This is a genomic window from Paenibacillus sp. BSR1-1, assembly GCF_030403775.1.
GTDB lineage: Bacteria > Bacillota > Bacilli > Bacillales > Cytobacillaceae > Neobacillus.
Genome location: NZ_JAQMWQ010000023.1, coordinates 57,672 through 98,543 on the forward strand (window position 1 = coordinate 57,672; position 40,872 = coordinate 98,543).

A 40,872-nucleotide genomic window follows, 5' to 3' on the forward strand; every position below is an offset into this window, starting at 1 on the left:
TTGGTGAAAATGACAGAATCCATTTAATAGAGCCGTTAGACGTTATTGATTTCCATAACTTTGCCTCAAGAGCGTATCTAATACTAACCGACTCTGGTGGTGTACAAGAAGAAGCTCCATCATTAGGAGTGCCTGTCTTAGTAATTAGGGATACAACCGAGCGTCCTGAAGGAGTATCAGCTGGTACGTTAAAATTAGCAGGTACAGAAGAAGAAGATATTTTTAATTTAGCAAATGAGCTTTTATCTAACAAAAGTGCTCATGACCAAATGGCTAAGGCTTCTAATCCATATGGGGATGGGAATGCTTCAAAAAGAATCGTTAACGCAATTCTTTACTGGAAGGGGATTTTTGTAGAGAGGCCAAGTGACTTTGAAGTGTAAGTAAATTCATTTCAATTTCTCAAGGGGACATTATAAGCGGTTTGAATTGTTATTGAAAATTAATTCAATAGTAGTGGATATCGTCCAAAATTTAATGGTCTTAAAAAATGAAAGGTGATGTTATATTTAAATGAAGGGAATTATTCTTGCAGGTGGAAGTGGGACGCGACTATATCCATTAACAATGGTGACAAGTAAACAACTTTTACCAATCTATGATAAACCAATGATTTTTTATCCACTTTCAACATTGATGCTCGCCGGAATTCGTGATATTTTAATCATTTCTACTCCTGAGGATACACCACGTTTTCAGGCATTGTTAGGAGATGGTTCTCAGTTTGGTATAAATCTTCAATATAGAGTTCAACCAAGCCCGGATGGTTTAGCCCAGGCTTTTTTAATTGGGGAAGAGTTTATAGGTAATGATTCAGTTGCAATGATTTTAGGTGACAATATCTACTATGGTAGTGGTATGCGAAAAATGCTTCAACGAGCAGCGCAAAAGGAAACAGGAGCAACAGTTTTTGGATATCATGTACAAGATCCCGAGCGTTTTGGAGTAGTTGAGTTCGATAAGAATGGCAAAGTATTAAGTATTGAAGAAAAACCAGAAATTCCAAAATCCAATTATGCTGTTACTGGTTTATATTTCTATGACAATAAGATTGTAGATATTGCAAAAAATGTCAAGCCTTCATCACGTGGAGAATTAGAAATTACCTCAGTTAATGAAGCATATTTACAACTGGGCGAACTCGAGGTAGAACTTCTTGGTCGAGGTTTTACGTGGTTAGACACAGGGACACATCAAAGTTTGGTGGAAGCAACCAATTTTGTTAAGACTATTGAGGAACATCAAGGTATTAAAATCGCAGCTCCTGAAGAAATTGCTTATATTAATGGCTGGATTGGGATAGGAGAATTACTAGAATCTGGTGAAAAATTCTCTAAAACAGGTTATGGTCAATACCTATTGAAAGTAGCAAATGGAAGCATAAAGTACTAAATAGAGGTGTTATTAGTGAATGTAATTGAATCTTCCTTACAGGGAGTAAAGATCATTGAACCCAAGGTATTTGGTGATCATCGTGGCTGGTTCATGGAAACCTATAGTGTAGCAACATTTAAAGAAGCGGGTATCGGAATTAATTTTGTTCAAGATAATCAGTCTTTTTCTGCATCAAAAGGCACATTAAGAGGTTTACATTACCAACTTAATCCAAAAGCTCAAATTAAACTGGTTCGTTGTACAAAAGGTGCTATATTTGATGTAGCGGTAGATATTCGAAAGGGAAGTCCAACTTTCGGTAAATGGTTTGGTATTGAACTAAGTGCGGAAAATAAAAGGCAATTATTAATTCCAAAGGGATTTGCACATGGTTTCATGACATTAACAGACGATGTAGAAGTTCAATATAAAGTGGACGAATTGTATGCTCCAGAATGTGATCGGGGCATTATCTGGAATGATCCTTCTATTGGAATTGAGTGGCCAATAGAAATTACACCTGTTTTGTCAGCGAAAGATGAGAAAGCACAACTATTAGCAGATGCTGAAAATAACTTTATTTATGGAGAGTAATCAATGAAAATTCTAGTAACTGGCTATACTGGACAGCTTGGGTATGATGTTGTACGTGAAGGTTTAGACCGTGGTTTAGATATGGTTGGTGTTGGTTCAAAAGATTTGAACATAACGGATGAAAGCTCAGTTTACCAGTATGTACAGGAGGTAAATCCCGATGCGATTATTCATTGTGCGGCATATACAGCCGTTGACAAGGCGGAAGACGATAGAGAGAGTTGCTGGAAGGTAAATGTTGAGGGCACAAAGTACTTAACGAATGCAGCAAAAAAGATAAATGCAAAATTTATGTATATCAGTACTGACTATGTATTTGATGGTATGGGAGAAACTCCTTTTATTGAAACAGATAATCCCAACCCGATTGGATATTACGGTCGTACTAAGTATGAAGCTGAAAAAGTTGTGGAGTCTCTTTTATCAGAAGCGTTTATTGTTAGAATATCCTGGGTTTTTGGTATAAATGGTAATAATTTTGTGAAAACGATGTTAAGGTTATCGGAAACTTGTAATGAATTAGATGTAGTAGGTGATCAAATAGGATCTCCTACTAATACCTATGATTTATCACGTCTACTATTAGACATGATTCAAACCGATAAATTTGGTGTTTATCATGCAACAAATGAGGGATATTGTAGTTGGGCCGAATTTGCAAAAGAAATCTTTCTTCTTGCAGACAGACCGGTTAAAGTGAATTCGATAACAACAGAAGAATATCCAACTAGAGCAATTCGTCCAAAAAACTCCCGATTGTCTAAGCAAAAATTAATTGATAATGGTTTTAAACCCTTACCCTACTGGCAGGAATCATTAAAACAATATTTAAATGCATTAAAACATGAGGTGAAATAATGGCTAGAAAAAAGATATTGGTAACGGGCGGAGCAGGATTCATAGGTGGGAACTTTGTACAATATATGGTTAATAAATATCCTCATTATGATATTTTTAATCTTGATCTATTAACATATGCTGGTGATTTAACAAAGCACCGTGAAATCGAAAAGAAAGATAACTACTTTTTCGTAAAGGTTGATATTGCAGATCGTGAATCGATTATGTCACTCTTTGAAAAGGAAAAGTTTGATTATGTGGCTCACTTTGCAGCTGAGAGCCATGTGGACCGCTCAATAACTGAGCCAGGAATATTTGTGCAAACCAATGTTTTAGGAACGCAAGTATTATTAGATGCTGCAAAGCAGATTAATGTAACTAAGTTTGTTCATGTTTCAACAGATGAAGTATATGGCGAATTAGATATTGACCCAACTACATTCTTTACAGAAGAAACTCCTTTACAACCAAATAGCCCATATAGTGCAAGTAAGGCTTCATCTGATTTACTGGTACGTGCTTATCATGAAACGTTTGGCCTTCCTATGAACATTACACGTTGTTCAAATAATTATGGACCGTTTCATTTTCCAGAGAAGTTAATTCCATTAACAATTTCTCGTGTTCTTAATGATGAAAAAGTACCAGTATATGGAGATGGTAAGAATATCCGTGACTGGTTACATGTAATAGATCACTGTGCAGCTATTGACCTTGTTTTACATAAAGGTATTAATGGCGAAGTCTATAATGTTGGCGGTCATAATGAACGGAAAAATATAGAAGTTGTTAAAACGATTATTTCCACCTTAGGAAAATCAGAAGACCTGATAGAATTTGTTACGGATCGACTGGGGCATGATAAACGTTATGCTATAGATCCTACTAAATTGGAGAAGTTAGGTTGGAAGCCAAATTATACATTTGAAACTGGGATTGCCCAAACCATTGATTGGTACCTAAATAATAAATTGTGGTGGGAGCAAATTATTAATGGGGAATATCAGAATTACTTTAAGAAGCAGTATTCTCTAAATAAATAATATTTTAAAAGTATTTGCCCATATATCAACCATAGAGGTCTAGAACTCCCCTTTGCCAGCTTTGTTGGCAAAGGTGGATTTTTTATATGAAATAACGAGGAGGAATTTTTATAAATGAAAAAGAAAAGATGGTGGACAGTTGCAGCACTCGTCTGGATGACCTTGATATTTTGCTTTACCCAGCTTCCTTACTTTACAGGCGAAAATACCTCAAAAGCAATAAATAAGGTGGTGGTAACAGAGCATAATACTATCAATACTCCTAATGCTGACAATAAAGATATCAATGTTTTAAACATTTTAGTTAGAAAATCAACACATGTTACCGTTTTTGGTATTCTTGCGATATTATTATTTAAATCTTTTGAAGTTCACCGTTATTCGTATTTTCTATCCTTGATACTAACATTCCTTTATGCAATTACAGATGAATATCATCAATCTTTTATGCCAGGCAGGGTATCTTCTTTTAGAGATGTTTTATTTGATTCATTTGGCGCAATATTAGCCTTATCACTAATATTTTTAATTAAAGTTAAAAGAACCAAAGGGCTTTTATAAATTGAAGTAGCTAATTTAATATACGTATGCAAAATAGAGCAAAGTACTTTTTAGTTCAAAAGTTCTTTACTCTTTTTCATTTAATTTATTGCAAAAATAGATGAGTAACTAATTTAATCCAACCGAAAAACGCAATCCATAACGGAACACTTAGAGACGTACCCCATAATAATCCAACTAATAGATTCCCTTGCTCGTCCATAAAATCCACTCCTATCAATGGTTGTAGACAGACAATTGGTGTTTTTTAATTGTATTTTCATCACTATAATTGCAAACGCTTTCAATATCAATGGTGCAAATTACCGATATTTTTTTTAATGATAATGTTTGTTAAATGACTCCCTCCAAAAGTTTGAACTTTTTAGAATAAAATGGGAATATTGTATTTTAAATATTTAGATAATTATACTATAATTCCTTGTTTAAAAGAAAGGTATTATATCAATTTTACTAGAAATCTAATTATGGAAGGAACAAGAATCGTTCAAAAGTAGGGAAAAGTTTGGTAAAATATAAATTACTACAAATATATTGATATTGCGATTTAATTCGACATGATCATTTATAAATAATGGGTTTTTAAGGTCATTAATAGTAATAATGTACGGTGTTTTCCTAAATTGATAGTAATAGTAATTAAGGGGGGATTGAGGTGACATACAAGAAAAGAATAACAGCTCTGGTTTTACTGGATTCGGTTATTGTTTTGGCTGCAATCTACTTAAGTTATTTGACCTTTATTCCTGATTTTCAAATTTTTAAGATGTCGATGTTATTGGTGACTTCCCTAACTCTCTTGCTTTGCCATCATTTATTTGCGTTTCTTTATAAGCTCTATAATAAGTCCTGGCAATATGCAAGTGTCGGTGAATTGGTGACTATCATCAAAGTGGTTACCTTCTCTGTTGTAGGCGCTGCCTTACTTCAGAATCTCGTTTACCACAATAAATTTGTAAGAGTTTTGATGATTACGTGGATGCTTCATGTCCTTCTAATTGCTGGGTCGAGGTTTTCGGTAAGAATTTTTCGAGATGGATACATGATTAGCCGAAATAATCTCAATCGAACGCTGATTATTGGTGCGGGTGCGTCAGGAACCATGGTGGTGCGCCAATTGCTCCATAACACTGATGTGGACTTAAAACCGGTCGCATTTATCGATGATGATCCTGCAAAATACAAGCTGGATATCATGGGCATACCGGTAGTTGGGGATTCAAGACGCATTTCTGCAACAGTTGAAAAATACAAAATTGACAATATCGTCATCGCAATTCCTTCTATGCGAAAAAAAGAGTTGAATCATATTTTTGAAGAGTGTTTGAAAACAAATGCGAAGACGCAGATTTTACCAAAACTTGAGGATCTAATGACTGGTAAAATCACGGTAAATCATTTCCGTGAGGTCCAAGTAGAGGATCTTTTGGGAAGAGAACCAGTAGAGTTAGATATTGATATGATTTCAGAGTATATTACCGACAAAACTGTGCTGGTTACAGGTGCTGGCGGCTCGATTGGTTCGGAAATCTGCCGTCAGGTTGCCCTATTTTCTCCACGGAAAATTGTCCTCGTTGGTCACGGTGAAAATAGCATTTATGAGATTGATATGGAGCTTCGATACAAATACTCTTTTGAAATTGTTCCAGTCATCGGTGATATTCAGGACCGTATGCGCATGTTTGAGGTAATGGAGAAGTATAAACCAGATGTAGTCTACCATGCCGCAGCCCATAAGCATGTTCCGATGATGGAGTTTAATCCTAAGGAAGCGGTTAAGAACAATATTTTTGGGACAAGGAATGTGGCGGAAGCGGCTGCAACTTTCGGGGTTCATACGTTTGTTCTCATTTCGTCCGATAAGGCCGTCAACCCGCCGAATATTATGGGAGCAACAAAGCGATTCGCAGAGATGATCATTCAGCAGCTAGAACAGGTCAGCAGCACTAAATTTGTGGCAGTCAGGTTTGGAAATGTTCTTGGCAGCAATGGCAGTGTCATTCCGTTATTCAAAAAGCAAATTCAATCGGGTGGTCCCGTTACAGTGACTCACCCAGAAATGACCAGATATTTCATGACGATTTCGGAAGCTTCCCGTCTCGTTATCCAATCAGGGGCCCTTACAAGGGGCGGGGAAATCTTTGTGTTGGATATGGGGGAACCAGTTAAAATTTTAGATTTAGCCTATAACCTAATTAGGTTGTCTGGATATTCATTAGATGAAATAGGAATTGAATATTCGGGGATTCGTCCTGGTGAAAAGATGTTTGAAGAGCTTCTCAATGAAAGCGAGATTCACGTTGAACAGGTTTTTCCAAAGATTCATATTGGCAAAGCATGTTTAATTAATGCAGAAGTGTTAAGTGGATTATTAGAATCGCTGCTTGAGATGTCTGAAGTGGAATTGCGTGATACGGTAATCCGGATAGCGAACAATCAATTTGAGGCAGCATTATCAGTGGCAAACTAGTTTTAGAATAGAGGTGATAGAGCAGTGATCTATAGAGGATTTTTTAAGCGTGTGCTGGATATTGTTTTTTCGATTATTGGATTATTGTTTTTATCCCCTATTTTTCTATTATTAATGATTTGTATTAAGCTTGATTCGAGCGGTCCTGTGTTTTTTAAACAACAACGTATCGGTAAGGGGCGAGCAGCCTTTTCTATTTATAAATTTAGAACGATGCGGGTTGATGCTCCACATGATATCCCGACACACCTGTTCATGAATCCTAACGACTATATTACTAGGGTTGGCCGGTTTTTACGGAAATCTAGTCTTGATGAATTACCGCAAATTATTAACATCCTTAAAGGTGAAATGAGCTTTATCGGCCCACGTCCTGCCCTCTGGAATCAATATGATTTACTGGAAGCGCGTGATCAAAATGGAGCGAATGATGTGACGCCCGGTCTAACAGGATGGGCGCAAATCAATGGACGTGATGAATTGCCGTTTGATTTGAAGGCATGGCTTGATGGGGAGTATGTTGCGAAGATGGGGTTTGCGTTGGATGCCAAGATATTTTTCTTAACTGTTGCGAATGTCCTTACAGGGAAAGATATCAAGGAAGGGACAAAGGAATCGAAACTTTATTAATAGAATGGCAGCTTTGGAGGAATTGGCATGCTTTTTGTTACAGGAATTACTGGTCATACAGGAAAATGGTTTTTAAAAAGATTAATAGAGGAAAAGTATCCAGGGAAAATTAGGTGCGTTGTCAGGGAACATAGTGATACCTCTCTTCTTGACCAGTCTGGATTTGATATTGAAAAAGTGTATGGAAGCCTTGAAGACCAGCCATTTTTAGAGTCTGTGATGACGGGGGTGGAAACCGTGGTCCATATTGCTTCTATTGTATTTTCAGAAAAGGTTGTCGATGCTGCCATCAAAAATCAGGTGAAATGGGTGGTGCTGGTACATACCACAGGTAGATATTCTAAATATAAAAGTGCTTCGGAAGAGTATATCCGCATCGAGGATGGGATTTTGAAGAAGCTTGACCTAATAGGGATTACGGTATTACGGCCAACGATTATTTATGGGTCATCTGGAGACCGGAATATGTACAAGCTTGTAGACTATTTATTCCGACATCGATTTTTTCCGATGTTCGGCAAGGGCGATAATCTGATGCAGCCTGTCCATGCGCGTGATTTAGGAAATGCCTATTACGATGTGTTGATGTCGAGGGAGAAGACGTTTAATCGGGAATATAACCTGTCCGGTGGAGCGACTATAAAGTATATTGATTTAGTTAGATCTGTGTCTTCGGCTTTGAATCGGAAGAATTCGATTGTAAAAATTCCATTATCACTATCGATTTTGGCGGCCCGTATCTATAATGCTATGACCAAAAATGCGATTATTTCGGTAGAACAGGTCCTGCGGATGCAGGAGGATAAGGACTTTTCGTATGAACAGGCTTCTAGGGATTTTGGCTATTCTCCAATGCCATTTGAAGAGGGAATTAAAGGAGAAGTGGAAGAGTACTTAAGGCTTAGGGGAAATTTGTGATGAAAATCCTTTTTGTCTACAAATATTTTCATCCGGAGCATTTTCGAATCAATGATATTTGTTTTAAGGGTAACTAAGCCATGTTCCACTGAGATTGAAATCAAAAATGGGACAAGTGAATCAAGTATTTTTTAATAGAATGACAGCTTTTGGAGGATTAGAATGCTTGATATTACCATTTCCATCGTCACATACAATAGTGCATTAGATATTGATAATGCATTGGTTAGTATTATTAGTAAGATAGATAAGAGAATAAAATATAAAATCTTTATAGTGGATAATAACTCGAAGGATAATACGTTGTTGATTGTTTCAAAGTACAAAAATAATGTAGAAGTTATTAAGATGAATAAAAATGTTGGCTTTGGTGCAGGGCATAATATTGTGTTGGACCGATTAAATTCAAAATTCCATATTATCGTAAATCCAGACATTATTATAAATAATTCTGTAATCAATGACATGTATGATTATATGGACGAACATTTTAATATTGGACTACTTACACCAAAAGTAAAGTATCCTAATGGAGACATGCAATACCTTTGTAAACGGGATCCTAATTTCTTTGATTTGTTTATTAGGCTGCTTATCCCATTTGCCTTTAAAAAGCGGCAGTCCAGATACATGATGCTCGACAAAAATTATGATGAACCGTTTAAAGTTCCATATGCCACGGGTTGTTTTATGTTCTTCCGTACAGACGTTTTTAAGGAGATTAAAGGCTTTGATGAAAGGTTCTTTCTTCACTTTGAAGATGCCGATATTACTAGGAGAGTAAATGAAAAATCAGAGGTGATTTTCTATCCCTACAATTATGTCATTCATGATTGGAAACGTGAGTCTAAGAAGAAGCTCAGATTAATTCTAATAATGGTTAAATCGGCATTTATGTACTTTAAAAAATGGGGCTTAAGATTTTACTAAATGAGCACTTATTAAGGGGCTGAAAATCATTGAGCAGATTGGTTAGCATAGTAATGGCCACTTATAAACCTAATAAAAATTTTTTAGAAGCCCAGCTTATTAGTATTAATAATCAAGATTATCCGAACATTGAAGTTCTCATCAGAGATGATAGCGCGGATTCGGTTTCATACCAATTAGTTTGTAGTCTTGCTAGAAACTTATTAACGGATAAGAGCTTTTCGATTGAACAAAATGAAAATAATCTAGGTAGTAATAAAACCTTTGAAATTCTTACACAATCTGTAAATGGAGATTACATTGCCTATTGTGATCAAGATGATGTTTGGGAAGAGAATAAGATTAGTATATTAGTAAACAAACTGGAAAGTGAAAACTCTGTATTGTGCTATTCTGATTTATCCATTATTGATTCTCGTGGAAATCATATTGCCAACAGTTTTAAGGATATTAATAAAAGATTAAAGCATGTCTACGGTGACAATCTATTTTCATTTTTCCTTAGAAGAAATAGTGTTACAGGATGCACCATGCTGATAAAAGCAGAGATAGCAAAGAAAAGCATTCCTTTCTGTCATGAATTTTACGTTCATGATCACTGGTTAGCTTTGTGTGCATCAAGCCAAGGGAAGATATCATATGTAAATGAGCCCCTGGTTAAATATAGAATTCATGAGAATAATCAAATTGGGGCTAGTATTTTGAAGGATATACATACTAAGTCTGACTATGTAAATAAAAAGCTTGTCGTGGAGACAAGAAAATACAATTATCTCTTAACCTATTATGAATTTGTTTTTTTTAAAAGGAAGCAAATAGAAGAGTTACGGGATTGGTCACAAAATCGAATGAGATTATTTAATGAAATAAGTATTAGTAACGTCTTTTTATTCTTGAAAGGTTTTAGGATTGATTATCAGTTAACTATTTTTGAGGCAATAATAAAATTTTTACCAGAGAAAGTAATTTCACTGATTTTTAATAGAATTAAGTCAACAAGAGGCGATTAAGATGATATCAATAATTTGTTGTTATAATAATAAATCAGTTTTTGAACAAATGTTAAAAAAGAGTATCGATAATCAAGACATTGAATGCGAATTAATAGGGATAGAAAATGTTAATAACAAATTTACCTCAGCTGCAAGTGCATTGAATTATGGTGCTAGCTTAGCTCAAGGAGATTATTATATTTTTGCTCATCAAGATATAGAGTTCTATGATGAAAACTTCCTAAAATCGATAGTTGAGTATGTGGATTGTAACCAAAATTCTATTATTGGCTTGGCAGGAAGAGATAAAATGGGGATATACTCTAATATTACTCATGGTTCACAACATTTATATGCTGGTAATTTTAAGGTTTTTGGGCCAGTTGAAGTAGAAACTCTAGATGAGTGTTTTATAGCCATGAGTAAGAATGTCTATAATAATCTTAAATTTGATGAAAAAACTTGTAATAATTGGCACCTCTATTCAGTTGATTTATGTCTTACTGCAAAGAAAAGAGGCATAAGGGCAATTGTTGTTCCATTGGAGGCATATCATGCATCAACGGGCTATGTTAGTAAAGATTACTGGAAATCAATGAAGAAGGTTATGGAAAAGCATAAAAAAGACCATTCAAAAATATATTCGACTTGCTCTGTTGTAAGTACCAATACATTTAAATATTGGTATTTTAGACTACTAGGGAAGGTAAAAATAGTCGCAAAAAAAATCCTTCATATTTAGTTCCATAATTATTGTTAATTTAGGTTATGGAGATTTAATTAATGGGGGAAATTCTATTTTTAATAATATCTTAGGTGATTTCATAGATGAATTTAATACCAAAGGTTCTACAATTATTTAATAAGAAAGAGAAAAAAAGTTTTTACTTCTTATTTATTCTCATGCTTATTTCAACTTTATTTGAAACAATCGGCATAGGTCTCATTGTTCCGTTTGTTGCAATTGTAACTAATCCTAAACTGATTCATGACCACTTTCTCTTATCCAAGATCTATCAATTTTTTCATTTTCAGTCGAATACTGGTTTCCTTATTTTTACCACGATGGTATTACTATCTGTTTTTTTTATGAAGAATTTGTATTTAATATACTCTCAATATATACAGTACCGGTTTATATTTCAGCAACAAATAAAGTTATCAAAAAGATTGCTTCATCATTATTTAACTAGTCAGTATGAGTTTCATCTTCAGAGAAATTCATCTGAACTTCTTCGAAATGTAAATTTCGAGGTACCTAGAATATTTAATCAAGTTTTAATCCCCATATTAATGATAATCAGTGAACTGCTTGTTATTACAGGTATAACAATTCTATTAATAATAAATTCTCCAATTCAAACATTAATCTCTGTTGTCATACTTGGAGGCTGTACTGGAATATTTTTAAGGTTATTTCGGAATAAATTAAATAAGATTGGAAAGAAACAACAAAAGTCAAATGGAGAGATGATTAAATGGATTAACCAAGGATTAGGTTCTGTAAAGGAAGTAAAAGTTAGCGGTAGGGAAAAGTTTTTTATAGATTCTTTTGTTGAACAAAGTGAAGAGTTCTCAAAATCAATGAGGTTTTTCAATATCTTAAACCAAATTCCAAGAATGTTTATTGAGACTATTGTTGTGGCAACTATCCTTATTACAATGTTAATGATTATTTTAAAGGGGGAGGATTCAACAACTTTACTTTCAACCATGGCATTATTTGCAATGGGGGCATTTCGATTAATGCCTTCTATAAATAGGATGGTCGGAGCAATTACCGCTATTCGATTTAATATGCCTGCCTTAGATGTAATTCACAATGAATTGGTTGGAAGCAATCCATTGGAGTCTATTTCCTCGTATCAGCACGACAAAGAAGAAAATATTCAAGAAAAATTCTTTAAAAATGAAATAAAAATGAAAAACATTTTTTATAGATATCCGAATCAAGAAAATTATTCAATAAAAGATCTATCATTGAAAGTTCCAATTGGAAAATCAATTGCAATTATAGGATCATCGGGTGCGGGAAAAACAACAATTGTTGATATTATACTTGGGATACTTGAACCGGAGAAGGGGGAAGTTCTAATTGATGGTGTAGAGCTCAAGAACATTTTGCCTATTTGGAAAAGAAAAATTGGTTATATTCCCCAATCGATTTATTTATCTGATGATTCCATTAGGAAAAACGTAGCTTTTGGAATAAAAGAGAATGAAATTAATGATGAGTCAGTTTGGCGAGCATTAAAAGATGCTCAATTAATGAATTTTGTATTAGAGCTTCCTAATGGTTTAGAAACGAATATTGGTGAAAGAGGGGTTAGACTTTCAGGTGGACAGCGACAACGTATTGGCATCGCGCGTGCGTTGTATCATAATCCCGAAGTTTTATTCCTTGATGAGGCTACTTCTTCTTTAGACAACCATACCGAAAATGAAATTATGAAGGCAATCGATGGACTTAAGGGTGAAAAAACAATTATTATCATTGCTCACCGATTAAGTACTATTGAAAAATGTGACTTTGTTTATGAACTAGTTAATGGAAAAATGCAAGTAAAGGAAAACTCCACATGCTAATTATGTTCACTTTTAATATAAACCATAAAGGGGAGAGTTCTAATGAATTTTTCTATTTCAATAGCATTGTGTACCTATAATGGGGAAAGGTTCCTTGAGGAGCAATTAGAGAGCATTTTAAAACAATCCCGTTTACCAGAAGAACTAGTAGTTTGTGATGATTGTTCGTCAGACGGTACAATTGAGATACTAGAAAGGTTTAAAAAGGTTAGTCCCTTTCGTGTATATATATATAATAATGTGAAAAATTTACGAAGTACAAAAAATTTTCAAAATTGTATTTCCTTGTGTAACGGAGATATTATATTTTTGTGCGATCAAGATGACTATTGGAATATGGATAAATTAGAAAAGATAGAACGGGAGTTTATTAACAATAAAGATACTAAACTCGTATTTACTAATGCTTTAATTGTTGATGAAAATTTAACACCATTAGGTTACTCTGCTTGGGAAACCTTCCAGGTAGGAGAAGAAGAATTGGCAAAGATCAAAAATAACCCCTTCGAATTATTATTCTACGGAAACAAAATTACTGGAGCAACAATGGCATTTCGAAAAGATTGTTTACATATCCATGAATATCCTAATAATTGGATTCACGATGGATGGATTTCTATTTTAATTGCCTATCAATATCCTAATGGAATTAAATATCTTAGAGAAGAATTAATTCTATACAGGCAACATGGTGGAAATCAAATTGGTGGATTAAGAGTTGAAAAAAATCCATATGATAGAACATTTAAAAATAATAAAATACTTATTGATGAGCAATTCAATTATTTTAAAACGTTAAAAGATGAAGTTAGTAAACTACCGATAACGAATAGAAAATATGTGCAATTATTGGATAACAGACTTAGGCATTTGAAGAATCGAAATAGTTTAAGCATTAATTTTCTTAAAAAGTTACCTATTATTTTTAAAGAGTTAGTTACCCTCAGATATTTTCGGTACTCAAATGGATTTCGTTCAGCAATAAAAGATATGTTTATCACACGATAATTCCTTCTTTAATATTGGTGAACGATTAATTACTGGGGTATATGGAAGGGGTAAGTCTAAAAGTATCCTATTCTTGACGACTTCATCTATACCATTAATCTGAATTTTAATTTTTTACTAGAATTTATGATCAGTTTTTTATAAATGTTAGTCAATTTAGTACGATCACTTAAATTGAAGAGTTTAATAAACTTAACTTAGGAGAACTAAGTTTCTCGGGCTAGTAATTTTGTTGAGTAAAGTCTTATTGTTATTTAAAATATTTGCTCAAATTAATTTTTATTGCTGGTATTTTTTCAAGAGTAATTATGGGATTCTCGCCAACTATATTTGCCTCTTCTTTGAGAATAGCAATCTTTTTACGTGGTTCATTGATTATTTGTAATCTTTTCTTGATAAAGTAATTGAAGAAATTTAAATGAGCATAAGTTGAATGGTTTTTTAATGAAGATTAAATCAAGCGGGAGGAATTCTTCCGTACTTACAAACAAAACAAATTAAAAGAATTAGACCAGAACCACAAAGGAACTGGTCTAATTCTTTTACAATTTTAGAAACAATCAATCGACATTTCTAAGAAAGACTCTTAGATACAAGAGCCACAAATAGACCAATTTTAGAACAAATATGCATCACTTCAAAAATATTGTCTCCATTATATTCTACATAATCAGTCATTTCGCTAACTATTACAAAATAATATTTTATTAATACCTTAATTTTAACTAAAGAATTAGAATTAAGGCAAATTGAGGAGAGAACCATGGGAACGTTTAAAATTGAAAAGATATCCTTCCATATTTACAGGAAGAACTTCATGCGTGGATATCACGGAATCGAATGGTACATGGTACTACCTAAAGTCCACAGGTGTAATGGCAACTAACTGGTTATAAGAAAATAACAAATGGTACTATCTAGATGGAACTGGAGTAATGCAAACTGGTTGGGTGAAGATCAGTGGAAAGTGGTTTTACTTTAATTCTAATGGGGTTTGGGTGAAATAATAATGATAGATAAACAACCTCAATGACGACATTGGGGTTGTTTTATTAGCCGATACACATTACATACCTCTAATATCCCTAATTTGTAAACAAAACATCGTTCAGAATGAAAGACTGCCATTTCTACTTCTATAGAACCTGCATACGACACCCGTTAGTTGTGTAAAAGCACTTTTTCAGGATAAAATCGAACTCGGAGATTTGAATTCCTAACCCATCCACTCAAGAATTCTGCGCTCGCCAAACCGGTTTACGTTCCCATTTCAATTACTCATTAAATAACAAACACTCTACTTTGTGTTGTAGAGTGTTTATTATTTTTAGGATTATGATGCGATTGAAGTATCTTTATCTAATTTACTTCTCTTATTTACTAAAAACCTTCTGCCTATTTTTATAAACGGTAATTCAATGTATTTATAACCTAACCAAGATATAAGAATTGAACAGATAAACGCAAAAGCCAGTATTACAATTGTAGGAAAATACGTGGAAAAGATATTTAAGAATGAAATTAATATAATCACATGAAATAAATATAAACTATACGATATTTTACCAAGAAAAAATATTGGCTTTTTTAATAAAAACTTAGATGCTTTTTTGGAAGATAGTGCAAAAATAATAAAAACGCATGCTCCTAAAGTAATCGACCATTCATCAATAAATGTGTTGTGTAATCCCCGATGATTGAATAAAAGCCATGAAAAAGTGTAACAAATTAAGCCACATATTAGCAAAAGACTCTTTAGCATTGTTGATGATGATTGATACAATTTTTGTATATCGTTTTTATGTTTTGCTAACAAACTACCTAAAACGAACATCGAGCAGTAATGTAAAGTAATTACATAACTTGTAGATGTTATGTCTACCCAAAAATGTTTTCTCAAAAGTAGTGCAACAAAAGAAGAGGCTACACTCAAAAATACACAAAATATCCAATGTTTTTTTTTCACTAGTAGGATTAAAAATGGGAAAATTATTGAGATTCGCATTTCATGAACTAAAGACCACAAAACCGGGTCAATATCATTGGCATCAAAGTTCCCAAAAATAATTACGTGCTGCAGAAATAAAAGTAAATTAGACTTTGTACTCCAAGCGTTTTGTACCCAATGGCTTAATCCTTGTAAATTTCCGCTATTAAAATATAGTTTAGCGAAAAAAGCTAAAATTACTGCAAAAATAAACGGAGGATATAATCTAAAAAATCTCTTTAACAGAAAAGATCTGTATGAAACTTCGGAGTTGTTTTTAAGGAAAGCTAAAGAAAGAACAAATCCGCTTAAGACAAAGAATAATATTACACTTTCATGCCCACCGAAAAAAATGTGTAGGGGAGAGTATTTAAAAATATTAGGAAAAAATTTATAGCCGTGATTATAAGTATCGATTTCTATCACCTTGAATACTAATAGAAAGTGACTAAATAATACGGCCAAAGCAGCTAATCCCCTTAATGAGTCTAATTCCTCATAACGATTACTCATATGTGTTATCCCTCTTTTTTCATTAATCACAACCCTTTGAATATACTTTTTATTACAAAAGGAGTCAATAGTAGTAATTTATTACCATAAAAAATAATAGTTTTAAACAATTATAAAACCGGCTTATAATTTATGATGGTTAGAATTGATTCACCATCTTGAGGCTGTTGCATTAGCAATATAGTTTTGCCCTAAATCAATTGTATCTCCGAAATTACTAGTTAAAATTAAAATATTATTATCAGTACTATTTGAACCCAATCTAATTGCAATTGTGTGGGTACCGCTTGTTGCTCCTCCTAGCGCAAAGTGCTTTGGATTTTAATATTTTTACATTCCATTTTTCTCCCACAGGTGGTGTTATAGTAACCATTGTAAAAGAGCCTGCGGCCACGTTTAAATTTTGAGAATAATCATTTGAACTTAATCTTACTTTTCTGCCAGTTATTGGTGGACTTTGTTGAGCTTTGTTAGTTTTGTAGAGTGTTGAGTTGATAGACTGAAAAAAGGAACATCTTCTGAAGCTATTATTCGTCAATTTTCATAAGGAAAAAAGATGAGAGCTGTTGTTATACCAAGGTTGAGCCTTTAACTAATCAAACGATTATTTAACTGACAAAAAATTCATTCCCTATTAAAGAAAAACCTTAAACAGCAGGGGTTTGGGCATATTTAATCAAATGATTAATAAATTTTGTTTGAAGGGGATTTTGTAGAATATAGTTGGTACTATAGGAGCATGGGGACGGTACTATCTATGAAGGACATAACTGTATTTAAACCATGTGAACCGTCCCTGTGGCATCTCGTGGATTATGTGACATTAATTTATGATTTCTTAGGTTTATTTGCCTTTTTAATTATTTCTTCAAGGATGCCTTGTTCTTTAATTATCTCGAATAGTTCTGCAGGAGACATATCAAGGTTTAAAGCTATATTTGTGAAGGTTTCTAGACTAGGTAAATTTTTCCCTGTTTCTATGTTACTCATGGCATTTCTTCCGATATTGCATCGAAAACCTTATTCCTCTTGGGACAATTTTTTATAACGTCTTAATTTCACTATTAATTTGCCGAATTTTACAGTGTCATAATTCAAGGGGATTCTCCTTTTTATCCCATTAGATAATGGGAAAGAAGAATAGACCACGTAGTATACTAGACAAAAGTTTACTTAGGGAAACATTTTTGTTGTACTCCCATATCAGAGTGTCTTTGAAGTAAACGTACTTTATTTTTCAGAAGGCAAAAGCTGTAATAATATGTAGAAGTTAGCCGCTAATAATTCAGGCCATCAGCCTCAATTAGGTTTGCCTAATATGCTAAAGAGCCATTACTAAGAAGTAATGGCTCTGTTTTGAATCAAAAGACTGGAGATAGGACCATTCTAGACAATAGGTGATATATATTTTTTATATTAGGCCTGGGTAATTGTAACATTTCGCTTCATTTATCATGCCGAAATCTTTTTTAGAAAAATGAGGGAATAGGTCCAGACTAATTTCCCTTAAAAAACTGTATTCTGCGTTATGTGTAATGATAAGCTCCTTAGACGTGGCAAGATTGCCGTCAGTATATTTTCCTATTTGATTAATCATATCAGCCATCGATTTCCCTTTTAGATAATATTCATCGGTAAAGCCCAGTTTATCTGTGAAATATAAAATAAAGTAACTCATAACGTCGACCCCCAGCCGCTCCATAATTAGTAAACTTAATCTTCTAATCTATTTAGTAAAACCACAATATCCATTAATTGGAATAAATTCTTGGTCTTTTTCGATTTCTATCATAAATTCTGAAGCTCTCATCCCAAGCCCGGAAGCAAGGGCTAAGATGGAGATAAAACCAGGCAGTTTTAGATTTCTTTCAATGAGGCTAATATAGGAGCGATCCAAACCGCTACGTTCGGCGAGTTCTTCCTGCGATAGATTCCGTTCCTTTCGTAGCCTTCTTAATGTCATCCCGAAATCAATGTTCCAATGATAATCCAACAGGGTGCTCCTCCTTTGATAAGAAGTTATCGAATAACCAGTTATCCTTATTATTTTTTTCTTCTTCTAAAACTCCAAAGTTGTATTTTCCTGACTTTTCCTTGAGAAGCTGGTGTCTTTTTGGCGGTTCCAGATAATAATGAATCGGACTTGGATGAGTCCCTCTTTCAATCGCAAGTCGTTTTAAATGTTTGGCTTTCTGAAGTTTTTCATTAAAAGGAGCTAGTTTTGTATCAACAATGATGAAATGGCCATTGCTCAATTCTACCTCCGTCTTAGTTCCGGTGGCTTTGGTGTTGATAATATGTTCAGGATTAAACCAGATACAGTCTATTTTATTTGGTGATTTACTTGGAAAAAGGCAAATGCCTTGATAGGGATTCACCTTGATGGGACATTTCATGGTTTTATTTAGAACGGATTTTGCCCCTATTATTGCTCCACGTAGATCAAAGCCTATGTATTGTAATGTATCATCCAATAGATGTAGAGGAGTTTTGTCCACCAGAAAAGTCGTTTTTCCTGCCATGATTCTTGAACACGGTTTCCCGTATTGGTCGTATTCACCCATCATTAATATCACTTTCTTCTCAATAAAGTAACGTTTAATATTAATCGTACTCCACTCCTTAAACCGCAATAGATTAAAAGCATTTACCTTCTACTATCTCTGTAATGGACAATGAAGAAAAAAACGATAGAGCTGTTTCGATTGTTATAGAATTCCATCTCTCCTTTGCCGAGGACCATTGATCCGTATTTTCATGAGTTAAGCCAATTCCAGTTTGGGTCAATGCCGTCTATAAAAGAAAGGGGACTTCTCGTTACTGGAACCATTGCAGCGATCTTCTCCGAATAGAGCTTCATAAATTTGTTGTCTAGGATTCCATAAAAGTAGGCGATAGGATTTTTAACGCCATTGGTCAATTTCATTTTTCTAAGCAGTTGTCTAAAGGATTGGAGCGAGATATCTAGGACGGCATCTGTATCATTCTGACACTCAAAGCGGAAAGCAGCAATTTGCACCATATGCCAATATTCTTCAATCGTTTTGGCTTCGGAGAAAAAGCATTTTACCAACTGGACAAAAGGCTGCGGGATTCGGTTGCTGACAAAATTGTGATCCAATTGTTGTTCAGACGTTTCGTTACGTTTATTTATCTTTTGTTCTTTTTCTGTTCTTAAAAGATTACTAGTTTTATTATGGTGGTTCATTTTTTCCTCTTTGGGTGGTTCACTGGAGGGAAAACGATTAAATTGATATAGGTTGCTGGACTGCGAGCCGTTTTTCCTTTCTGTTTCAAAGACTGTGATGATTCCCAATACCTTTGCTTTTAGAATCATCCGTTTAAAGGTAGACCTTGAGATGCCATTCTCCTGGTATTGCTCGTGAATGGATTTTAAAATGGTCCCGATCTTGGCATTGCATACCCCTGGGATTTTGGCTGCAAAGCGCACGAGCCTTTTTAATCCGATTATTTCTCCTTTTGTAAACGCATGCTTATGCTCCAATAACCACATCTCAATATGATAATTGAATTCCTGAAGGGAACTGAATTGTGAGTAATGCTGAAATCCTCCGGTATAGCCAGATTTAATGCCTGCCATTTAGGACACCCTTTCATCGTTTTTCTGCACTCTACGATATCGGGTTTGGCTGAGTAAATCGAATTCGCATTTTTCATTTTTGAGGCCTATTTTCGTACGAAACATCAAAAAAAGCCCTCAAAAAATCATTTTTGAAGGCTTTTTTTGCAATTTGGTGCGTTTTCTCTATTATTTTTACACGGTTTAAACCCCTATGGGGGAAAGCTAGAGAAAAGGCTGGCATAAGGATGGGGCATCATGGTACTACTTTGATCAGTCTGGTGCTATGAAGACTGGCTGCAGCTTGGTACAATTTGGTATTACTTTAAGAGCGGCGGGGCAATGGAAACCGGTTGGTTGAAGTCAGGTACTACTTGGTATTACTTTAATACAAGCGGCGCTATGCAGACTGGCAAGGTAAAGATTTCTGGCAAATGGTATACCTTAGATAAAAATGGGGTATTGAAGTAGCCCCTTCCGGTTTACTTAAAGCTTTAGATAATTTTTAAATAGGGGTCCTTAAAATAAGGGATTCCTATTTTTTTGACTTATTCAAGTGTCAGTCATCCCCAAAACTTGTCGAATACATTCAGATGTGGGACACCATAATATCCTCGATTTTTGGAAAAAATGAGGAAAATTTACAGGAAAAGAAGTATTATTAAGATATGAAACTATGAGAGAGGATTTTTTTATGAGAAAACTATTAATCTACCTGATTGCAATCGCCGTCTTTTTGGGAGTTGTTCCAAGTTATAAAGAGGCAGAAACGATTGCGACAGAGCCACAGCTTCAAGTAAAGTTAAGAAATTTTTTAGGTAATCCTTCAAGTATTTCATTAAAGATAGTAGGAAGCTACTATTTAAATGAGGATCCTGCGAACCTATTAACCAATGATCGAAGTTATACAGTGAGGGTTGAGGATGGAACACTCGGACTATATGATGGAACTACGAAATTAGCTTCAGGGAGCAATCTATCGATCACTCCGGTTAAAAGTAATGACCATGCCTTCATTAATAACCGTGAATACGCCGGTAGTTTTCTTTTTACCGTTGAAGAGGAGCAATTTGTTAGACCGATTAATACTATTAATCTCGAAGATTATGTGAAAAGTGTTGTTCCTTATGAAATGTGGGCGTCTTGGGGGAAGGAAGCCCTGAAGGCACAGGCGGTTGCAGCGCGAACTTATGCCTATTATCGTTTGAATCAGGTAATCAATGATACTACCACTTTTCAGGTATATGGGGGCGTGACGGGCCAAGATTCTAGGACATCTGAGGCAGTCGACGAGACTGAAGGCCAAATCTTAACCTACAATGGGAAGGTCATTGACGCAGTTTTCTCAGCCTCAAACGGAGGGAAAACTGAAAATCAATTTAATGTCAAGGACCCCATTTCACTTCCGTATTTTAAAGTTCAAACCGACGAGTACGATACAACCCTTACCTGGAATGCCATCTTACATAAACAGCAAATCGATGTCACTTCATTGGACCTCAAAGATCCAGAAAGCTGGTGGGAATCCACAAATGAAATAGATGCCGTGTACACGAGCAACATAAAAAAATGGATGTTGAATTATCTACCAGGATTGAGTGGTAAGCAAATTAAAATTGTTGGCATCCCTAAGGTTTCCTTCTACGAGCAAACCGAAAGCGGACGATTTTCAAAAAGTAATCTATCCCTTGAGTTTTTTGTAAAAGACGTAATCAATTCAACTGGGGAGCTTGAACTTCAAACTGTGAATATCAACAACCAGCTTGCGGACAATATGCGCTCGATTATCAGTTCCAAAGATCTAACTAGCAATCTGTTTTCCATCGACGAAACCGAGGATGCATTTGTATTTTCTGGATCAGGGAACGGACATGGTGTGGGATTAAGTCAACATGGCGCTAATCACCGTGCTGCTGCAGGAATTCTTTACAAAGACATATTATCCTTTTATTATCCAGGTACTATCTTAACCAAACAATATGCCATCCCACCTGAACCTGTTAAAGTAAACGGGGTAACAGATAAAGATACGATTGTCACAGGGACAGCGGAAGCTGGATCGACAGTAGAAGTAAAAGTGAATGGCTCGATGATTGGATCAGGAACTGCAGGCACGGCTGGTAAGTTTGCCATAACGATTCCAATCCAAAAAGCAGGTACAGAATTAGTTTTCACGGCAACAGATAAGGGTGGAAATGTAAGTGAAGGAACCACTGTTGCAGTAAAAGATGTGACGGCACCATCAAAACCAGTTGTAAATGTGGTAACAGATAAAGATAACTCCGTAACAGGTGAAACTGAAGCTGGAGCCAAGGTTGAAGTAAAAGTAGAAGGAGCATTAATTGGAAATGGAGAAAGCGGACCAGACGGAAAGTTTACTGTGACCATTCCGGTTCAAAAAGATGGAACGGAATTAGCTTTAACGGCCACCGACAAGGTTGGAAACGTAAGTGAAACGACCATTGTAGTAGTAAAAGATGGAACGGCTCCTGTTAAACCAGTGGTTAATGAAGTAACGGATAAAGATACTTCTGTAACCGGTCAGACAGAAGCAGGATCAAAAGTGGAAGTGAAAGTTAACGGTACAGTGATTGGAACAGGATTTGCCGGAGAAGATGGCAAATTTACTGTAACCATTCCAGTACAAAAAGCTGGCACTGAATTAGTTTTATCGGCGGTAGACAAAGCTGGAAATATAAGTGAAGTAACCACTGTAGCTGTTAAAGATGTAACTGCACCATCACAACCAGTAGTAAACGTAGTAACCAATAAAGACACTACAGTAACAGGTAATGCGGAAGCTGGTTCAAAGGTAGAAGTTAATGTCAACGGTACCGTTATCGGTACAGGAACCGTTCAAGCGGATGGCAAGTTTTCTGTTTCCATCCTAGTACAGAAGAAAGGGACTGAAATGATCGTAACGGTAACCGACCTTGCTGGTAATAGGAGTGAAGGAACTAGAATTATTGTTACAGCCAAGTCCGGCTGGGTAAAGGAAAACGGCATCTGGCATTACTACGACCTGAAAACTGGTGAAGAAATCAAAGGCTGGTTTAACGAAGGGACAAAATGGTATTACTTTGATCAAACTGGTGCCATGAAAACCGGCTGGTTGCAGCTTGGTACAACCTGGTATTACTTCGATCAGGCTGGTGCCATGAAAACAGGCTGGCAGCAGCTTGGTGCAACTTGGTATTACTTTAAGAGCAGCAGGGCAATGCAAACCGGTTGGTTGCAGCTTGGTACAACCTGGTATTACTTCAAGGGCAACGGGGCAATGCAAACCGGTTGGTTGAAGTCAGGTTCAAAATGGTATTACTTTAATACAAGCGGCGCTATGCAGACTGGTAAGGTAAAGATCTATGGCAAATGGTATACCTTTGATAAAAATGGGGTAATGAAGTAACCCATCAAGTTTATTAAGAGTACGGATATATAATTAAAAGTAGGAATCCCTAAAAAGGGATTCCTATTTTTTACTAGATGGGAAGGACCAAAGGGACGGTTCTCGAGGCTTTTTTTGAAAAATGATAACCTTTTCCTCAAACAAATGCTAATTGTTTGGTTATTGCTAACCGAAAGTAGACTGCTAAATCCTAGATAGAATATTAAGAGATTTTGTTCGCTAAGATGGTAACAATTGTGCTAAGCAAAATAGTTCCAAGGTAATAAAACCGTAAGTAAGGCTCTTTTTCATTTTTTTCTTTTTCAACATTTCTTCGGGGGTAAGCCAATAACTTTTAGACATCTGTATTCTCCTTTTTCTTGTTGTTTCAGTTTGGTGATCTTAATAAAACTAGAAGAGATTTTTTAATAGTAAAAATGTCCTGAATATAAATACCGAAATATTATACAAAAAAATGGCGGTAATTGTAACGGTTTTGGAAAAATACAATTCTGGTAAAAAATGATAATTTTATTGAAAAGCTAGCAAAATCAATGATTAAATTAATTCACCCTGATTCTGGAGTTTACGTTTTGGTGTTTAAATTTGTTGAGTTTTGGAAGTGTAGAAATCATTGATTTTTATTGTGAAAATCTGCCATCGGAGGTAAAATAGGACTTATGCTTCATAATAAATTAGTAATCTAGCAATTTATTACTGGAGTATATATACATACAGGAGGATTTATTCATGCGGAAAATTATTGCACTATCAAGTTTTGTGTTCCTTTTCCTTCTAGCAGTGCTGCCAGCTACTGTTTCTCACGCTGCAGAAACAAACGCAAACGCTGTTAAAATAACTGGAATTACATTCGTCACCGACAAAGGTGAAATTCATGCTGATAGGGACGGAAACGACTTTTCTTTAAGCTTAGTCGGATTTCCTGGAGACGCTAAAGTACAGGCGGTTAAAGTAACTTCCGATACGGCAGCTACTATATCACTGCTTTCTAAATCTGATGAAATGTATTCTGATGCAGTTGACGCTCAATTTGTAAATGGTGCAGCTGTCATTAACAAGGAAAAGGTTAAAAATTGGTCTACTAACAATAATGATGACACTTACTATTTCTTATTCCCTAAACAAGCTAATACTGACTACTTGTTTACTGTTCAAGAATTAAGAGACGTCATTACTGAGTATGATTTATTTCTAGAAGGAAATGGCTTTGTTGCAGATGCACAAGGTAACCAGTCTCCATTTTCTTTAGCAGTTGAAACAGAAGGCTGGAAATGGGAAAACGGAAAATGGTATTACTACAACGATCATGCAGTAAAATTAACTGGCTGGCTTGAAGTCGGAGAAGATTGGTACTACCTAGGCAAAGATGGCGCAATGGCAACCGGCTGGGTGAATGTCAAAGGAGCTTGGTACTTTTTAAAATCATCTGGTGCAATGGCGACCGGCTGGGTAAAAGATAAAGGAACTTGGTACTTTTTAAAATCATCTGGTGCAATGGCAATCCTATATGTTTCAATGAAATATTTTTATTGACAGAACTTTTAAGGTACAATTCATTGCGAAATCAACAAATCCCCTCCAAAGTGGAAGGGCTTTAATATTTACTTGGTTTTTAGGCATGGGGAATTTCTATTAATGATGATCATCATTAGTGCCTTTCTCCCAATCTGCTAGTAAACCATTATCTTCTATAATTTTAAAAATCTCACTCGGTTTCATATCCAGCTTTTTTGCAATTCTTGTGAATGCTTCTAGACCAGGATAGTACTCATCTTTTTCAATGGAAACCATGGCCCTTGTGCTTAAGTTGCTGCGAAATGCTAATTCCTCTTGAGTAAGTCCTTTTGTACGCCTTAATCTTACTATTAATTTTCCAAACGTTAATTTCTCATTACCTTTTTTCAAGGAAATTTCTCCTTTTTAATCCATTAGATAATGAAGAACTGGAAAGAACCATGAAGTATACTGCATAAAAGATGGATGGTTAGAGGAAAAATATTTAGTCTAACTCAAAAAAGAATGATAACACATTGAAACAATTCAGTGATTTTTTCGAAGGGGATATGGGGCATAATCGGATAAGAAAATATATACACTAGTTTATAATTAAAAAGTTCCTACATTTCAAGATAGGTGACAAACAATGACATTTTATTTTCAACTTTTTCAGCACAAATGCAATTAATGAATGATCAGGTTATTATTTAATCAAACGTTTGATTGGAGTAGGAAAAACTAAGAAATAGTCGAAAAAAGGGTTTCCAAAAGAATGTTGTCATTTCCTGGAGAATATTTGTATTTCCAGTAAAAAAAACGAAACTCTCTAAAACAAGGCTTACAGCAGATTTAACCAAACGTTTGATTTATGTAGATGTTTAGTAAGGGTTTTCGAAGTTTATTCTTAGTTTAGAAGGAAGATGAATTCCTATATTAATAAAGACCACTATCTTGATCCACTGTTGTTTAGCTTAATCAATTTTTCATATTTTTTTCTATTTCTTTAATTAGTTCAGATGCCTCCATATTAAAAGCCTTTGCAATAGAAAAGATGGTACCATGCCCTGGCTCCTGTTTATTTCTTTCTAGGTTGCAGTTCAGGCTTAGTTCTTCTTGTGTCAGGTTATGTTCATTTCTCAATCTCTTTAAAACCTCACCGATAGGAAAATTGAACTTTTTCATGAAATGCCTCCTTTTAACTCTATTAAATTATGAGATCATTCCATTTTCCATGAACATTATTTCACAATAGTTTCTATGAGGAAACTATTTTGGTTGATATCAATAATTATTTTGGTAAATCACACTTAACAATCATTTAATTTAATAGAAGGGCATTAATAACTGCGTATTACTAAGAAAGTTAAAGCATTAGAAAAACTACCGATTCTCACTATAGAGGATTTTTCAGTCAGGAAGTGTTCTCTAAGATTTTTGACAATCTATTTTCAATCCTTGATTGCACTTTTTTCAAGCGCTCTATCAATTTGGCAATCTAGTCCTTTTCATATAAAATGGATTAATAAGGAAGGTAGCTTGTTGTTTAGGGGGATTTACGTGAGATTAAGACTCAAATTTAGGATGTATGTTGATTACTTCCGCTATTTAGCATCGATACAAAAGAAGGAAACATTTATGTTATTGGTGGACTTGGTTACTTTCATCCTTTCCACCTTTGCATTCATATCCCAGTGGATTCATCAATTTGAAGGACCAGGATTCGGTTTTTCTATCATTATGCTATTTCTGCTTTCACTTGTAAAATTGGGTTATGATACATACAAAATGGGATCGGATATTATCAAATATAAACATTCTGATCAATATGAAATTAAAGCGAAGGATAAAATCATTATTTATGATGAATTTTTACCATTAAATGATTTGATTCCAAGTCAAATGGAAGAAAGAATTCACTATGAGAAGGTGGAGATTGTCCATCAAAATGATTTTGTCTTTTATTCTCCCAAGGTAGACCGCCATTTGCGGACCACGAATTTAAGACTGTCGGAAAACAAATTAAAGGGGAAGAAAATCAAAAAGATCATTAGTGACGATAAAGAAGTACTGATTCCTTTCTTAAACTATCAATTTGCTCATTCGATGGCTGACAAAAAGTATTTTTATAATGAACAAAAATTGTGCTTATCTGAAGACCTGGATATCACGCAAATTGATGCTTGTTGTCACAAGGGGAGCTATTTCGATTCCTTTTTAACTAACCATGTCAGTACGAAACAACTATATTCGAAGAGTAATAACCGAGTCATCTATGATGGAACGAATTATTTTCCAGTTGCTTATGCGAAGGACGTAAACGAATTACGCCTCTTAGAAATTAATTTTTCTGATATGAACAATGAAATTGGTGTATCAACTCTTGGATTTACGGCAGATAACTACTTGGTAATTTGGAAACAAAATGCACATGCCCAATCGAGCAATAACTTATTTGTTCCAACCGGAAGCGGCTCGTGTGATTGGAAGGATATCATCGATCAAGATTTCACGAAAACGATAACCAATGGCATGGGGCGGGAACTGTGGGAAGAAAGTGGTAAAACTTCTTTAGGTAAGTCCCACCGTACCATCGGCAAAACGAAGCTTTTAGGATTCTTTCGCTGGGTCAAACGGGGTGGCAAACCGGAATTTGTCGGGTTAACCAAGTTGGATGTGAAGGCATCCCAGCTTGATCCAGAAATCGAAGAGGTAAGAAAGTCCAGATCTCGGCATATGTGGAGGATTGAAGATCTCACTGAGCTGAAAAAAGTGATAAAAGAAATTCAGGCACACAAAGAAACATCCATTCCACTTTTCATGTGTCTCAAGAGCTTGGAAGTTTACATGGAGGAAAATCCCGAGGAATTAAGGGAGCTTTTGAATATTAGATAGTTGGAAAAGGCCTGTCAGTTCGGTTTTGGTAGACTGACAGGCTTTCGTTCGTTTTTAGCTGTTTTCAATGAGAATCACCGTTAAATCATCCGATTTCTTAGGTCTTGGATAGAGCACACAATTGGAATCTTGCTCTTCAGTCGCTCGTACTTGTTTTATCGTGTTTTGGATTGCTGCTTCATTGAAGGAAAAGTCGTGTATATCGATTAACTTATATAATTCAAATAGAGAGGCATATCCGTCACTAAATAATAGGACTTTGGCGTTCTTTGCTACTTCCATTTTCCCAGTGATCCCATGAGGAATACCCTTCCCATCGATGGAACCGACCCAATAACCATTTTCTTTGTTAAGGAGTTTACGAGTATTCATTAGGGCCTCTAGCTTTAATCTTTCTCTTTCCTCGGGCGGAGCTATCGATTGAATTGTTATAATCGCCTGTTTATTTCGTTCATTAAATCTTTCGAGTCGTTTATCTGTTAGATACGTAATGGTGCCGTCTGATGACTCAAGCAGTGCGCCACAATCCCCTAAAACATAATATTCGAGCTGCTGGTCGATGATTCTGACCATTGCAATCGTAAATGTTGGCAGTTCATACTCTTTGATTGTATCCAGATCCTCTTTTATTCGATAGGCATCTTGTTCTATTTGCTGTACGGTTTGTAATAGGATGTCCTCTAGTGATAGGGCATCATCAACAAAGTCAGGAAGCCGGTTATTGATTTGTTCTGCCAACCAAACTACATCGTTTTGATTAGAAAAAAAGTTTTTTTGAAATAGAGGGGTAGCTCCATCAATTACCCAAACTACGTTTTTACTTATGCCGACTTGATCCTCATTATATTTGGCGATGCCTTTTTCGGTGTAAGAGAAGAGTTTTTTCATGAGTTTTCCTTTCTTCTTTTGGATAGTTTTACTGCTCTAATAACCTTATTCTACCATGCTTTGAAAATGCCTAAATGAAAAAGCTGGCAAGCGAAGGTCTAACCTGTTATTTCCATCCAAAAATGACTGAAAGTTGACGTTAGTGCCTGTCCAGAATTTGACGAGGGTCATGCATTTTAAATATGAGAAGTGAAAATAGATGTCTCCTCATAATATAACTGCGCTATCAGCATAACTAACTTTTTTTATTTATTTTGAAGAAGGAAAGGGGGCTTATTATTAGTTCTTTTCCTTGTTTGATATATATCACCATAACTGAAAAAGGTTTATGGCATTTCTCGACATTTTTTTTGTGATTTTTAGTGCAAAATCTAGGAATAGAGTGTACAAGGATCACTTTTAAACAAACGTTTAATTAACTGACAAAAAATTCATCTACTGATTTAATAAAATCCTGTTGTAGTAGGGGTTGCGGCATATTTAATTAAATGATTGATTAGTTTGATGTTGTTATAATTTGTAGAAGTGTGCATTAATTAATTCAAGTTTATCGGCCTCAAGAAGGGTCACCTAATTTAGTGCAGAGCCATTACTAAGTAGTAGTGGCTCTGTTTTGTGATTTATTTTTTTATAATAGGTCTGGGTAATTGTAACATTTCGCTTCATTTATCATGCCGAAATCTTTTTTAGATAAATGAGGGTAGAGGTCCAGATTGATTTCTCTTATAAAACCGTATTCTGCGTTATGTGTAATGATAAGTTTCTTAGACGTGGCAAGATGGCCGTCTGCATATTTTCCAATTTGATTAATCATATCAGGCATCGATTTTCCCTTTAGATAATATTCATCGGTAAAGCCCAGTTTATCTGTTACGTATAATATAAAGTACCTCATAACATACGACCCCCAGCCACTCTATAATTAGTAATTTCAATCTTCCAATAGATTTAGTAAAAATCCATTATGCATGAATTGGCAGCAATACTGGATGTTGTTCAATTTCTATCATAAATTCTGAAGCTCTCATCCCAAGCCCGGAAGCAGGGGTTAAGATGGTAATAAAGCCAGGCAGTTCGAGATTTCTTTCAAGAAGACTAATATAGGAACGATCCAAAACGCTGCGTTCGGCGAGTTCTTCCTGCGATAGATTCCGTTCCTTTCGCAGCCTTCTTAATGCCATTCCAAAATCAATGTTCCAGTGATAATCCAACAGGGTGCTCCTCCTTTGATAAGTAGCTCTGGAATAACCAGTTATCCTTATTATTTTTTTCTTCTTCTAAAACACCAAAGTTATATTTTCCTGACTTTTCCTTGAGGAGCTGGTGTCTTTTTGGCGGTTCCAGATAATAGAGAATCGGACTTGGATGAGTCCCTCTTTCAATCGCAAGTCGTTTTAAATGTTTGGCTTTCTGAAGTTTTTCATTAAAAGGAGCTAATTTTGTATCAACAATGATGAAATGGCCATTGCTCAATTCCACCTCCGTCTTGTTTCCGGTGGCTTTGGTGTTGATAATATGTTCAGGATTAAACCAGATGCAGTCTATTTTATTTGGTGATTTACTTGGAAAAAGGCAAATGCCTTGATAGGGATTCACCATGATGGGACACTTCATTGTTTTGTTTAAAATGGATCTTGCCCCTGTCATTGCTCCCCGTAAATCAAAGCCTATGTATTGTAATGTATCATCCAATAGATGTAGAGGAGTTTTGTCCACCAGAAAAGTCATTTTTCCTGCCATGATCCTTGAACACGGCTTCCCATATTGGTCATATTCCCCCATCATTAGGATCACTTTTTTCTCAATAAAGTAACGTTCAATTTTAATCGTTCTCCACTCCTTTAACCCCAATAAATAAAAACATTTACGTTCTACTATCTCTGTAATGGACAATGAAGAATAAAACGATAGAGCTGTTTCGATTGTTTTAGAATTTTATCCCTCCTTTGCCGAGGACAATTGACCCGTATTTTTATGATGGATATTTCATTTTCCAGGTTAGGCCGCTTTAGACCTTATACATGATGGAATTCATTTTGAAGATATGGGAGCGCTTTCCTTACAAATCTATTAAACAGCAAATAGGACTTTTGTACTGCAGTCTATAGTAAACAAGATTCGCCAAATTTCATGGAGATTTTGACGAAATTGCGACAATTTTTGCGAGTGGACCATGGGGACGGTTCTTCTGGCTTTTACCAGCTATGAGAAGAGGACCCTGTGATCTCATTCCAGCCAATTCCAGTTTGGGTCAATGCTTCTATAAAAGAAAGCTGTCTAGGCGTTTTAGGCACCATTGCAGCGATTTTCTCCGAATAGAGCTTCATAAATTTGTTGTCTAGGATTCCATAAAAGTAGGCGATGGGATTTTTCACGCCATTGGTCAATTTCATTTTTCGAATCAGTTGTCTAAAGGCTTGGAGTGAGATATCTAGGATGTCATCTGTGTCATTCTGACACTCAAAGCGGAAAGCAGCAATTTGCACCATATGCCAAAATTCTTCTATCGTCTTGGCTTCGGAGAAAAAGCATTTTACCAGCTGGACAAAAGGCTGAGGGATTCGGTTGCTGACAAAATAGTGATCCAATTGTTGTTCAGACGTTTCGTTACGTTTATTTATCTTTTGTTCTTTTTCAGTTTTTAAAAGATTACTAGTTTCATTATGGTGGTTCATTTTTTCCACTTTGGGTGGTTCAGTAGATGGAAAACGATTAAACTGATACAGGTTGCTGGACTGCGAGCCGTTTTTCCTTTCTGTTTCAAAGACCGTGATGATTCCCAATTCTTTTGCTTTCAGAATCATCCGTTTAAAGGTAGACCTGGAGATGCCATTCTCCTGATATTGCTCGTGAATGGATTTTAAAATGGTGCCGATCTTGGCATTGCATACTCCTGGGATTTTGGCTGCAAAGCGCACGAGCCTTTTTAATCCGATGATTTCACCTTTTGTAAACTCATGCTTATGTTCTAATAACCACATCTCAATATGATGATTGAATTCCTGAAGGGAACTGAATTGTGAGTAATGCTGAAATCCTTCCGTATTGCCTGATTTAATGCCTGCCATTTAGGACACCCTCTCATCGTTTTTCTGCACTCTACGATATCGGGTTTGGGTGGGTAAATCGAATTTGCATTTTTCATTTTTGAGGCCCATTTTCGTACGAAACGTCAAAAAAAGCCTTCAAAAAATCATTTTTGAGGCTTTTTTTGCAATTTGGTGCGTTTTTACTATTATTTTTTTCGGTCTGAAACATTAACAAGTTTGGAGCTTAGCAAATTTAAGACCACCACTATGGGGTGATGGAAAGGCAGTTCCGTATTAGTCCAGATTCATTGATTATGAGATAGCTCTAAATGTATTTGGGATTTTAAATTTAACACCTGAATCCTCCAAATTATCGAGAACAAATCCAATATCATCGACAGACGAGTAATAAATGTTAAGTAAAATGTAGATAATCTTAATCTCCCATAAGCCTCTTTGGTATTCCAATTATTTGGTTTTGTTTCTCAAGAGAGACCAATTCCTTTTTTAACTGTCCAGCCCTGATCGTAATAAAAGGTTTTTCTGATTGACCACAATCCTCTTTATAAAAGTAACCTGCATGGATAGTCCAATAAAAAGGACCACGGGCACGTTGAAAACAAGCTGGCCCATATCCTCAAATAAAAAAACTTAATAGTGTATATGCTGTACAGTCATATTCTTTCACCTAGCTAGTTTGCAGGGTATATGGCGATTTCAGGAGAAACAGCATATCGCGTCCTGTCATTTCCTGCAAGCGCGCAAATAAGTTCCTTGACTTTATCAAACAAGCGAAAGTAAAAAAAGGATCAGGTGCACCGTTCCACACCCTACAAACACGGAACAAGAACTGGGTTAAAGGTACCCCCAATATTCGATTAGACTTCTATTTTTTTGCCACATATTACCTATGTATGATATTATTACCATTACAATGCAACCGGTATTACCCTATTTGTAATAGGTAATTATAACTATATAGAAAGGAGTAAAATTATCATTTAAATAGAATAAAAGACTAATACAGATTTAACAATTTTATATTTGAAGAATATCGGGGGGAGAATTATAATGAAAAAATTATTTGTTACAATTTTTACAGTTGCTTTCCTGTTAGTTGGAATTTCTTCAACTTCAGAAGCTGCAACTAAAACTGGTTGGGTCAAGTCAGCCGAACATTGGTTTTATTATCAATCAGGTCACTTGTATAAGGGGTGGCTAAAGTCAGGTAACTCTTGGTACTACATGGACAGTTCTGGAGTCATGAAAACAGGGTGGGTATATGTTAATAAAAATTGGTATTATTTAAACACCACAAATGGAGCCATGAAAACTGGATGGGTTAATTCAGGAGGAAAATGGTATTATCTAAATTCAAGTGGAGCCATGAAAACTGGATGGTTTTATACAGGAGGAAAATGGTATTATCTAAATTCAAGTGGAGCCATGCTGACGGGTTGGCAGACAATAGGCGGAAAACAGTATTATTTATATCCTTCAGGTGCTATGGCATCCAATACTACAGTAAGTGGAAAAACAATTGGCAGCGATGGGGTTGTCGTTTTATCAAAGGTCGATAAAGCACTTGAATCCTTAAAATCATTTGGTGCAACTGTGCATTCAGAAATAGAAAGTGATGGAGGCACCCTCTATAATATTCAAAAAGGGAATATAAATATTGGGTTCTTTATAGCAAGAACATCTGGACAAGATGAAGGATATGAAATTGGTTTTGTAACTCACACGTATACCGATTTGGCAGTTCAATTGGCTTTAGACCTCGGCTACAATGGAACGGTAGACGAAATTAAAAGTTTAATTAATAAACAGAATGGACCTTTTGACATCAGGTGGAATACCACACCGGTTCAACTTACTGCCCAACTTACAAAGGCGATAAATGATGTTGCTTCTTCAGGTGCAATTGCTAAACTTCAATTAAGTAATGAAATGGGCTATGTTTTTAATTACTACATTTTCAAAAATAATCAATATATCGGACAAATTTATGAGCTAGATTACCTAGGCGGACAAATTTCAGTTAATGGAAACGTTCAATATGCTGATTTGTTAGAAACGGTAGCACTAGACTTAGGGATTCCTAGTACCTCTGATCATTTAAAAACTTATGTTCAAAAAGTGATAAATGATCCAAGTTATATTGATTATGGAGTTAATTACCAGGTACGTTATTCCCCTGCGAATGAGGTACTAGTCATTAATTGGAACCTGTAAATAATAGTAGAATTTAGTGTAGAAAAACAGCATTTCCGATAAAAGATTGCTATTTTTTTAAAGTCATAATATTCATCTTCGATATTATTTCTTTTTTATCAATAACAATTTACTTTAAGTTGTAGGAACAGGTAACTTAAAAAAAAAACATATTCAACTATCTTGGGACTTTATCAAATAGTGGAAAAATAGTGAGCCTAAAATATGCAAGTTTTTACACACTACTTGCGTATTTTAGCTTTTTTTACGCTCAGAAAAAGATGCGTCCTTCGTGCCTTTCCTTCATTCCTTCTTTCCTCTTTATCGGTTGGATGGAGTTGAGGCATGCACGGATTAGTTGTGACAAAATTTCAAATTTATTCTGGATCACGCGTGCGAATAAAAAACAGCCAGATCATGATCGCAGTTTTTGAGAATAGCTGAATCAGATTGTGAGTGGGTAAATGGGCCATTTTAGGCAAGTGAATGAAGAAAACAATATTTAATGACTTAAAGGAAATGGTAGAACCGTATGATAAGAATCAACCGTACTATCGGTCCTTCAATCGTAAAAGTAACCCAGCTACTACTGATATTTTTATTGTATGTATTAATCCTGCAACGCTAATTTATGAAAATAATATTGAGATTGATGCATATGTTAATTTACTAATGAAATATGATGATTTTTATGATTTTTATCAAAAAGTTAGAGGAAAGAATGGCAAAACAAATATATCTAGAACAAGAATGGGCATTGTAGGTTTTGTGAATGAACTAAAGCATTATGTATTATGGAAAAAGTGGAGAGAGTTTTAGGGAGAATTTGATTAAATTTGTAAATGTAAATGATACTTGCGCAAATCGTAATTTAAAGGGCTTGTAGATTTAGAATAAAGTGGAGGCGGTAAAAAAATAACCCCCATCTCAACCGAGACAGGGGCTTTTACTATTTTACCAATTTAACGTATTCTGCTTTCACCCATGTGGATTGACCAAGGTCATAATAACCATCTTTGTAAGCATACACCAAGTAAGACTCGCCGCTGTTAATTTGTTTTTTATAATTACCATTTGGCGCATCGTACACATTGACTTTACCAGGGTATGTGACTTTTACAGCATCCCTCTTAAATATTACATTCTCTGCTTTTACCCAAGTAGATTGTCCAATATCAAAAAATCCATCCTTTTCGGCATAAACCCTATATGATGTGCCGCCAGGTACTTTTCTTTTGTAAAGACCATTAGGCGCTTCGTATGCATTTATACCATAGGCTTTGGGATAATCAATAGTTGCAGTCCCAAAGGTATTGTCGTTTCGGTTCAAGGTATTGTCGTTTAGGTTCAACGTATTGTTGTTTCGGTTCAACGTATTGTTTGCCCTACACATGTCAATAAAGTCCGACCAAGTGATCCCTTTACTGCCAGCTCTTAGATTTTTAGGACAATCTTTTCCACTCCAGTGATTGTGTTGCACCACATTAGTTATTGGAATATTAAACTGTATCATTAATTGTTTAGTAACTTCTACAGCATTTTCAACGGCTTTTAGAAAATTCCCATCGCTGTTCACACATATTTCTAAGTGAACAGAAGACCTATTTCCTGCACTCGTTCCGGCTGCCCATGCTACTTCATTAAACGGAATTGATTGAATCACCTGATGATCATCTACTTGAAGATGCCAAGAAGCCTTTCGGCTATTCCCTCGCTCCTGTAACCGAGCATGTGCTTCTGCATCTGCACCAGGATTAGGATTGTCGGTTTCATGAATGGTAATGTACTTTGGAACCAATTTTATCCCCGGACGAGTTTCCTTGTGGGATGCAGGAATTAAACGTTGAATGATTTCCATTACACATCATCTCCTTTAATCAATATTTTATGGTTGGAAGCTATTTTTCGTGAGGGCTCTTCCTAGACTTAGAGGTTAAGCTAACTTTTTTCGCATCCAGATGTGAATGGCCAAGGACGTATGCTGGGACCATTGATACGAGCGAAAACATGGAATCCTTATCTAAGCCCCAAATAAAATAATCGTTTGCAATAGCCGTTACCACACCAGAAAAGTGACAAGAAATTTACGAGATCCTAACTTCTTTTTCATTCACGATTACGATTAAAGGTTAAAAAGAAGATGATGTGACTTAATACTGTGCATAATACTGCTAATAATGGAATCAATACTTGTGCTTCCAAGAGTCTACCATTCTTCCAAAAAAAGTTTTCATGTTTATGTTCCAATCATCACATCTCGAAGTGATGATTGAATTCCTGAAGGAAAATGAACTGCGAGAACTGCAGGAATCTTTCCGTATTCCAAGATTTAATACCTGTCATTTATGACACCCATTCATCGTTTTTCTGCACCCTACTATATTGGGTCTGGAGGAGTAAATCGAATTCGCAGTTTTCATTTTTGAAGCCCATTTTCGTACGAAACGTCAAAAAAAGCCCTCTAAAAATAATTTTTGAAGGCTTTTTTGCAATTTGGTGCGTTTTTTACATTTTTTTAAAATTTAACGAGTTTTTTTATTTGAGCTCAGCAAATATAGGACCACTCCAATGGGGTGGGAGGAAGCTAGCTACGTTTCAGACTAGAATCATCGTTTAAGGATAAAACAATATATGATGCTAATAAGACTTAGCAAAGAACCTCAAGCTTGCTATAAGCACAGTTTCGATTCAGCCGCTTCCCAAGGTTCCTTTTTAAAAAGGTTGGATCGAAACAAATTTTGACAATATGTTCATCCGTTAAGAGGGGCAAATTCATATTTGAAGTATCGTAATGCCGTTTTTAATTAAACGATTGATTAGTGTTGAAAAATTGGAAATATAATCGAACGATGTAAGTTTAAGAGAAACGGGTCAGGTATTGGGGAATTGTGAATACTAATGAAGTCTAATATTTATTGCCTATTTCAACAAGGTTTTCATGAGTTTATGGGGGAATGGGGACGACCTATGATCTCATTCCAGCAAATTCCAGTCTAGGTCAATGCCTCCTATAAAAGGAAGAGATCTAGGCGCTTTAAGCATCATTGCAGCGATCTTCTCCGAATAAAGCTTCATAAATTTGTTGTCCAGGATTCCATAAAAGTAGGCGGTGCTTTCACTTGAGATAATAAATATGAAGTGAAATTAAAGAAAAGCACCCTTATTTTGGGGATGCTTTACTATCTTTATTCTGGGTTGAGAATTCGGGTTTATATAATTTATGAAATAACCATGTTATAACTTTTGCTATCAATAGTACAATTACGTACCCCAAAAATAAATGAAAATAATTAATTTCACCGTACATTCTAAAAAGACCTATACTTACTAAAATAGGTTTTAAAATAAATGCAAATATAGCAGCAGTTATTAAAGCGTATAGGTAAAAATTTTTATGATTGTTTAATGTCCATTGGTAAATGAGCATGAAAGCCACAGGGACCATTGAGGTGTCCAATGAGACACTTGGAAGTGCAGGAAAAATCTGATAAGGGTAATGCCAATACCCTCTATTTATACCGTATAAATCGATAAATGTAAAAAAAACATGAACACTATATCCAAAAAAACCCATTATAAATACTTTACTTCGGTCAATTTTGAAGTAAAGAATAACCAATGGGACTAATAGAATAGCAATCATTACCCAAAACTGCCACGTAGAAGGGTTAGAATAGTTTATCCAATAATTAATTATAGAATCAGTATTCTCTTTTCTGTCATATACAATTTTGTCAAATTCACGTAAACGATTCAATTTTGCTCCTCCTTAACCTCGCAGTATACAGTTAGTATCACCTAATATATTTAGTTTATTAGTAATTAAATAAAAAAGTGATTTAATGTACATTTGGAGGAAATAAGTCATTATATGATTAAAGACCTTGGTTTTCCAAGGTCAATTTTTTTATGTCAAAAAGCAACAATCACTCCGAAACAATCTACAATTTCATGTTCTGCAACTACCTTTTCGCTTCCTATTAACTATTAACCATTCCTTCTTCAACAAACCTGCTGATTGTTCAATAGGAACAGCTGATAGAATGTATAAATATTTAGTAATTGTACAGCTTTCCTTAAAGAAAAAATCCATAGCGATTAATAAACATACTGCCAAAACATACAATAATTAAATGCTAGAAACACTCTAAATGATGGTATAGAACCTAACAAAGAGTTACGCGCTAGCCATTGACACATTTTCCAATCAGCATCATCTTGCCATGGCTCCTCTTTAAAAAGATTGGATGGAAACATATTTTGACAATATGTTCATCCGTAAGGAGGGATAAACTCACAATTGAAGCACCCTAATGCAGTTTTTAATTAAACGATTGATTAATGTTGAAAAGTTGGGAATTAAATAGAACGATGTAAGTTAAGAGAAACGTGTCGGGTATTGCAGAATGGCGACCTTCTATCTGCAGTATTCTTATACGGTTCTCGACAATCTTCAATCTGGCTAAGTGGTGGAAATCTTTATATATCAGTATTCGCAGCTTTTTTAATCAATCGATTGATTAATATATTCTATTTAGAATTTAGCCGAAAGGATGTCGTTTATAGATTAGTAGCGTGAACCCCAATAAAATCTAATATTTATTGCATGTTTCAACAAGTTTTTCATGAGTTTAGAGAGGGAAGTGCTTATAATTCAAGGTTTGCAGCAGAACTAATTAAACGTTTGTTTAAAAGGGAAAATTGACTGAAAAACAAGAAAATCGTTGTAAATAGATTGGGCGTTCATATCATTTATCGTAATGAATGGTTAGCAAATATTATGGTGTTACCAGATTTTGTACCCGAATAAAAATTAGCTCTTATTTAGATAGAATATACACAGTATCATCTCTAATCGTGATAGGATATAAGTACTGGGAACATTTTACCATATAGATATGCTCATTTATTTTTGCACTATTTTTAGGATGTAAAAACCATAAATTTTAGGGAGAATTTGATTCATTATATAAATCGATATTAGGTAATGTTAGGAGAGTTTCAATGGCCAATTTTTTTAAAAGATTAAAAGAAAATACGGAAGTAGCGAATTATGGGATTTTTGGTGGACTTGTACTAACAAGGGTAGAGGATTTAGAAAAATCATTGAACAAAGCTGATCATACTGTTCAAAGTGTGTTTAATGGGAAAGCAGGACTTGGTGATATCTATATTCAAAAGTCGAACCCTTATGTGGGAGATATAATTGGCAGGCGTATTGGAAAAGGCCTAATTGCACAACATTACGGAGTTTAAATAGGCGATAATAAGGTTATTCATTACGGAAAAATTAATGGTTCAAAAAAAATAAAATCTTAAAAACAAGCATTGATGAATTCTTAGATGGTGAAGAAGAATATTTTTCAGTTGATTTCGATGAGTTTGAAGAAACCATTGAATCATTAGGATTGTCTCTATACACACCAGAGGAAACAATTAAGAGAGCATATAAAAAGATTAATCAAGGAGAGGGAAGTTATAACCTTATATTTAACAACTGTGAACATTTTGCTTTTTGGTGTAAAACCGGTGTTAAATATTCGCAGCAAATTAATCAGATTCTGAAGCTTCCCAAAACTTTAATTAAGAAATAACATTTGGGTATATTGATATAAACCATGATACACAAAAAGAGGCAATTGGCGTTGCTAGAGATATAGTTGGTGTCCTGTTTAAACTAACTGGACACAGACGGGGGGATATTATGGATCATTCACTATTAAAGAGATTTGCAGAGATTAAAAATTCACTTTCTGAAGAACGTGAAACATTTTTTGATATTTGTGGGTATCCTCATTATGAAAATGTTGTTTCGAATGTATTAGCCTTCTTTTTTGATCCAGGAAAAGGACATGGATTAGGAACACTATGTATAGAAGCAATCATGCAAGTTCTTGAATCTAAAACATATGGAGTAGATGGGTTTTGGGAAGTGGAAAGGGAAGTAAGGACAGATAAAGGAAACTATATTGATATTGTCTTGCGAAGTGATAATACTGTCATTGTGATAGAAAACAAGATTTATGCATCTGTATACAATGATCTTCAAGACTACATAGGATTTATTCAGGGAAAGAATCAAGATAAGAAGATTTATGGAGTAGTATTGTGCTTGCAACCACCGAATCACGAAGGATTTATTAATGAATTTAAAGTTGTCACATATGATGAATTTTTTGGAAGGGTACGACAACTATTAGGATATTCCATTGAGAAGGCAGATTCACGATACTTGCCATTACTGACCGATCTAATGACAAATGTAAGGAAGCTGAAAGTAGGGACAAAAATGGACAGCAATTTTTTCAAATTTGAACCGTGATCAATTAAGGAGCAAAGTAAAGCAAATAAAAGAATTGGTTCCCGACCAAATAGAAGGAATTTCAATCATTAAATTTGAATGGAGAGAGCCAAATCAGTTATTTGATATAGCCGTATCAGAGTTTGTTCTGAATAACGGAGTAAAACTGGTCATTGACTCTAAGTTTGACTATTCAGGTTGGGCATTTGAGATTTTTCAAAGAGGAAACCTTAAAGATTTTGATGTGGAGGATTATTGTCATAAGAGAAGTATTTCAGGGGTAAGAATAGGAGAAGGGTATAAATGGGAGGAGTTATTTCCTTTCGATGAAGAGATACCAAAAGTAGCAGATAAAATTACGGAACTTATTCGATTGCTTACTAAGGAGTAGAAGCGATTGGCTCATTAAATCGAATTTGCATTTTCATTTTTGAGGCCTATTTTCGCGCGAAACGTCAAAAAAAGCCCTCAAAAAATCGTTTTTGAAGGCTTTTTTTGCAATTTGGTGCGTTTTTGCTATTATTTTAGTCAAGTCCTGATTATTGTGTAAAATCAAAAGCAATTGTTTTCAGCTCTACCTTTTATGATCTTTATCCATACCCTTTTATTTTTTTGGGCG

At 35.1% G+C, this 40,872-nt stretch carries 38 protein-coding genes and 4 pseudogenes (1 of these 42 cut by a window edge); 27 read left to right on the forward strand and 15 right to left on the reverse strand.

Annotated features, from left to right (window positions below; genetic code table 11):
• The 16 genes and pseudogenes from wecB to PH210_RS23805 all read left to right on the forward strand — a co-directional run.
• Positions 1–383 (forward strand): annotated as a pseudogene (wecB, locus tag PH210_RS23730) (non-hydrolyzing UDP-N-acetylglucosamine 2-epimerase); it begins 763 nt to the left of the window's first position.
• 130 nt (positions 384–513) lie between these two features.
• Positions 514–1,392: a glucose-1-phosphate thymidylyltransferase RfbA gene (rfbA, locus tag PH210_RS23735; protein ID WP_289988852.1), complete on the forward strand. Its 879-nt coding sequence runs from the start codon at positions 514–516 to the stop codon at positions 1,390–1,392.
• Positions 1,393–1,407: 15 nt separating this feature from the next.
• Entirely contained in the window at positions 1,408–1,968 is a 561-nt protein-coding gene (gene rfbC, locus PH210_RS23740) for a dTDP-4-dehydrorhamnose 3,5-epimerase (RefSeq protein ID WP_289988853.1), read from the forward strand.
• A gap of 3 nt (positions 1,969–1,971) precedes the next feature.
• Positions 1,972–2,826, forward strand: coding sequence for a dTDP-4-dehydrorhamnose reductase (gene rfbD, locus PH210_RS23745; protein WP_289988854.1), 855 nt, complete (start codon positions 1,972–1,974; stop codon positions 2,824–2,826).
• On the forward strand, positions 2,826–3,851 hold the full coding sequence (gene rfbB, locus PH210_RS23750) for a dTDP-glucose 4,6-dehydratase (protein WP_289988855.1): 1,026 nt from the start codon (positions 2,826–2,828) through the stop codon (positions 3,849–3,851). The genes rfbD and rfbB overlap by 1 nt, the downstream gene beginning before the upstream one ends.
• Positions 3,852–3,965: 114 nt before the next feature.
• Entirely contained in the window at positions 3,966–4,412 is a 447-nt protein-coding gene (locus tag PH210_RS23755; protein ID WP_289988856.1) for a VanZ family protein, read from the forward strand.
• A 655-nt stretch (positions 4,413–5,067) separates the two neighbouring features.
• Positions 5,068–6,882 carry a polysaccharide biosynthesis protein gene (locus PH210_RS23760; protein ID WP_289988857.1) on the forward strand — a complete coding sequence of 605 codons (1,815 nt, stop codon included), beginning with the start codon at positions 5,068–5,070 and terminating at the stop codon, positions 6,880–6,882.
• Between the two features lie 24 nt (positions 6,883–6,906).
• A complete protein-coding gene (locus PH210_RS23765) occupies positions 6,907–7,512 on the forward strand; it encodes a sugar transferase (RefSeq protein WP_289988858.1) in 606 nt (201 codons plus the stop codon).
• 27 nt (positions 7,513–7,539) lie between these two features.
• Positions 7,540–8,430 carry an SDR family oxidoreductase gene (locus tag PH210_RS23770; RefSeq protein WP_289988859.1) on the forward strand — a complete coding sequence of 297 codons (891 nt, stop codon included), beginning with the start codon at positions 7,540–7,542 and terminating at the stop codon, positions 8,428–8,430.
• 162 nt (positions 8,431–8,592) lie between these two features.
• Entirely contained in the window at positions 8,593–9,360 is a 768-nt protein-coding gene (locus PH210_RS23775; RefSeq protein WP_289988860.1) for a glycosyltransferase family 2 protein, read from the forward strand.
• A gap of 29 nt (positions 9,361–9,389) precedes the next feature.
• Positions 9,390–10,370: a glycosyltransferase gene (locus PH210_RS23780; RefSeq protein WP_289988861.1), complete on the forward strand. Its 981-nt coding sequence runs from the start codon at positions 9,390–9,392 to the stop codon at positions 10,368–10,370.
• A gap of 1 nt (position 10,371) precedes the next feature.
• Positions 10,372–11,094: a glycosyltransferase gene (locus PH210_RS23785; protein ID WP_289988862.1), complete on the forward strand. Its 723-nt coding sequence runs from the start codon at positions 10,372–10,374 to the stop codon at positions 11,092–11,094.
• A gap of 86 nt (positions 11,095–11,180) precedes the next feature.
• Complete coding sequence (locus PH210_RS23790) at positions 11,181–12,938, forward strand: ABC transporter ATP-binding protein (RefSeq protein ID WP_289988863.1); 1,758 nt, start codon at positions 11,181–11,183, stop codon at positions 12,936–12,938.
• Between the two features lie 42 nt (positions 12,939–12,980).
• The gene (locus tag PH210_RS23795; RefSeq protein WP_289988864.1) at positions 12,981–13,946 is read left to right on the forward strand and encodes a glycosyltransferase family 2 protein; all 966 of its coding nucleotides are present in this window, start codon (positions 12,981–12,983) and stop codon (positions 13,944–13,946) included.
• An 821-nt stretch (positions 13,947–14,767) separates the two neighbouring features.
• Entirely contained in the window at positions 14,768–14,842 is a 75-nt protein-coding gene (locus PH210_RS23800; RefSeq protein WP_289988893.1) for a hypothetical protein, read from the forward strand.
• A pseudogene (locus PH210_RS23805) lies at positions 14,843–14,953 on the forward strand (choline-binding protein A); the annotation flags it as partial. It lies immediately after the preceding gene.
• A 326-nt stretch (positions 14,954–15,279) separates the two neighbouring features.
• Here the strand turns inward: PH210_RS23805 and PH210_RS23810 are convergent.
• From PH210_RS23810 to PH210_RS23835, 6 genes are all read right to left on the reverse strand, one after another.
• A complete protein-coding gene (locus PH210_RS23810) occupies positions 15,280–16,446 on the reverse strand; it encodes an acyltransferase family protein (RefSeq protein WP_289988865.1) in 1,167 nt (388 codons plus the stop codon).
• Positions 16,447–17,274: 828 nt separating this feature from the next.
• Positions 17,275–17,436, reverse strand: a complete 162-nt coding sequence (locus tag PH210_RS23815; RefSeq protein WP_289988866.1) for a hypothetical protein — start codon at positions 17,434–17,436, stop codon at positions 17,275–17,277.
• A gap of 421 nt (positions 17,437–17,857) precedes the next feature.
• Positions 17,858–18,124, reverse strand: a complete 267-nt coding sequence (locus PH210_RS23820) for a hypothetical protein (protein ID WP_289988867.1) — start codon at positions 18,122–18,124, stop codon at positions 17,858–17,860.
• A 48-nt stretch (positions 18,125–18,172) separates the two neighbouring features.
• Positions 18,173–18,439, reverse strand: coding sequence for a helix-turn-helix domain-containing protein (locus PH210_RS23825; RefSeq protein ID WP_289988868.1), 267 nt, complete (start codon positions 18,437–18,439; stop codon positions 18,173–18,175).
• Complete coding sequence (locus PH210_RS23830) at positions 18,417–19,079, reverse strand: competence protein ComK (protein ID WP_289988869.1); 663 nt, start codon at positions 19,077–19,079, stop codon at positions 18,417–18,419. Before PH210_RS23830 ends, PH210_RS23825 begins: the two co-directional genes overlap by 23 nt.
• Before the next feature lie 122 nt (positions 19,080–19,201).
• Positions 19,202–20,047, reverse strand: a complete 846-nt coding sequence (locus tag PH210_RS23835) for a hypothetical protein (protein ID WP_289988870.1) — start codon at positions 20,045–20,047, stop codon at positions 19,202–19,204.
• Between the two features lie 214 nt (positions 20,048–20,261).
• Here PH210_RS23835 and PH210_RS29820 point away from each other — a divergent pair.
• The 4 genes and pseudogenes from PH210_RS29820 to PH210_RS23850 form a co-directional block, all read left to right on the forward strand.
• Positions 20,262–20,315, forward strand: a pseudogene (locus tag PH210_RS29820) (hypothetical protein); the annotation flags it as partial.
• 5 nt (positions 20,316–20,320) lie between these two features.
• A pseudogene (locus PH210_RS23840) lies at positions 20,321–20,497 on the forward strand (hypothetical protein); the annotation flags it as partial.
• 223 nt (positions 20,498–20,720) lie between these two features.
• Positions 20,721–23,432 carry an Ig-like domain-containing protein gene (locus tag PH210_RS23845; protein ID WP_289988871.1) on the forward strand — a complete coding sequence of 904 codons (2,712 nt, stop codon included), beginning with the start codon at positions 20,721–20,723 and terminating at the stop codon, positions 23,430–23,432.
• Between the two features lie 729 nt (positions 23,433–24,161).
• Positions 24,162–24,965 carry an N-acetylmuramoyl-L-alanine amidase family protein gene (locus PH210_RS23850; protein WP_289988872.1) on the forward strand — a complete coding sequence of 268 codons (804 nt, stop codon included), beginning with the start codon at positions 24,162–24,164 and terminating at the stop codon, positions 24,963–24,965.
• Positions 24,966–25,064: 99 nt separating this feature from the next.
• Here PH210_RS23850 and PH210_RS23855 read toward each other — a convergent pair whose 3' ends face one another.
• Both PH210_RS23855 and PH210_RS23860 read right to left on the reverse strand, forming a co-directional pair.
• The gene (locus PH210_RS23855) at positions 25,065–25,337 is read right to left on the reverse strand and encodes a helix-turn-helix domain-containing protein (protein ID WP_289988873.1); all 273 of its coding nucleotides are present in this window, start codon (positions 25,335–25,337) and stop codon (positions 25,065–25,067) included.
• A gap of 567 nt (positions 25,338–25,904) precedes the next feature.
• A complete protein-coding gene (locus tag PH210_RS23860; RefSeq protein WP_289988874.1) occupies positions 25,905–26,111 on the reverse strand; it encodes a helix-turn-helix domain-containing protein in 207 nt (68 codons plus the stop codon).
• 375 nt (positions 26,112–26,486) lie between these two features.
• Between PH210_RS23860 and PH210_RS23865 the strand changes: the two genes are divergently transcribed.
• The gene (locus tag PH210_RS23865) at positions 26,487–27,821 is read left to right on the forward strand and encodes a hypothetical protein (RefSeq protein ID WP_289988875.1); all 1,335 of its coding nucleotides are present in this window, start codon (positions 26,487–26,489) and stop codon (positions 27,819–27,821) included.
• 54 nt (positions 27,822–27,875) lie between these two features.
• Here PH210_RS23865 and PH210_RS23870 read toward each other — a convergent pair whose 3' ends face one another.
• From PH210_RS23870 to PH210_RS23890, 5 genes are all read right to left on the reverse strand, one after another.
• The gene (locus tag PH210_RS23870) at positions 27,876–28,709 is read right to left on the reverse strand and encodes a protein phosphatase 2C domain-containing protein (protein ID WP_289988876.1); all 834 of its coding nucleotides are present in this window, start codon (positions 28,707–28,709) and stop codon (positions 27,876–27,878) included.
• 628 nt (positions 28,710–29,337) lie between these two features.
• Entirely contained in the window at positions 29,338–29,604 is a 267-nt protein-coding gene (locus tag PH210_RS23875; RefSeq protein WP_289988877.1) for a hypothetical protein, read from the reverse strand.
• Between the two features lie 67 nt (positions 29,605–29,671).
• Positions 29,672–29,920: a helix-turn-helix domain-containing protein gene (locus tag PH210_RS23880; protein WP_289988878.1), complete on the reverse strand. Its 249-nt coding sequence runs from the start codon at positions 29,918–29,920 to the stop codon at positions 29,672–29,674.
• Positions 29,898–30,560 (reverse strand): competence protein ComK, encoded by a 663-nt coding sequence (locus tag PH210_RS23885; protein WP_289988879.1) that lies wholly within the window; start codon positions 30,558–30,560, stop codon positions 29,898–29,900. The genes PH210_RS23880 and PH210_RS23885 overlap by 23 nt, the downstream gene beginning before the upstream one ends.
• Positions 30,561–30,904: 344 nt before the next feature.
• The gene (locus PH210_RS23890; protein ID WP_289988880.1) at positions 30,905–31,777 is read right to left on the reverse strand and encodes a hypothetical protein; all 873 of its coding nucleotides are present in this window, start codon (positions 31,775–31,777) and stop codon (positions 30,905–30,907) included.
• Between the two features lie 1,032 nt (positions 31,778–32,809).
• Between PH210_RS23890 and PH210_RS23895 the strand changes: the two genes are divergently transcribed.
• Both PH210_RS23895 and PH210_RS23900 read left to right on the forward strand, forming a co-directional pair.
• Entirely contained in the window at positions 32,810–33,973 is a 1,164-nt protein-coding gene (locus tag PH210_RS23895) for a hypothetical protein (protein ID WP_289988881.1), read from the forward strand.
• A gap of 465 nt (positions 33,974–34,438) precedes the next feature.
• Positions 34,439–34,771 (forward strand): hypothetical protein, encoded by a 333-nt coding sequence (locus PH210_RS23900; RefSeq protein ID WP_289988882.1) that lies wholly within the window; start codon positions 34,439–34,441, stop codon positions 34,769–34,771.
• 130 nt (positions 34,772–34,901) lie between these two features.
• Here the strand turns inward: PH210_RS23900 and PH210_RS23905 are convergent, their stop codons facing one another.
• Both PH210_RS23905 and PH210_RS23910 read right to left on the reverse strand, forming a co-directional pair.
• Complete coding sequence (locus PH210_RS23905; protein WP_289988883.1) at positions 34,902–35,810, reverse strand: peptidoglycan recognition protein family protein; 909 nt, start codon at positions 35,808–35,810, stop codon at positions 34,902–34,904.
• A 1,302-nt stretch (positions 35,811–37,112) separates the two neighbouring features.
• The gene (locus tag PH210_RS23910; protein WP_289988884.1) at positions 37,113–37,709 is read right to left on the reverse strand and encodes a CBO0543 family protein; all 597 of its coding nucleotides are present in this window, start codon (positions 37,707–37,709) and stop codon (positions 37,113–37,115) included.
• 1,247 nt (positions 37,710–38,956) lie between these two features.
• Here PH210_RS23910 and PH210_RS23915 point away from each other — a divergent pair.
• The 4 genes from PH210_RS23915 to PH210_RS23925 all read left to right on the forward strand — a co-directional run bounded on the left by PH210_RS23915 (position 38,957) and on the right by PH210_RS23925 (position 40,644).
• Complete coding sequence (locus PH210_RS23915) at positions 38,957–39,208, forward strand: hypothetical protein (protein WP_289988885.1); 252 nt, start codon at positions 38,957–38,959, stop codon at positions 39,206–39,208.
• Positions 39,209–39,264: 56 nt separating this feature from the next.
• Positions 39,265–39,546, forward strand: coding sequence for a lecithin retinol acyltransferase family protein (locus PH210_RS29830; RefSeq protein ID WP_354670015.1), 282 nt, complete (start codon positions 39,265–39,267; stop codon positions 39,544–39,546).
• Positions 39,547–39,656: 110 nt separating this feature from the next.
• Complete coding sequence (locus PH210_RS23920; protein ID WP_289988886.1) at positions 39,657–40,274, forward strand: PD-(D/E)XK nuclease family protein; 618 nt, start codon at positions 39,657–39,659, stop codon at positions 40,272–40,274.
• The gene (locus PH210_RS23925) at positions 40,264–40,644 is read left to right on the forward strand and encodes a hypothetical protein (RefSeq protein WP_289988887.1); all 381 of its coding nucleotides are present in this window, start codon (positions 40,264–40,266) and stop codon (positions 40,642–40,644) included. Before PH210_RS23920 ends, PH210_RS23925 begins: the two co-directional genes overlap by 11 nt.
• Positions 40,645–40,872 lie beyond the last annotated feature (228 nt).

Bases quoted from the DNA above. Each gene is read 5' to 3' on its own strand.
- PH210_RS23875 (WP_289988877.1), bottom strand. From the start codon at position 29,604: ATGAGGTACTTTATATTATACGTAACAGATAAACTGGGCTTTACCGAT.
- PH210_RS23820 (WP_289988867.1), bottom strand. From the start codon at position 18,124: ATGAGTTACTTTATTTTATATTTCACAGATAAACTGGGCTTTACCGAT.
- PH210_RS23775 (WP_289988860.1), top strand. From the start codon at position 8,593: ATGCTTGATATTACCATTTCCATCGTCACATACAATAGTGCATTAGAT.
- rfbB (WP_289988855.1), top strand. From the start codon at position 2,826: ATGGCTAGAAAAAAGATATTGGTAACGGGCGGAGCAGGATTCATAGGT.
- PH210_RS23895 (WP_289988881.1), top strand. From the start codon at position 32,810: ATGAAAAAATTATTTGTTACAATTTTTACAGTTGCTTTCCTGTTAGTT.
- PH210_RS23870 (WP_289988876.1), bottom strand. From the start codon at position 28,709: ATGAAAAAACTCTTCTCTTACACCGAAAAAGGCATCGCCAAATATAAT.
- PH210_RS23890 (WP_289988880.1), bottom strand. From the start codon at position 31,777: ATGGCAGGCATTAAATCAGGCAATACGGAAGGATTTCAGCATTACTCA.
- PH210_RS23860 (WP_289988874.1), bottom strand. From the start codon at position 26,111: ATGAAAAAGTTCAATTTTCCTATCGGTGAGGTTTTAAAGAGATTGAGA.
- PH210_RS23815 (WP_289988866.1), bottom strand. From the start codon at position 17,436: ATGAGTAACATAGAAACAGGGAAAAATTTACCTAGTCTAGAAACCTTC.
- PH210_RS23810 (WP_289988865.1), bottom strand. From the start codon at position 16,446: ATGAGTAATCGTTATGAGGAATTAGACTCATTAAGGGGATTAGCTGCT.
- rfbD (WP_289988854.1), top strand. From the start codon at position 1,972: ATGAAAATTCTAGTAACTGGCTATACTGGACAGCTTGGGTATGATGTT.
- PH210_RS23920 (WP_289988886.1), top strand. From the start codon at position 39,657: ATGGATCATTCACTATTAAAGAGATTTGCAGAGATTAAAAATTCACTT.
- PH210_RS23795 (WP_289988864.1), top strand. From the start codon at position 12,981: ATGAATTTTTCTATTTCAATAGCATTGTGTACCTATAATGGGGAAAGG.
- rfbA (WP_289988852.1), top strand. From the start codon at position 514: ATGAAGGGAATTATTCTTGCAGGTGGAAGTGGGACGCGACTATATCCA.
- PH210_RS23850 (WP_289988872.1), top strand. From the start codon at position 24,162: ATGCGGAAAATTATTGCACTATCAAGTTTTGTGTTCCTTTTCCTTCTA.
- PH210_RS23785 (WP_289988862.1), top strand. From the start codon at position 10,372: ATGATATCAATAATTTGTTGTTATAATAATAAATCAGTTTTTGAACAA.
- PH210_RS23900 (WP_289988882.1), top strand. From the start codon at position 34,439: ATGAAGAAAACAATATTTAATGACTTAAAGGAAATGGTAGAACCGTAT.
- PH210_RS23845 (WP_289988871.1), top strand. From the start codon at position 20,721: ATGAGAAAACTATTAATCTACCTGATTGCAATCGCCGTCTTTTTGGGA.
- PH210_RS23905 (WP_289988883.1), bottom strand. From the start codon at position 35,810: ATGGAAATCATTCAACGTTTAATTCCTGCATCCCACAAGGAAACTCGT.
- PH210_RS23915 (WP_289988885.1), top strand. From the start codon at position 38,957: ATGGCCAATTTTTTTAAAAGATTAAAAGAAAATACGGAAGTAGCGAAT.
- PH210_RS23790 (WP_289988863.1), top strand. From the start codon at position 11,181: ATGAATTTAATACCAAAGGTTCTACAATTATTTAATAAGAAAGAGAAA.
- PH210_RS23770 (WP_289988859.1), top strand. From the start codon at position 7,540: ATGCTTTTTGTTACAGGAATTACTGGTCATACAGGAAAATGGTTTTTA.
- PH210_RS23755 (WP_289988856.1), top strand. From the start codon at position 3,966: ATGAAAAAGAAAAGATGGTGGACAGTTGCAGCACTCGTCTGGATGACC.
- PH210_RS23835 (WP_289988870.1), bottom strand. From the start codon at position 20,047: ATGGCAGGCATTAAATCTGGCTATACCGGAGGATTTCAGCATTACTCA.